Origin of the sequence: Mycobacterium sp. E2238, assembly GCF_001672665.1 — a bacterium.
Taxonomy (GTDB): Bacteria; Actinomycetota; Actinomycetes; order Mycobacteriales; family Mycobacteriaceae; genus Mycobacterium.
Genome location: NZ_LZKF01000207.1, coordinates 1 through 55,660, shown reverse-complemented (window position 1 = coordinate 55,660; position 55,660 = coordinate 1). Strand labels below are relative to the sequence as shown.

Genomic DNA, 55,660 nt, shown 5'->3' with positions numbered 1-55,660 from the left:
CGCCCTCAGGTAAGTCAAGTCATCTAGAGCAGCCGAGAATCGCCGGAAGGGTCCAGGGGAAGCTATATGGACAGCGCCATGGCGCGGGCAAATCGATCGGGGGACGATGCCGAGATCGCAGATGGCCTCACCCGCCGCGAGCACGACATCCTCGCCTTCGAACGTCAGTGGTGGAAATTCGCGGGCGTAAAAGAAGAAGCAATCAAAGAGCTGTTCTCGATGTCGGCGACGCGCTACTACCAGGTGCTCAACGCGCTCGTGGATCGGCCGGAGGCGCTGGCCGCCGACCCGATGCTGGTGAAGCGGTTGCGGCGGCTGCGTGCCAGCCGTCAGAAGGCGCGGGCCGCGCGGCGCCTCGGCTTCGAGGTGACCTGACTCGCTACAGTGGGCTCGATGAAAGAGCGAGTCCCCGACTCCACGGGGCTGCCCCTACGGGCCATGGTGATGGTGCTGTTGTTCCTGGGGGTCATTTTCCTGCTGCTCGGCTGGCAGGCGCTGGGGTCGTCCGGCAGCTCCGACGAGGACTCGTCGGCGGCCGTCTCCACCTCGACCACCACCAGCTCCGCCACCCCTACCAGCACTAAGCCCGCGGGCAACCGGTCCGAGGTCCAGGTGTACAACATCTCGGCCAAAGAGGGCGTCGCCGCCCACACCAAGGATCAGCTCACGACCGCCGGGTTCAACGTCACCAAGGTCGACAACATGACCGTGCCCGACGTGTCGGCCACCACGGTCTATTACACCGACGCCGATGACGAGCACGCGACCGCCGACGCGGTGGGCAAGGCACTGGGCGCGCCGGTCGAACCCCGCATTCCCGCGCTGGCCGGCCAACCGCCCGGGGTCATCGTCCTCGTTACGGGCTGACGACCGCCGGAGCGGTTAGGCTTCCGCTATGCCTCAGCTCGCTGGTCGCCGCACTGCCGCCGTCGCCATGTCCGCGCTTTCCGCAGCCACTTCCGTCGCCCTGCTGGGGGCGTGTTCGTCGCCCCAACACGCCTCGTCCTCGCCGGGCACCACGCCGGCGGTGTGGACCGGGTCGCCGGCGCCGGCGGGAACCGGGACCCCGGAGGGTGGGCCGGTCGCTGCGCCGTCGGGGCCGAGCATCGTCACCCACCTGAAGGCGCCCGACGGCACCCAGGTCGCGACCGCGACCTTCCAGTTCAACAACGGCTACGCCACCGTCACCATCGAGACGACGGCCAACGGGGTGCTGACGCCCGGCTTCCACGGGGTGCACATCCACAAGGTCGGCAAGTGTGAGCCCAACTCCGTGGCCCCGACCGGCGGTGCGCCGGGTGATTTCCTGTCCGCCGGTGGGCACTTCCAAGTGCCCGGGCACGCCGCCGAGCCCGCCAGCGGTGACCTGACCTCGCTCCAGGTGCGCAAGGACGGGTCCGCGATGATGATGACCACGACGGACGCGTTCGCCATGGACGACCTGGTCTCCGGCCAGAAGACCGCGATCATCATTCACGCGGGCGCCGACAACTTCGCCAACATCCCGCCGGAGCGCTACAGCCAGACGAACGGAACACCGGGGCCCGACCAGACGACGATGACCACCGGTGACGCCGGCAAGCGGGTCGCGTGCGGTGTAATCGGTGCCGGCTAACAGGGCCCACGCGCGTATCGATTTCGCCCGTTCACCGAGGCCGACCCTCGGCGTGGAGTGGGAGTTCGCGCTCGTCGACGCGCAGACCCGCGACCTGAGTAACGAGGCCACGGCGGTCATCGCCGAGATCGGCGAAAACCCGCGCGTGCACAAGGAGTTGCTGCGCAACACGGTCGAAGTCGTCAGCGGTGTCTGCCATTCCACGTCAGAGGCGATGGAGGATCTGCGGCAGACCCTGGGCCCCGCGCACCGGATCGTCCGCGACCGAGGAATGGAGTTCTTCTGTGCCGGCGCACACCCGTTCGCGCAGTGGTCGACCCAAAAGCTCACCGACGCACCCCGGTACGCCGAACTGATCAAGCGCACCCAATGGTGGGGACGCCAGATGTTGATCTGGGGCGTACACGTGCACGTCGGGATCTCTTCGGCGCACAAGGTGATGCCGATCATGACGTCGTTGCTGAAGTACTACCCGCACCTGTTGGCGCTGTCGGCATCCTCGCCGTGGTGGACCGGCGTGGATACCGGGTACGCCAGCAACCGCGCGATGATGTTCCAGCAGTTGCCCACCGCCGGGCTGCCGTTCCAATTCCAGACCTGGGCGGAGTTCGAGGGCTTCGTCTACGACCAGAAGAAGACCGGCATCATCGACCATGTCGACGAAGTCCGTTGGGACATCAGGCCTTCGCCGCACCTGGGCACGATCGAGGTGCGGGTGTGTGACGGCGTGTCCAACCTGCGGGAGCTGAGTGCGCTGGTGGCGTTGACGCATTGCCTGGTGGTCGATTTGGACCGCCGGCTGGAAGCCGACGAGACGCTGCCGACCATGCCGCCGTGGCACAACCAGGAGAACAAGTGGCGCGCCGCCCGCTACGGGCTGGACGCGATCATCATCCAGGACGCCGACAGCAACGAGCGGCTGGTCACCGAGGATCTCGACGACGTGCTGAATCGCCTTGAGCCCGTGGCCAAGTCGTTGCACTGCGTTGACGAGCTGGCCGCGGTGGCCGAGATTCCCCGCCGGGGCGCCTCGTACCAGCGGCAGCGCCGGGTGGCCGAGGAGCACGACGGCGACCTGCGGGCCGTCGTCGACGCGCTGGTGAGCGAGCTGGAGATCTGATGGAGCTGGCGATGTTCCCGCTGGAGTCGGCGCTGCTGCCCGACCAGGACCTGCCGTTGCGGATCTTCGAGCCGCGCTACGGCGCGCTGGTACGGCATTGCCTCGACACCGGCGACCCGTTCGGCGTGGTGCTGATCTCCCGGGGCCGCGAGGTGGGCGGCGGCGACGCCCGCTGCGATGTCGGCGTGCTGTCCGAGATCACCGAATGCGTCGAGCACGGCGCCGGTCGCTACTCGATGCACTGCCGGACCGGTGAACGGATCCGGGTGTCCGAATGGCTGCCCGACGATCCCTACCCGCGGGCGACGGTGACGCCGTGGCCCGACGAGCCGGGGGACCCGGTCACCCTGGCGCAGCTGCTGGAGGTCGAGGACAAGGCGATGGCGCTGTTCGAGCGGATCGCCGACGCGCGCGGCGTGGCGCTGCCGGACCGCGCGGACCTGCTGGGCCCCGCCACGGCCGACGATCCCGGACAACGCCTGTACGCGTTGGCATCTCGCATCCCGATCGGCACGGCCGACCGGTACACGGTGCTGTCGGCGCCGTCGGCGGCCGAGCGCCTGGCCGCGCTGCGCGAGGCCCTGGCCGCGGTCGCCGAGGTGGTGGAGTTCCAGCTCTCCGAATAGTCCGATAGGGGATTGCATGAAGGTTCAGCTACAGGTCAACGGCTCACCGGTGGATGCGGCGGAGAGCGCGGCCGACATCGCCGCGACCGGAGCCGACGGCCTGTTCACCTTCGAGGGCCAGCACGATGTGTTCTTCCCGCTGATCATCGCCGCCGGCACGACCAACCTGGAGCTGATGACCAACGTGGCGATCGCCCCGCCGCGCAGCCCGCTGCACCTGGCGCACGCCGCCTACGACCTGCAGCTCTACAGCGGCGGCCGGTTCCGGCTCGGCCTGGGCTCACAGGTGAAGGCGCACATCGAAAAGCGTTACGGCAGTAAGTGGGAGCGGCCCGCGGCGCGGATGGCCGAAACCGTCGCGGCGATCAAGGCGATCTTCGCGGCCTGGGAAGGCAAGCGCCCGCTGGACTTTCGCGGCGAGTTCTTCACCCACACCATCATGGCGCCCAACTTCAACCCGGGGCCCAACCCGTTCGGGCCGCCGCCGGTGCTGCTGGGCGCGCTGGGCCCGGTGATGACGCGCACCGCCGCCGAAGTGGCCGACGGGCTGCTGGTGATGCCGTTCAACAGCGCCCGCCATTTCGCCGAGCGCACCGTCCCCGCGGTCGCCGACGGGCTGCGCCGCGCGGGCCGATCCTCCGACGGATTCCAGATCATCGCCCAGGCCATGGTCGCCGTCGGCCGCGACGAGGCCGACCTGGCCGCCGCGGTCGACGGTGTGGCAGCGCTCATTTCGTTCTACGGGTCGACCCCGGCCTACGTGCCGGTGCTGGAGGCCGAGGGGTGGGCCGACGTCCAGCCCGAGCTCAACGCCCTGTCCAAGCAGGGCCGCTTCGCCGAGATGCGGCGGCTGATCGGCGACGAGATGGTGGCCCGGATCGGCATCGTAGGCACCCCGGAGCAATGCGCCGAGCAGATCGCCGCCCGGTTCTCCGAGCACGCCGCCGAGGTGTGCTGCTACTTCCCCGGCTACACGCCGCGCACCGCGGACGTCGCCGACCTGATCGGTGCGCTGCACCGCGCCCCGGTCCTGCGATGAGCCCCGATCTGACCGTCGACGTCGATGCGGGCGTGGCGGTGCTCACGCTCAACCGGCCCGAGCAGCTCAACGCCTACACCGCCGAGATGGGCGCAATGCTGAGCCGGGCGTACGCCGAGTGCGACGGCGACGACGACGTCCGGGCCATCGTCGTGACCGGCGCGGGCCGCGCGTTCTGCGCCGGGGCCGACTTCTCCGGCGACACAAGCCCATTCGAGGCGCCGACCGCGGAGTTCTCGGCGTCGCCGATCAGCCCGGCGGCATTCGAGTTGCGCAAGCCGGTGATCGCCGCCCTCAACGGCCACGCGATCGGCATCGGCCTGACCATCGCCCTGCAGGCCGACCTGCGCATCGTCGCCGAGGACGCCAAATACGGTGTGGTGCAGGTCCGCCGGGGAGTGCTCCCCGACTGCATGTCGCACTGGACGCTGGCGCAGCTGACCACGCTGGGGGCGGCCGCGGACATCCTGCTCACGGGGCGAACATTCGGCGGGGCCGAGGCCGTGGCGCTCGGCATCGCAAACCGGGCGCTGCCGGCCGGCCAGGTGCTCGACCACGCGGTGGAGCTGGCTCGCGACATCGCCGTCAACGTGGCGCCGATGTCGGCGGCGCTGTGCAAGCGGCTGCTGTGGGACACCGCGGTCAACAACTACACCCCGCGGCAGGTCGCCGCGCTGGAAACACGGCTGCACCAACGCGTCATGGGCAGCGCGGACGCGCGCGAAGGGGTGGCCGCCTTCCGCGAGCGCCGGCCGCCGTCGTTCACGTCGCGGCTGTCCCGCGAGTGGACCCCACTCCCGGAGACGTGAGCTTCTCCGAGATCTCCCACCACTGGTCCGCGCGCCGCTCGTCGCGAGCGTAGGGGGCCGGTTCGCTGATCCCGCAGTCTTCGAGATACAGCCCCCCGCGACCGGCGAGCTCCGGGCTGACCGCCGCCCACACCTGGGTGGCCGCTCCGCGGTCGGGCGTGGTGACGTCGAGCCGCTCGCCCGTCGGTTTACGCAGCCGCGAGAAGTCCGCCCGGGACATGTGCCGGGCGAGCGAGGTGGCCACCGTGCCGGGATGGACGGCGTAGGCCCGGATTCCGTCGTCGCGCAGGCGCCGGTCCGCTGCCACGGCGTGCAGGATGTTCGCCGTCTTCGACGCGCCGTACGCGGCGAACTTGTCGTACTCGCGGCGCTCCCAGTTGGGATCGTCGAAGTCGACGTCGCCCATGATGTGGCCCGCGGACGACAGGTTGACGATCCGGGCCCTGCCGGCGGCGGCGAGCTGCGGCACCAGGAGCCGGGTCAGTTCGAAGTGCCCGAAATGGTTGGTGCCGATCTGCATCTCGAATCCATCGCTCGTCCTGCCGAACGGTGTGAACATCACGCCGGCGTTGTTCATCAGAACGTCGATGGCCGGGGCGATGTCGCCGATCGCGGTCGCCGCCGCCCGGACGCCCGCCAGCGTCGTGAGGTCGAGCTCGACCGCCGACGTCCGCGCGCCGGGCACCTCGGCCGCGATCCACCCTGCCGCCTCCGAAAGCGCCGCCGGGTTGCGGGCGGCCAGGACGACGTGCGCGCCCGCGGCGGCCAGCGCGCGGGCCGCCTCGCGCCCCAACCCAGATGACGCGCCGGTGATCACACAGACCTTGCCGGACAGGTCGATTCCGTCGACGACGGCCAGCGCGGTCGGTGGCTCGGTCATCTGGCCAACTGCCACAGGGGAATCACGACCGATTCGATGGTGTCCTGCGTCATGGCGAGCGCCACGTTACACGCGTCGGCTCAAATGCTGACTACGGCAATCCGCCTGTCAGCGCTCAAGCCGCGCTCGAAGCCGGCGCGATCGAGACCGGGCGCTCCCGGACCGCATCCGAAACGGGCTCGGCCGAAGCGGGCGCGTTCCTGATGCCGAGGCCGCCGACGACGGCGCCGATGAAGAACAGCAGCGCGCTGACCTCCAGCAGCCGGGCAAAGCCGGCGTCGGTCATCCTGTTGGCGGTGATCACTCCCACGCAGGCCACGGCGATCAGCGCGGACGTCCGCCCCGTCGCGTTCTGGATCGCGGCGGCGATCCCGCTGTGCGCGGACTTGACGGCGGACAAGTTGACCGTGGTCAGCGGCGTGATCGCCAGGACCATGCCGAGGGCCAGCAGGATCCTGCCCGGCAATACGTCTGTGACGACGTGCAATTGGTGCGCGGTGGGGCCGATGAGCAGCAGCCCCGCCCCGGCCAGTGCCGGGCCCGCGATCAGGAAGATCCTCGACCCGAACCGTGCGGCCAAGCCGCCGACTCCGCGGGCGAACAACAACGACATGATGGGGCTGGGCAGCGTGACTAGGCCCGCGGCAGTGGCCGAATACCCGGCGACCTCTTGTATGTACAGACCGATCGCCAACGAGCCCATCGTGATGCCGCCGTAGACGAACGCGGTGAGCAGGTTGGCTCCGGCGAAATTGCGGGTCGTGAACAGGCTGAGCGGCACCATCGGGTGCGCCGTGCGGCGCTGCCACGCCACGAACGCGAGCAATGCCGCGACCCCCGTCACCAACGCGGCGTCGACCCGGGCGTCGCCCCATCCCCGTCGGCCCTGTTCGATCAGCGCATAGACCGTGGCGGACAGGCCGATCGCCGAGAGCGCGGCGCCTACCACGTCGAGGCGGGCGCGTTCGGTGGGCGCGGGCACCCGGCGCAGCCAATACGTCAAGGCGAAGCCGACGGCCATCGGGATCGCCGACAGAATGTAGATCCAGCGCCAGTTCAGGAAGTCCACGGCCAGCCCGCCCAGCAACGGTCCCACCGCAAAGGCGCTGCTGGTCCAGGCCGTCCAGGCCCCGATCGCCGCGGGCCGCCTCGCGACATCGAACGACGAGTTGATCAGAGCCAGCGAGCCGGGGACCAGAAAGGCGCCGCCCAGCCCCTGTACGAGGCGCCCCGCGATCAGCATCGCCGGGCTACCCGCCGTAGCCGCCAGCATCGAGCCCGCTCCAAACGCCGCCAGCCCGAAGCGCATTACCGGGATTCGCCCGAACAGATCGGAGATCGCGCCGCCCGGCAGGACCGTGGCCGCCACGGCGAGCAGGTAGCCGTCGACGACCCATTGCTGCGTGCACATCCCGCCGCCGATGTCACGCGCCGTGGCCGGCAGCGCCAGATTCACGACGGTGCCATCGAGGAACGCGACCATCGACACCATGATCGCCACCGTCATCACCCGCGTCGTCGGAGCGACATCGCGGAATCTCACGAGTGATGCGGGGATCATCGCGCCGGCGCGTTGTTCATGGGCGCTTCTCCTCGAAGGTGCCGGATCGCATCGAGCCCATTCGGGCCGGATGCTCCCTAGTAGCCAACCGGGTTACGCCTAATCCGACGTTCGTCGCGGGCGATAGGTTCACGCCCGCGCGTTTCAGCGGTGGGCCATCCGAGTAAGGCCTCGACCGGCGGCGCGCTCGAGCATTCGCGGCGCCACGGCCCGGTGCAGCGGCCCGATCACGGCCCAGACCGTTCGGGCGCCGAGTCTGCGGCGGTACTGCACGCGGGTGGTGAGTGCGGCCCGGCCGTCCTGGCGTCGCAGCGTCAACTCGCCGCGCATGAGCGGTCCGCGCGCGGTCAGCACGAGGTCGTCGCGATCCGAACGCGCGATCGTCCAGCCGATGATGTGCTCGGGCGACGAATACGGCCCGAGGCGGAATCTCAACACGTGGCGGTGGATCCACGGGACGACGCCGCCACCCGCGCCCCGCCCGACCGCATCGCGGAACGTCTGCTCGGCGGTGCGTGAGTCACCCTGCGGGAGAGGGACTTCGAAGACGTCGGTGTAGTCGGCGCGCCCGGCGGCCGCCGCAATGCGGTGCAGGGTCCACCGCGTGACGACGGCGTGCGCACCGGTGCCGATGACGAGTGCCCGGTAGGCCTTGCCGTGCACGCCAGGGAAGGCCGCCCAGGTCCCGGCGCGCACCCGGGTGCACCCCGCCCCCGCGTCCTCCAGCTCGAACACCCAGCGGTACACCGCGAAGGGGTGCCGGCCCTTCAGCGCGAACCGCTCCGGCGGGCGCGCCTCGTCCAGCGCGAAGCCAATCGGCACGGCCGACGGGTCGCCGGGGTCCCGGCACATCACCCGCAGCAGCGCGGCCCACGTGTCGTCGCGATCCGCGTCGACGGTTATGGCATGCTCATCGATATAGGGTAATCGTTCCATATAGAAGGAATGTACTAGATCATGGCGCCTCCGCGGAAGCATGAAACCGATGTGATCCTCGACGCCGCCCGGGCGCTGGTGCTCGATGGCGGGCCGCGCGCGGCGAGCGTCGCCGCCATCGCCAAGACCAGCGGTGCCCCCGCGGGCACGCTCTATCACCGGTTCGGCAATCGCGACGGCATCCTGACGGCGGCGTGGCTGCGCGCGCTCGAGCGGTTTCAGGCGCGGGCCCTGGCCGCCGACGGCGAAACCCCGGCGGACACCGCAGTCGCCATGGCCGTGGCAGCCGTCAGCTTCGCGCGCGAGCTGCCCGACGACGCCCGGCTGTTGCTGACGATCCGGCCCGGCGACCTGCTCGACGAGGAACCCGACGCGGAGTTCCAGCGGGCGCTCGCCGCGATGAACGCGCCACTGACCGAGCGGATCGCGGCGCTGGCCCGGGACCTGTACGGCAACGCCAGGCCCCGGTCCGTCGACGCCGTCGCGCGGGCCGTCGCGGACCTGCCCTACGCGGTGGTGCGGCGCCATGCCCGCGACGACCCGATGCCCAACTGGCTGGAGAACGACGTCGCGGCGTCGGCGCTGGCGGTGCTACGGAGCTTTGGCGAAGGCGCGTAGCGACTCCACCTGCGTGGGATCCAGTGACGGGCGCACGATTTGGCGCGCGGCCGCGATGTCGGCGGCCGTCACGTCGGTGGCGTCGATGGACCGCCGCATCGCGGTCAGCGCCGCCTCGCGCAGCAGCGCCACGCAGTCGGCGGCGCTGTAGCCGTCGAGCCCGGCGGCCACCTCGTCGAGGTCGACGTCGTCGCTCAGCGGGACGGATTTGCCCGCGGTGCGCAGGATTTCGCGGCGGGCGGCGGCGTCGGGCGGTTCGATGAAGACGTGCCGCTCCAGCCGGCCCGGCCGCAGCAGCGCCGGGTCGATCAGGTCGGGCCGGTTGGTGGCGCCCAGCACGACGACGTCGCGCAGCGGGTTGACGCCATCGAGTTCGGTCAGCAGCGCGGCCACCACCCGGTCGGTCACGCCCGAGTCGAAGCTCTGCCCGCGCCGCGGCGCCAGCGCGTCGATCTCGTCGAGGAAGACCAGCGACGGGGCGGAATCGCGAGCGCGCCGAAACAGTTCGCGGACAGCCTTTTCCGAGCTGCCCACCCACTTGTCCATCAGCTCGGATCCCTTGACGGCGTGCACGGACAGCTGCCCGGTGCTGGCCAGCGCGCGCACGACGAAGGTCTTGCCGCAGCCGGGCGGCCCGTACAGCAGCACGCCACGCGGCGGTTCGACACCCAACCGGGCGAACGTGTCGGGATGCTGCAGCGGCCACAACACGGCCTCGGTCAGCGCCTGCCGGGCCTCGGCCATGTCGCCGACGTCGTTGAGCGTGACATTGCCGACGGTCACTTCCTCGCTGGCCGACCGGGACAGCGGCCGGATGACGGTCAGCGCGCCGAGCAGGTCGTCCTGGTTCAGCTCGGGTGGCCGGCCGTCGGTACTGGCGCGCGAGGCCGCGCGCAGCGCCGCCTCCCGCAGCAGCGCGGCCAGGTCCGCAACCACGAAACCCGGTGTGCGCGCGGCGATCTCGTTGAGATCCAGGGCGCCGGCCGGCACCGATTTCAGCAGCGACTCCAGCAGCGCCTTGCGGGTGCCGGCGTCGGGCAGCGGCAGGCTCAGCTCCCGGTCGCACAGGTCCGGCGCGCGCAGCCGGGCATCGAGCTGGTCGGGCCGCGCGGAGGTGGCGATCAGCGCGACGCCCTCGGTCGCGACCGCGGTGCGCAGCTCGCCCAGGATCAGGGCGGCCACCGGCTCGGGGGTGGCCGGCAGCAGGGCGTCGACGTCGGTGATGAGCAGGACGCCACCGCCCTCGCGGACGGTCTGCACCGCCGAACTCACGGTCTTGAGCCGGTCTTCCGGCGTCAGCGCGCCCACCTCCGGGCCGTCCAGTTTCACCAGCCTGCGGCCGTCGCACACCGCGCGCACCAGCGTCACCTTGCCGACGCCGGCCGGACCCGACACCAGCACGCCGAGGTTGGCGCCCGCGCCGAGCGTCTTGAGCAGGTGCGGTTCGTCGAGCGCGAGCTTGAGCCATTCGGCGAGCTTGGCGGCCTGCGGCTGCGATCCCTTGAGCTCCTCGACGACGGTCTCGGGGCTGGCGACGTCGACGAAGTCCTGCGACAGCGCCACCCCGGACGGCACGCCGACACCCCAGGTGACCAGCGAGTTGGGCTGCACGCTGACCGGGCCCGCGGGGTCGACGCCGGTGACCGTCAACAGCTCCGAGGTCCAGCTGATGCCGACCGAGGCGGCCAGCGCGCGGGCGGCGGCCGACGTCGAGAACGGCGGGCCCAGGTCGCGGGGCAGCAGCGACACCGCGTCGCCGACGGTCAGCACCTTGCCGAGCAGGGCCTGCCGCAACGTGACCGGCGAGATCGACTGGTGGGCCAGCGACGAGCCGGACAGCGTCACCGATCGCGCGCCGTAGACGGTGACCGCGCCGACGATTACCGGGGTGCCCTCGCGCAGCCCGGCGTTGGACAACGTCACGTCGTCGAGCAGTGCCGTGCCGACCGGGGTGTCCGGGCCGGCGAGGGCCGCCACCGCCGCCGTGGTCCGCGAGCCCGTCAGCGCCACCGCGTCCCACTCCCGAATGCCGAGCGCGGCAATCGCGCTCGGATGCAACCGGACCACGCCGCGGCGCGAGTCGACGGCCGAGGTGTTCAACCGCGCGGTGAGCGTGAGCTGACGGGCCGCATCCTCGCCCGGTGAGCTCATGGCAGGCGCCCACCCGGTTTGCGCAGACCGAGCCGCGCCATCGACCGGCGGTTCGGTTGCGCCCGGCGGATCGCTCGCCGCGCGGCGCGGCGCTGCTTGGGCTTGTCGGCCCACGCCTCGGGGTGCGCGGCAAGCCAGCGCTGGTTGCGGACCGCGAACGGCACGTGGCACAGGTAGGCGATGATGATGACCCAGATCAGGACGTACGGCGCCAGCACCGCGGCGGCCGCGCAGATCGCCAGCAGCGCCAGCAGTGGCGCGGCCCAGCTCGGCGGCACCGCCGCGGCGTGCATCTTGCGCATCGGGATCTTGCTGATCATCAACATCGACGTCCCGGTGATCCAGATGCACAGGAACGTCGTCGAGGTCCACCAGCCCTCGCCGAACTGCAATTTGAGGCCGATCAGCCCGATCATCGACACCGCACCCGCCGGCGCGGGCATGCCGACGAAGAACTCGTGGGTGTAGGCGGGCTGACTGCCGTCCGCCTGCAGCGCGTTGTACCGCGCCAGCCGCAACACCACGCACACCGCGTAGAGCAGGATGACCACCCAACCGGCCGGCGACTTCCCCAACAGCGTCACGTAGAGCACGATCGCCGGCGTCACGCCGAAGTTCACCGCGTCGGCCAGCGAGTCGATCTCCTCGCCCATGCGCGACTGGGCATCCAGGATGCGGGCCACCCGGCCGTCCAGGCCGTCCAGGATGGCCGCCGCGGCGATCAACGCCATCGCCGCCTTCGGCTGGTGCTCGAGGGCGAACCGGATCGAGGTCAGGCCCGCGCAGATGGACAACACGGTCATCGCGCTCGGCAGGATCTGCAGGTTGACCGACGGCCTGCCGCGCGGCTTGCTGATCATCACAGCTCGGCCAGCACGGTTTCGCCGGCGATGGCGCGCTGCCCGACGAGGACCAGCGGCTCGGCGCCCGGGGGCAGATAGGTGTCGAGCCGGGAGCCGAACCGGATCAGGCCGTAGGTGTCACCGATGGTCAGCTTGTCGCCGACGCGCGCGTCGCAGATGATGCGCCGCGCCAACAGCCCGGCGACCTGCACCGCCACCACCTCCGCGCCCGTCGCCGTCCGGATCCGCAGACTGGTGCGTTCGTTCTCGGTGCTCGCCGAGGCCAGATCGGCCGACCCGAACCGGCCGGGCCGGTGCTGCATCGCGATCACCTCGCCGCTCACCGGCGCGCGCTGCACGTGCGCGTCCAGCAGCGACAGGAAGATGCTGACGCGCGGGAGCGGCGCGTCGCCCATGCCGAGTTCGGCGGGCGGGGCGGCGGAATCGATCACGCACACCACCCCGTCGGCGGGCGCGACGACCGCGCCCGGCCGGGTCGGCGGGACGCGCGGCGGGTGGCGGAAGAACCCCGCGCACGCGCCGGCCGCGAGCAGGCCGGCCCGCCGGATCCACCGGTGCCTGCGGCCGGCCAGCGCCACCGCCAGGCCGCCGGCGATGAACGGGCGGCCGGCCGGGTGTACCGGCGGAATGGTCGAGCGCACCAACTCCAACGCGTGCTGCGGGCTGAACGTTGGGTCCTCGGCCGTCGGGCCGATAGGGCGGGGGCGTCGTGCCACGCGGCCATCTTACGAAAGGCGCGGCTGGTTGGTTCGGGCCCGCAGGGGGAACGCCCACCTTCGACATGCATCCGAATGACGATTGGGCGCCGCGGCTGCGCCCGGCGAAGATCGCCGTCACCGCCGTATTCATCGCCCACGCCGTCGGGTTCTCCTCGTGGGCCGCCCACATCCCGGCCGTCAAGGCCGACCTCGGCCTGTCCGACGCGGCGCTGGGGACGGCGCTGTTCGGCGCGCCCCTGGGGTCGGTCGTGGCCACGCTGGGCAGCCACTGGGCGCTGCCGCGCTGGGGCAGCCACCGGCTGATCCCCGTGACGGCCGCCGGCTACGCCCTCGCGGGCACGACGGTGGGGCTGGCCCGGTCCGGGCCCTGGCTGTTCGCGGCGCTGGCGTTGTGGGGGATGTTCCAGGGCGGGCTGGACGTCGCGATGAACACCCAAGCGGGCACGGTCGAGCGCCTGGCGCGGGCGCCGATCATGGCCCGCTTCCACGGCATGTGGAGCCTCGGTGCGCTACTGGGCGCCCTGATCGGCGCGGCGTGCGTGAGCGCTGGCGTCGATCTGACGCCGCAGCTGGCGGCAGTCGGGCTCGCGGTCCTGGTCGTCGTCGGGGCGCTGACCCGGCGGCTGATCCCGGACCGGGCGGGCGCGGCCGCGGCGTCGCCTGGCAGAGGGGCCTGGCTGACACCGGCGGTGGCGATCCTTGCGGCGGTGGCCTTCGTGTCGTTCCTGTGCGAGGGCGCCGCCACCGACTGGTCGGCCAACTACCTGCGCAACGTCGTCGGCGCGGGTCCCGGGATCGCCGCGTTGAGCTACGCGGCCTACACGCTGACGATGGTCGTCACCCGGTTGGGCGCGATACGCCTGCACGCGCGGGTGTCGGCCCGCCGGTTGCTGCCGGCGCTCGCGCTGTTCGCGGCGGCGGGCATGGGCGTGGCGCTGGTGACCGCCAATCCCGTTGTCAGCGTTGTCGGATTCGCCTGTCTGGGGGTCGGCGTGGCGCTGCTGGTGCCCACCGCGTTCAGCGCCGCCTACGGCGCGGGCGGTGCGGGATCGGCGATCGCCATCGTCGCGGCGACGGGCTGGCTGGGCTACCTGCTGGGGCCGCCGCTGATCGGCCACCTGGCCGATCGGGTCGGACTGGCCGCGGCGCTGGTGACGATCCCGGTGCTGATGACCGTGATCGCCGTCGCCATCCGCTGCGCCACCGCCTTCGACCGGGCCGACGAATTCCACCGGCAGGTGGCCACCCCCGCGGGCTAGCTAGGTGAGATCCCACACCTGCAGCTCGGTCCCTTCGGACACCTCGACGACGTCCTCGGGGATGTCCAGCAGCGCGTTCGCCGACGCGAGCCACCGCAGGTGGTGCGAGGCGGGCGGGCCGTAACTGGTGACGGTGCCGGCGTCGCGGTCCAGCACCGCGCGGCGGAACTGCCGCTTGCCGCCCGGCGAGGTCAACGACTCGGTGAGCACGGCCGCCCGGTGCGAGCGCTCCGGGTCGGGCAGGCCCATGGCTTTGCGCAGCGCGGGCCGGATGAACACCTCGAACGACACCAGGGCGCTGACCGGGTTGCCGGGCAAGGTGACGATCGTCGCGCCGGCCACCCGGCCGATCCCTTGCGGCATGCCGGGCTGCATCGCCACCTTGACGAACTCCACGCCCTGGTCACCCTCGCGGCCGAACGCGTCCTTGACCACCTCGTAGGCGCCGGCGCTGACCCCGCCGCTGGTGATGATCAGGTCGGAGTCGGCCGCGTAGCGGTCCAGGATCGCGGTGAACTGCGCGACGTCGTCCTCGGCGGTCGCGACAGCTACCACGTCGGCGCCCGCGTCGCGAACGGCGCCGGCCAGCATGATCGAGTTGGACTCGTAAATCTGGCCCGGCCGCAGCGGGCTGCCGGGCGCGACCAGCTCCGACCCGGTCGATAGCACCAGCACGCGTTGGCGCGGGAGCACCGGCAGCTCGGCCATTCCCAGCGCCGCGGCCAGGCCGAGCACGGCCGGGGTCACCACCTGGCCGCGCCGCAGGACGGTGGTGCCGGGGGCGACGTCCTCACCCGCACGCCGGATGTGCTTGCCCGCGTCGCGCGGCGCGCGGATCGCCACGACATCCACGCCGCCGTCGGTGTCTTCGACGGGCACGACGGCCGTCGCCCCGGCGGGCAGCGGCGCGCCGGTCATGATGCGGTGCGCGGTGTTCGGTTGCAGCGTCAACGCGTCGGTGCGGCCGGCGGGGATGTCCTCGGCGACCTCCAGCACCACCGGGTGCTCGGGCGTGGCGCCGGAGGTGTCCTCGGCGCGCACCGCGTATCCGTCCATCGCGGAGTTGTCGAAGACCGGTAGCGCCAGCCGTGCGACCACGTCGTCGGCCAGGACCAAGCCCTGCGCCTCGGCCAGCGCGGTGGTGGCCGCCGGCCGGGGACGGATCAATTCGGCTACGACGCGCTGATGTTCTTCGACCGACCGCACCCGGCCATTATCGGCCGGTCGGATTTTTCAAACCGACCCCGGTGAGTCCTGCGGGCCGACGTAGAGTCGAGAACGTGATTACCGGTTTGGCCCACACCGGGGTGTGTGTTCCGGATTGCGAGGCCGCCGTGGCGTTCTACCGAGACGTGTTGGGCCTGCATGTGCTCTCGCCGCCGTACGTGATGACCGGTAATGCCATTCGCGACGACATGGGCGAGCTGGTGTCCGACCCCAGCATGAAGGCGGCGATCGTGGGGTTGCCGGGCGACGGCGATCGCGTGCTCGAGGTCATCGAATACCTCGGCGCCGACGGGCGCGCCGGCGACCGGGCCCTCACCGATCACGGGCTGTCCCACGTCGGGCTCATCTGTGCGGACCTCGACGCCACCCGGGCGGAGCTGGAGAGCAGGGGCGTGCGCTTCCTGACCAAGGGAACCGCGGAGGTCGCGCGGGTCCGCACCACGTGGTTCGTCGACCCCTGGGGTGTGGTGTTCATCCTGGTGGAGAAGAGCCGCCCGCAGCGACCCTACTTCGCCCAATGGGGGTGAAGCCGACCGTCGGGATCATCGGCGCGGGCGCCGGTGGCATTGCCATGGGCATCCAGCTGGCCCAGGGCGGCTACGAGTTCACCATCTTCGACCGGGCCGACGGATTCGGCGGAACCTGGCGCCACAACACCTTTCCGGGCGCGGCGTGTGACGTCCCGTCGCACCTGTACTCGTATTCCTTCGCGCCCAACCCGCGGTGGAGCAAGACGTACGCCAACCAGCCCGAGATTCTGGCGTATCTGGAAAAGGTCGCCATCGACCACGGGCTGGGCGCGCGCCTGCGGGCCAACACCGCGATTGCCGCCGTGCGCTGGTCGGACGCCCGGCGCCGCTGGACGCTGACCGACGGCGACGGCCGCGAGCACGAATTCGACGTGGTGGTCAGCGCCGTCGGGATGCTCGACGTGCCCCACATCCCGGACATCCCCGGGTCGCGGCGGTTCCGGGGCCGGCAATTCCATTCGGCCCGTTGGGATCACAGCAAGCCGACGGCCGGGGAGCGGGTGGCGTCCATCGGGACCGGCGCCAGCGCGATCCAGTACGTGCCCGCGATCGCGCGAAAGACCGCGCACCTGACCGTGTTTCAGCGGACACCGATCTGGATCGCGCCCCGATTCGACTTCCCGTTCACGCCCGAGCAGCAGGAGGAGTTCCAACGCCACCCCGAGACGGCGCGGAAGCTGCGCGACGAGGCCTTCGACGCCTACGAGTCGTCCAGCTTCGACGTCGCGGCCGACCAGACGCGGGAGGCCACCGAGCTGGCCCGCAGCTCGGGATCGGCGACCTTGCGCATGAGGTAGCTGCGGGCCAAGCTGATGCCGGACTATCCCGCCGGCTGCAAGCGGCCGCTGATGTCACGCGAGTGGTACCCCACGTTCGCGCTGCCCAACGTCTCCCTGGAGACCACCGCCATCGCCGAACTGACCGAGCGGGGGGTGCGCACCGCGGACGGTGTCGAGCACCGCGTGGACACCATCATCTACGGCACCGGGTTCAAGGCCGCCGACTATCTGGCGAGCATCGACGTGTACGGCGCCGGCGGTCGCCGCCTGGCCGACGACTGGAGCGACGGCGCCGAGGCGTACCTGGGCACCCTGGTGGCCGGCTATCCCAATTTCTTCACGCTTTACGGCCCCAACACGAACGGCGTCAACTCGATCATCTACATCCACGAGGCGCAGACGACCTTCGTCCGCCACATCCTCGACGCGATGACCGCCCGCAAAGCGCGCACCGTGGAGCTGACGCCCGACGCGCAGCGCCGCTACAACGACGAGATCCAGGCCGCGATGGCGGGCAAGGTCTGGCTGGCGTGCAGCAACTACTTCCGCCATCCCAGCGGGAAAGTGGTCACCCAATTGCCGTACAGCGGGCGGACTTTCTTCGAGCGCACGCGCGAGCTGGTCGACGCCGACTACCGCTTCGCCCGGTGACCGGTCGAGGGCCGGCGCCGCCGACCGCGGACCCTGGCGGACGCGGTCGGCAAGGGTTTGAGGCCGGGGCGTCTGGGTCGTTTGACCCGCTCCGCGGTCCTGACCGGGGCGCTGAATGCCGTCTCGACCTTCATCCGCAACCACGCCGCAGCCCGCTTCGACCTCACCTGCACGGCCACACCCTACGTCGCGCATAGGCGGCGCATCGCCGGCGAGCGCGGAAAGTTCGCTCACCATTAACCCGGGCGGGTCTACTGCACCCAGTAATTGTCGTGGCGGACGAACCACTCCCTGCGCTCGTCGTCGGTCATGTCGGCGAGCGCGCCGAAGCCCTCGAAGTAGGCCTCCCGCGGCGCGCCCGGCGCGAACAGCATCAGGATCGACGCCGGCTCGTCGGCCCCGTTGCGGAAGCCGTGGACGCCGCCGGGCGGGACGTAGAGGAAGTCGCCCTGCCGGCCGTCGGCCCACTGGGTGCCGTCGTAGAGCTTCATCGTTCCGGACAGCACGAAGAAGGCCTCGGACATCGCCCGGTGAAAGTGCGGGCCGGGCCCGCCGCCGCCGGCGGGCAGGTCGACCCGGTAGAGCCCGTAGTCGCCGCCGGTGGCCTGTTGGTTGGCCAGGTAGTGGTACTTGACGCCGCCGGTTTCGTAGTCGGGCGGCGAGTCGGCCCGCTTGAGCCAGGCGCTGATCTCCGGCTCGTCCTTGGTGTATCGGGGCGGGGGATAGGGCGGCACGACGAGGGACATGCCTCCAGTGTGCGGCTATAACATCGCGGGCGTGGCCGACGAAGAAGTTCGGGTGGAACGGCTGCTCGACGCCCAGGAGAAGGCGGCGCGATTGTTCGACGAGATCGAGCGGCGCGCCATGATTCGCCCCGGCGTCTCGGAAAAGCGGTTGTCCGAGGAAATCAACCAGCTCGCCGCGGAAATGCTCGGGGTCACCCGGCACTGGCATCGGCGGATCGTGCGCGCCGGGGAGAACACACTGCAGCCCTTCAGCGAGCGCCCGCCGGACCGGGTGGTCGCCGACGACGACATCGTCTTCCTGGACCTCGGGCCGATATTCGCGGAGTGGGAGGCGGACTTCGGCCGCACCTTCGTGCTCGGCGACGACCCGCACAAGACCGCCGTCCGCGACGCGCTGCCCCGGGTGTGGCGGGCCGGCCGCGAGTACTTCGACGCGCGCGCGGACGTCACCGGCGCCGAGCTGTACGACTTCGTCGTCGGGCTGGCGCACGCCGAAGGCTTCGAGTTCGCCAGTGCCATCGCCGGCCACCTGGTCGGGGAGTTCCCACACAAGAAGATCGCCGGCCCCGGCGTCCAGTGGTACATCATGCCCGGATCGAACAAGCCGATGCGGCGCACGGACCCGGCCGGCCGCGCCTGCCATTGGATCCTGGAGATCCATCTGGCCGACCGGGCCCGCGGCTTCGGCGGCTTCTACGAGCAGCTGCTCGACCTCAGTCGAGGGGATACGTGACGCCGGTCAGCTCCTCCGACACCGCCCACAACCGCCGCTGCAGCTCGGCGTCGTGCGACTTCGAGCTGGACGAGACCAGCTTGGGGTAGCCGCGCGTTTCGGCGAAGCCGTCGGGGCCGTAGTACTGGCCGCCCAGTACCCCGGGGTCGGTGGCGGCCCGCAGCGTCGGCAGCGCCCCCATCGCCGCGTCCTGCGCGATCACTGAGAAGAACACGTTGACGAGCGGCCGGAACACGGTGGGCGTGTAGCGGCCCAGCTCGGTGTTCGACCCGCCGGGGTGCGCGGCAGCGGCGATCGTCGTGCCGTGGGAGGCGAGCCTGCGCTGCAGCTCGTAGGTGAACAACAGGTTGGCCAGCTTGGCCTGCCCGTAGGCCGCGACCCGGTTGTAGGAGCGTTCCCACTGCAGGTCGTCGAAGTGGATGTCGGCGAGGATGCGATGGCCCATGCTGCTCACCGTCACGACCCGCGATCCGGGGACCGGCAACAGCCGCTCGAGTACCAGGCCGGTGAGCGCAAAGTGGCCCAGGTGGTTGGTGCCGAACTGCATCTCGAAGCCGTCTCTGGTGGTTTCCTTCGGTGTGTACATGACGCCCGCGTTGTTGATCAGCAGGTCGATGCGGTCGTAGTCGGCCTTGAGCTGTTCGGCCGCGGCGCGGACGGACTCCAGCGACGTCAGGTCGAGCTCCTGGAGGACGACGTCGGCGTGCGGGCTGGCGGCGGTGATCCGCGCGGCGGCGTCCTTGCCCTTGTCGAGGTTGCGCACCGCGAGCACGACGCGCGCCCCGTGGTCGGCCAGCGCGGCGGCCGTCTCGTAACCGAGGCCGGTGTTGGCTCCCGTGATGACGGCGACCCGTCCGGCCTGGTCGGGAATGTCGGCGGCGGTCCATTTGGCCATGGTTTCCTCCTAGAACGGTTAGACTAAACGGGGCGAGCGCTCCGGTTGATTCGACTATACGGAACGTACGCCCCGCTTTGTCAACCGATGGGTGGTGAACACTTGGCCGAGCCCGCGAGGCCGTTGCGCGCCGACGCCGCGCGTAACCGCGCGCGCGTGCTGGACGTGGCCTACGAGACCTTCGCGGCCGAAGGCCTGTCCGTGCCCATCGACGACGTCGCGCGGCGCGCCGGGGTGGGGGCCGGCACCGTGTACCGGCACTTCCCGACGAAGGAAGCGCTCTTCACCGCTGTGATCGAGGACCGGATGCGCCGCCTCGTCGACGACGGGCACGCCCTGCTGGAGTCCGAGGGGCCCGGCGAGGCGCTCTTCGCCTTTCTGCGCTCGATGGTGCTGCAGTGGGGTGCCGCGGACCGCGGCCTGGTCGACGCCCTGGCCGGCTACGGGATCGACATCGCCTGCGCCGCGCCCGAGGCCGAAGACGCCTTCAAGGCCATGCTCGGCGAGCTGCTGCGGGCCGCGCAGAACGCGGGCACCGCGCGCGGCGACATCGATATAGGGGATCTCAAGGCGATCCTGGTCGGCTGCCAGGCGATGCAGGCCTACGACTCGGTGCTGGCCGAGCGGGCGACCGACGTCGTCATCGACGGTTTACGCCCGCCGCGATAGGGCCGAACTGTCCTTGCACTCGGCATAGGCGAGTGCTAAGAATGACGTTGGCACTCGCGACTGGCGAGTGCTAGGTCGGGACGGTGAGACCAGCAGACACCTGGGGTCGTCCGTCGCGGGCACTGCACCCGGCCAGCGTAAGTAATGGGGTGACCACGCGTGGTCACCCGGTGTCATTCCCGATCCGGAGGAATCACTTCGCAATGGCCAAGACAATTGCGTACGACGAAGAGGCCCGTCGCGGCCTCGAGCGCGGGCTCAACGCCCTCGCCGACGCGGTAAAGGTGACGTTGGGCCCCAAGGGTCGCAACGTCGTCCTGGAGAAGAAGTGGGGTGCCCCCACGATCACCAACGATGGTGTGTCCATCGCCAAGGAGATCGAGCTGGAGGACCCGTACGAGAAGATCGGCGCCGAGCTGGTCAAGGAAGTCGCCAAGAAGACCGACGACGTCGCCGGTGACGGCACGACGACGGCCACGGTGCTGGCCCAGGCGCTGGTGAAAGAGGGCCTGCGCAACGTCGCGGCCGGCGCCAACCCGCTGGGTCTCAAGCGCGGCATCGAGAAGGCCGTCGAGAAGGTCACCGAGACCCTGCTCAAGCAGGCCAAGGAGGTCGAGACCAAGGAGCAGATCGCCGCGACCGCCGCGATCTCCGCGGGCGACCAGTCGATCGGCGACCTGATCGCCGAGGCGATGGACAAGGTCGGCAACGAGGGTGTCATCACCGTCGAGGAGTCCAACACCTTCGGCCTGCAGCTCGAGCTCACCGAGGGCATGCGGTTCGACAAGGGCTACATCTCGGGCTACTTCGTCACCGACGCCGAGCGGCAGGAAGCGGTCCTCGAGGACCCCTACATCCTGCTGGTCAGCTCCAAGGTGTCGACGGTCAAGGACCTGCTCCCGCTGCTGGAGAAGGTCATCCAGGCCGGCAAGCCGCTGCTGATCATCGCCGAGGACGTCGAGGGTGAGGCGTTGAGCACCCTGGTCGTCAACAAGATCCGCGGCACCTTCAAGTCGGTGGCCGTCAAGGCCCCCGGCTTCGGTGACCGCCGCAAGGCGATGCTGCAGGACATGGCGATCCTCACCGGTGGTCAGGTGATCAGCGAGGAGGTCGGCCTGTCGCTGGAGAGCGCCGACGTCGCCCTGCTCGGTAAGGCCCGCAAGGTCGTCGTCACCAAGGACGAGACCACGATCGTCGAGGGCGCCGGTGACACCGACGCCATCGCCGGCCGCGTGGCCCAGATCCGCCAGGAGATCGAGAACAGCGACTCCGACTACGACCGCGAGAAGCTGCAGGAGCGCCTGGCCAAGCTGGCCGGCGGTGTTGCGGTGATCAAGGCCGGCGCCGCCACCGAGGTGGAGCTCAAGGAGCGCAAGCACCGCATCGAGGACGCGGTCCGCAACGCCAAGGCGGCCGTCGAGGAGGGCATCGTCGCCGGTGGTGGCGTGGCCCTGCTGCACGCGTCGCCGTCCCTGGACGAGCTGAAGCTCTCCGGTGACGAGGCGACCGGCGTGAACATCGTGCGCGTCGCGCTCGAGGCTCCGCTGAAGCAGATCGCCTTCAACTCCGGGCTGGAGCCCGGCGTTGTCGCCGAGAAGGTCCGCAACTCGCCCGCCGGGACCGGCCTGAACGCCGCCACCGGTGAGTACGAGGACCTGCTCAAGGCCGGCGTTGCCGACCCGGTCAAGGTCACCCGCTCGGCGCTGCAGAACGCGGCGTCCATTGCCGGGCTGTTCCTGACGACCGAGGCCGTCGTCGCCGACAAGCCGGAGAAGGCGGCCGCTCCCGCGGGCGACCCGACCGGCGGCATGGGCGGTATGGACTTCTAAGTCCCGTTACGAAAAGGCCCGGCTCCCTTTGGGAGTCGGGCCTTTTCGTGTGCCCGCCGGCGGCTGCTCGACGCCGAATGTGAAGCTATCCGTAGGGTGAACACCATGCCCCTTCCCGCCCCCTCGCCCACCAGCACCGCCGTCGTGACCGGCGCGTCGTCGGGCATCGGCGCCGACATCGCACGCGAGCTGGCCGGCCGGGGCCACGGCGTCACGCTCGTCGCCCGCCGCGAGGAGCGGCTGCGCGAGCTGGCCGAGGAACTGGCGGGCCGTGTCCGGGTCGAGGTGATCGCCTGCGACGTCGCAGACGCGACGGCCCGCGCCGGCCTCCTCGGCGAGGTGGGGCGCCGCGGGCTGAGCACCGAAATCCTCGTCAACAACGCCGGCATCGGGACCATGGGGTCGGTGACGAAAACGTCCGTCGACGACGAGATCGCCCAGGTGCGCGTCAATGTCGAGGCTGTCATCGACCTGAGCACCCGCGCGGCCCAGCAGATGGTGCCCCGCCGGCAGGGGGCGATCCTCAACGTCGGATCCACCGCGGGATACCAGCCGTTTCCCGGGCAGATCGGCTACGCCGCCACGAAGGCGTTCGTCAACAACTACACCCAAGGCCTGCGCGCCGAACTCGCCGGCACCGGCGTCACGGTCGCGCTGTTGTGCCCGGGGCCGGTGCGCACCGAGTTCGTGAAGAACGCCCGTATGGACGAGCGAGACTTCGCGGACGCCTTCCCGAAGTTCATGTGGATGCCGTCGCGCGACGTGGCGCGCGCCGGGGTCGGCGCGCTCGAGCACGACCGCGGAACGGTGATCCCCGGGCTGCCGAGCCAGATCACCACCCGGCTGTTTCAATTCATGCCGCGACGGGTGCTGCTGCCGCTGGTGAAGAACCAGCATCCAGCCCTGCGCAGAGATCGGGACTAGGGCCAGCGCCGCATCCAGCCCTCCACCGGCAGGGCCAGCGCGTTGCACAGCGTGCAGATCGTGCGATACCAGCCGACGGCCGTGAGCAATTCGATCCGCTGCTCGTCGTCAAGGAAGCGGCCCAGTGCAATCCAAGTCGCCTCCGACCATGAACCGGTGCGCTCGAGTTCGTCCACCGCCCCGATCAGCGTCCGTTCGGCCGGGCTCCACCGCGGGTCGTCGGCGTCGCCGGTCACCAGCGCGTCGCACTCGTCGTCGCTGACCCCCGCGATCGGACCCCAGAACGCCGCCTGCCCGCCCCACTCGTACGCGCAGCCGACCAGCGCGCAGGTGCGCAGGATCGCGATCGTCCGCGTCCGGGCCGGCAAAAGCGCTGCGACATAAAGTGATTCGCCGAGTTTGCGCAGCCGGCTGGCCAGCGCGGGGTGGCGCTGCAGGCAGCGCACCAGAAGCAGCGGCTCATAGGTGCGGTCCGGATGCCCCCAGCTGTTGATCCCAGCGGCATCTTCTTCGCTCCACGGCGGGGCGAGCGGTGCGACGCGGCTCACGGATCAGACTGTACGGCGCTAGGCCGGCAGCGAGAACACCACGCAGTCGTGCAGGCAGCCCTTGGCCGCGCCGGGGGAGTCGGGCTCGGCCTCCCGGTGCAACAGCGCGCGGGTGGGCGCCACGGCCAGGCGTACCGCGTCCCCCGCATCCGTCACCTCGGCCGTGCCGTCGACGATCAGCGAATAGCCGCCCGGCTGGGTCGGGGGCCACAGCAGGGTGACGTCGCGGCGCTGCGCGAGATTCTGCCGGGTGCGGCCCCCGATGAGGCCGACGTCGACGATCGCCTCGCGCAGCCGTGGCTCGACGGTCACGGTGTGCACGCGGTAGTCGTCGTCGACGGTCACCAGGTACGCGTACGGGTAGTCGGGGAGGGCGGCGGCGAGCCGCTCGATGTCCACCTTCTTCTTCGTGCGCATGGTTCTCAGGATAGGCGCGGGCGGCGGCCGTCAGAGCGTGCGCGGAACCCGCGCCGCGGGCAGGCCGAACGTGAGCTGTCCGCTGCTGCTGAAGTGGAAGCCGAGGTTCTGCAGCACCTGCTGCCAGGGCGCCAGCTTCTCCACGGCCGCCGACGCGTCGGCGTGATAGCCGTACATCGCTTCCACGTCCGACGCCCACATCTGGTCGTAAGCGGCCTCGATGTCGGCGATCGCGGGGGTGTTCTGGCCCAGCCAGTTCGTGGCCGACAACGCTTGCGCCAGAGCGCGGTTGGCCGCGACCACCGCGGGCTGCACGGTGGCGGCCAGCGCCCCCTCGAACGCGTGCGCGACGGCCGACGCCTGGCTGGACACCGCCTCGGCCTGGGCCGCGGCCGCGCTGAGCCAGCTCACGTAGTGCGTGGCGAGGGCCATCATCGCCGCCGACGACGGACCCTGCCAGGAGCCGTTGGCCAAATTTGACGTGACCGAAGAAAATGACGATGCTGAGGAAGCCAGGTCCTCGGCCAGGCCGTCCCAGGCTTCCGCGGCAGCAAGCAGCGGCCCGGCTCCGGGACCCGCGAAGATTCGTGCCGAGTTGACTTCGGGCGGCAACCACGCAAAATGCGGGCTCGTCACCGGCTCAACTTACCCGGGATTTGGCGATTTTGGTGGCGTTATTGCGCGGGTACCGGGCGAGGTTGCCGGCCGCGCACCAACTTGCCTGGGCGGGCTTCGGTGGGCACACCGTTCTCCGCGATCACTTGGCCGGCCACGATCGTGGCGACGTACCCGTCGGCGGTCTGATCCAGCCGCCTCCCCCCGGCCGGCAGGTCGTAACTGATGACCGGTTTGTGCAGCCGCAACGCCGCGTGATCGATGACGTTGAGGTCGGCTTTGTACCCGACCGCGACGCGGCCCCGGTCGCCCAGCCCGGCGATGCGGGCCGGCACCGAGGTGAGCTCGCGGACGGCCTCCGGCACCGTGAACCGCCCCGACTTCCGGTCGCGGGCCCAGTGCGCCAGGAAGTACGTCGAGTAACTGGCGTCGCAGATCATCCCGTAGTGCGCGCCGCCATCGCCGAGCCCCAGCACCACGTCGTCGCGGTGCAGCAGCTCCCCGACGGTGTCCAGCGAATTGCCCTGCAGGTTGCTGGTGGCCACCAAGAGCATGGCCCGGCCGTCGTCGTCGAGCAGCCGGTCGTAGGCCTCCTCCATCGGGTCGACGCCCTTGGCCCGGGCCCGGGCACCGATGCTGGTCGACGGGTCCGGCTCGTAGTCCGGGGTGTCGCCCAGCGGGAAGATCCAGTCCCACATCTGCGCCACGTACAGGATCGGGTGACCGACGCCGGGCTTGTCGGACAGGATGCGCGCCCGCACCTCCGGCTTGCGCATCTCGGCGACCCGCTCGGCCAGCGGCAGGTGCGCGATCTCTCGATAGCTGGGGTAGAGCACGAACGGGTTGGCGGACAGCTGGAGTCCGATGATCAGCCCGATCGGGCGCGGGAGCAGCTGGGCGGTGATGTCACCGCCCGCGGCGTTGGCCTTCTCGATCATCGTGATGGCGTCCGGCCACGTGGGGTCGCCGGCGTTGGCGACGACGAGCGTGAACGTCAGCGGCAGGCCGACATCCTCGGCGACGTCGAACACCGTCTGCAGCACGGGCTCGTAACCGCCGGCCGGAATGTCCGGCACGAACTGCAGCAGGCCGCCGCCGCCGTCGACGACACCGCGGGCGATCTCTTCGATCTCCTCCCGGGCGGCGTCGTAGCTCGGGATGGGCGAACCGCTTTCGGTCTTGTGGATGGTCAGCCGGGACGACGCGAAGCCCAGCGCGCCGGCCTCGACGGCCTCCTTGGCGAGCGCCCGCATCTTGGCGAGGTCCTCGGCGGTGGCCGGCTCGCGGTCGGCGCCGCGCTGACCCATCACGTAGACGCGCAGTGGGGAGTGCGGCAGATACGCCGCAACGTCGATGTCCCGCCTGCCCGCGTCCAGGGCGTCCATGTATTCGGGGAACGTCTCCCACGTCCAGGGCAGGCCGTCGGTCATGACGACACCGGGAATGTCCTCGACGCCGGCCATCACGTCGACGAGCACGTCGTGGTCTTCCTGGCGGCACGGGGCGAAGCCGACCCCGCAGTTGCCCATCACCACCGTGGTCACCCCGTGTGCCGACGACGGCGTCAGGCGTTCCGACCAGATGGCCTGGCCGTCGTAGTGGGTGTGCAGGTCGACGAAGCCCGGGGTGACCAGCAGCCCGGTGGCGTCGATTTCCCGTTCGGCCCCTTCGCCGTTCACGTGACCGACGGCCGTGATGACGCCGTCGCGCACCGCGACGTCGCCGACATACGGCTCGCCGCCCAGCCCGTCGACGATGGTGCCGTTGCGAATGATCAGGTCGTACGTCATCCAAACAATCTACGACCGTGCCGGTGGCTCGTGCCAGGATCTAGTGTCGCTGGTATGGCCAACACCTCCAGCCCCGATGCCGCCGTCCAGGAACTGCTTCGCGACGCCTTCACCCGGTTGATCGAACACGTCGACGAGATCGCCGACGGATTGACCGACGACGTCGCCACCTACCAGGCGACCCCCGACGCCAACAGCATCGCCTGGTTGCTCTGGCACAGCGCGCGGGTGCAGGACATCCAACTGGCCGACGTCGCGGGCGTCGAGCAGGTGTGGCTGCGCGACGGCTGGGTGGACCGGTTCGGGCTGGACCTGCCGCGCAACGACACCGGCTACGGGCACAAGCCCGAGCAGGTCGCGAAGGTCAAGGCGCCCGCGGATCTGCTGGCCGGCTACTACCACGCGGTGCACAAGCTCACGCTCGAATACATCGCCGGCGTGACCGCCGCCGAGCTGGAGCGGGTGGTCGACACCAACTGGGACCCGCCGGTGACCGCCAGCGCCCGGTTGGTGAGCATCATCGACGACTGCGCCCAGCACCTCGGGCAGGCCGCCTACGTTCGCGGAATCGCGCCCTAAGGGTTCTCCGGCGTGCGAATCGTGGCCGCCGTCTTCCGGGCGGTGCTGTGGCTGGCCACCACCGTCGCGCTGGCCGTGGCCATCCCGGCGTCGTGGCTGCAGCTGAACATCGTCAGCGAGGGCGGCTACGCCGCGCTGGCCCAGCGGGCCGCCGGCGACCCCGCGCTGCAGTCCGCCGCCGCGGACGAGCTATCCGACCGCGCGATGGCGCTCATCGCGGAGCGCAACGGCGGACGGCAGCCGGTCGAGGGCGCGGAAGTGCACCTGGCCGCCGTCGCGTTCACGGCCGGGCCCGCCTTTCCGGCGCTGTTCGCCCAGGCGAACCGGGCGGCGCACCGCTGGTTGTTCACCGCCGACGGCGCCGGCCAGTCGTGGGCGATCGACGTGGCGCCGATGCTCAGGGACGCCTCGATGCAGCGGATCCTGAGCCGTCACAACGTGAAAGCGCCTGCGACGCTGACGGTTCCGTTGACGGCGTCGGTGCCGCGATCGCTGCGGCAGGGCCGGCTCAGCCCGCTTGCGACGTGGGGCCCGTGGGTGAGCATCGGCGCGGTCGCCCTCAGCGTCGTGTGTGCCGTGCTGACGGTGGCCACCGCGCGCCGCCGCGGGAAGGCGCTCACCGGCCTCGGGGTCTCCGCGTTGCTGGTCGGCGCCGCCGGCTGGGCGGGCATCGAAATCGCCCGCCACTATGTCAACGACGCGCTCAACCGGACCACCGGCGACATCCGCCGCGTCGCGGAGGTGATGGTCGGCCACGCCGAGGCGGGCCTGCATCAATGGCTCAACCTGACGCTGCTCGCCGGCGCCGCGCTGGTGATCGGCGGTGTCGTCGTCGCGATGCTGGGCAGCCTGCGGAAGAAGCCGGCGGGCTAGCCGAAGGTGAACGAAAAGACTTGCAGCCCAGGGCTGACCCGCATGTCGAGCTGGTCGCCGCGCGCCGTCTCGTCGGTGACGATCGGGTGCAGCGTGGGTGGCCCGCCGATCGCCGTCGTGGTGGTTCTGCCGTCGCGGGTCACCGTGAGTGTGCCGGTGCCGCCGACGACGACATAGACGTCCTTGGCCGTGTAGTTCAGCCGGATGGCGGCGTCATCGCTGTCGGCGGTGGCGCCCTGGTCGTCCAGCTTCCATCGGCCGCCCAGCGCGAACGTGTCGCCCGCCAACTGCGGCGGATAGCTGAACTCGCCCGACTTGTAATCGCCTTTGCCGCCGTAGTTTCGGGCCCGGTCGACCCCCAGATACGTCTCGGGGGTGAGCCGGGTCTGCGGTGTGGTGTCCGCGGAGTGCGCCGGCGCGGGCAGCCGAGTGTCGGGGTGGGCGTCGACGAGCAGGTCCCGGATCAGCTTCTCGGTGCCCTCGTAATCACCCTCGCCGAACTTCGTGTGCCGGACGGTTCCGGTCGCGTCGATCAGGTATTCCGCGGGCCAGTACAGGTTTTGGTAGTTGTTCCAGGTGGTGTAGTCGTTGTCCAGCGCGACCGGGTAGGTGATGTGCAGCGCGGCGGCGCCGCTGGAGACGTTGGCGGGGACCCGCTCGAAGGCGTACTCCGGGGTGTGCACCCCGACGACGACGAGCCCGGCGTCGTGATACCGGTTGTACCAATCGGTTACGTGCGCGATGGCCCGTTGGCAGTTGATGCACGAGTAGGCCCAGAAGTCGATCAGCACCACCTTGCCGCGCACCGCCGCCTCGTCGAGCGGTTTGCCGTCCGGGGTGTTGAGCCACCCCGTGATCCCGCCGACGGCGGGCGCCGGGCCGCACTGCTGCAACTGGGTGGCGCCGTCCATGCAATCGGTCAGCGCGCCGTCGACCCTGACCCCGGCCGGGCTCAGCCGCAAGCCGCTGGACCCTGGCGCCGGCGTGGCCGCGGCGGGGTTGAGCGTGCGCTGGAGGTCGTCGGCGCCGATCTTGTTCTGCATCGCCGTCGTGTAGTCGGGGATCGCGCGCTGCAGCATCGCGGGCAGGTTGAAGACCAGTGCCACGGCCAGCACCACCATCATGATCCCGCCGGCCACCTGGATCGCGCGCTGCCGGCGGCGGAACGCGGCGACGCGTTCGGCGACGCGCCGCCCGGCCAGCGCGAACGCCAGCAGCGGCAGCGCATTGCCCAGTGCGAACGTCCCGGTCAAGACCAGCGCGCCGGCTCCGATCGACTGCGTGCCGCCGGCGACCACGATCGCCGCGAGCACCGGGCCCGCGCACGGCACATACAGCGCGCCCAGCGTCAATCCGAGCCCGAAACCGTCTGCGTTGGCGCCGATTTGCCGCTGCGGCAGGTACCCGAACGGCCGCTCGATCAGGTGTTGCAGCGGCGGGAAGATCAGCCCGAGTCCGATCAGCACCAGCACCACCAGCGCCGCCCACCGGATCGCGTCCTGCGGCAGGTGCAGCGCCGTCAGCAACCCGGAGCCGACCAGCGTGGCCAGCGAGAAGCTGCACACCAGGCCGGCGATCACCAGGTAGGGCCGCGCGGCGGCACTGATCGCCCGGGTGCCGCCCGCGCCCGACAGCAGGAGCACCGGAAGCACCGGCAGGATGCACGGCGAGATCCCGGTGATGAGTCCGCCGAGGAAGCCGATGAGCGCGATGGTGTGCATACCTACATACACCTTTCCGCACCCGGGACGGTTCATGTGGCCGAGAACAAATCACGCTACGTGCGTTATACAAATCACATAATGTGCGTTACGCTCCACCGGTGGCGCAGTTAACTTTCCAGCGCGCCCGCACCGAGGAGAAAAAGCGCCAACGTGCGGAGGCACTCGTGGAGGCCGCACGCTCACTGGCGCTCGAGACCGGCGTCGCGTCGGTCACCCTGACCGCCGTCGCCAGCCGGGCCGGCATTCACTACTCCGCCGTCCGTCGCTACTTCACCTCACATAAGGAAGTCCTGCTGCACCTGTCCGCCGAGGGCTGGGTGCGCTGGTCGAACACGGTGTCGGAGAAGCTGGCCGAGCCCGGCCCGAAGTCGCCGTCGGAAATCGCCGAGACGCTGGCCAACGCCCTGGCCGAGGACCCGCTGTTCTGCGACCTGCTGGCCAACCTGCACCTGCACCTCGAACATGAGGTGGACGCCGAGCGGGTGGTCGAGGTCAAGCGGATCAGCACCGCGGCCACGCTCTCGCTCGCAGACTCCATCGAGACGGCGCTGCCCGAGCTCGGGCGGTCGGGGTCGCTCGACATCCTGCTGGCCGCGTACTCGCTGGCCGCGACGCTATGGCAGGTCGCCAACCCGCCCGAGCGGCTGACCGACGCGTATGCCGAGGAGCCCGAAGTGATTCCGCCCGAGTGGAACCTGGACTTCACCTTCGCCCTCACTCGCTTGCTGACCGCCACGTGCGTGGGGCTCATCTCGGGATCGCAATGAACGAAGAGAGGAGGCCGGGGGGCTGTGGCTTGGCGAACTGCGACCGGTGAACGGGAAGGACTTGGAGCGCCCATGACGACGACTGAGCCAAGGACCGAGCCGCTGCAGAAGCAGGGCTCCGGCGCCGGCGAGGGCAAAAAGGGCGCTCCGCAGCCTTCCGGGAAAAAGGGGCTGCTGGCGCGTTTCTGGTTGGTGCTCACGATCGCAGCCGTCGTCGCGGTGTCGGGATTCGTCGTATACCGATTGCACGGCGTCTTCGGAGTTCACAAGGGTTCGTTCGGTGGCGGCACGTCGGGCGAGGTCCTCGACGAGTTCAACGCCAAGACGATCACGCTCCAGGTCTGGGGCTCACCGGGCAGCACGGCAACCATCAACTACCTCGACGAAAACTCCCATCCGCAGCAGGCCCTCAACGTGTCCTTGCCCTGGAGCAAAGTATTGAGTTCAACGAAGCCCGGCATCCCGGCAAACCTGATTGCACAAGGCGACGGCAGTTGGATCGCCTGCCAATTCGTCGTGAACAACCACGACGGGCACGGTGACGTGATCAAGGCTCCGAATCGCTCGGATGCCAACGAAACCGTGAACCCCTTCGTCTACTGCCTGGACAAGTCCGCATGAGCGAGCCAGGCGGGGCTCCGCCGCGCGTCGACCAGCCGCTGATCCCGCCGTTCCTGCCGCGGATGATCCACCGGCTCGCCCTGCCGATCGTCCTGATCTGGTTGGGCATCGTGTTCCTCACCAACACCGTGGCCCCGCAGCTGGAGGTCGTCGCCAAAACCCACTCGGTGTCGATGAGTCCCACTGCCGCGGCGTCCTTTCAGTCGATGATGAAGGTCGGATCGACGTTCAAAGAGTTCAACTCCGACAACTCGGCCATGATCTTGCTGGAGGGCGACAAGCCACTCGGCGCCGAAGCGCACCGTTACTACGACGAGATCGTCAGGCGCGTCGAGCAAGACAAGACGCACGTTCAGCACGTGCAGGATTTCTGGAGTGATCCGCTGACGGCGGCGGGTTCCCAGAGCCACGACCAAAAGGCCGCGTACGTCCAGGTCTACCTCGCCGGGAACATGGGCGGCGGGCTGGCGAACGAGTCTGCCCTGGCCGTCCGCAAGATCGTGGACTCGGTGCCCGCACCGCCGGGAATCAAGGCGTATGTCACCGGCGCGGGTCCGCTGTTCGCCGATCAGTCCCATGCGGGCGAGAAGGGCGTCATGCTCGTCACCCTTGTCACTTTTTTGGTGATCGTGGTGATGCTGCTGTTCGTCTACCGCTCGATCGTCACCATGCTGATCATGCTGGCGATGGTCTTCATCGAGTTGGCGGCGGCCCGTGGTGTCGTCGCGACGCTCGGAAACTACGGGATCATGGGGCTCTCGACGTTCGCCAACAACATGCTGGTGCTGATGGCGATCGCCGCCGGAACGGACTACGCGATCTTCGTGGTCGGGCGCTACCACGAGGCGCGCGGTCTGGGCGAGACCCGTGAGCAAGCGTTCTACACGATGTTCCACAGCACCGCGCACGTCGTGCTTGGGTCGGGCCTGACGATCGCCGGCGCGATGTACTGCCTGAGCTTCTGCCGGCTGCCGTACTTCGAGTCGCTGGGGGTGCCCTGTGCGGTGGGCATGCTGGTCGCGGTGTTGGCGGCTTTGACGCTGGCTCCGGCGGTTTTGACGGTGGCTTCGTTCTTCAAGCTCATGGATCCGAAGCGCACGCTGCAGACCCGGGGCTGGCGTCGCATCGGCACCGCGGTCGTCCGCTGGCCCGCACCGGTTTTCGCGGTGACCATCGGGGTCGCACTGGTTGGTCTGCTCGCCCTGCCGGGCTACAAGACGGACTACGACAACCGCCACTTCCTGCCGGCGGACACCCCGGCCAATGTCGGGTATGCCGCCGCGGACCGGCATTTCGACCAGGCGCGGCTCAATCCCGAGTTGTTGATGATCGAAACCGATCACGACTTGCGCAACCCCGCCGACTTCCTGGTCCTGGACAAGGTCGCCAAGGCGGTCTTCCACATCCCCGGCATTGGCCGGGTGCAGACCATCACCCGGCCGTTGGGCACGCCGCTCGACCACAGCACCCTCGGTTTCCAGATGGGCGCACAAGCAGCGGGGCGGATCCAGACCCAGCACTATCAGGAAGAGCAGGCGAACAACCTGCTCAAGCAGGCCGACGAACTGCGCAAGACCATGGCCACCCTGCATGAACAGATGCAGGTCACCCAGGACCTCAGCAACACGACGCACGAAACCACCAGGCTCACCAAGGAAACCGTGCGGATCACCGAGGCGTTGCGCGATGACATCGCCAACTTCGACGACTTCTTCCGGCCGATCCGCAGCTTCTTCTACTGGGAGAGGCACTGCTACGACATTCCGGCCTGCTGGGCGCTACGGTCGGTCTTCAACGCGCTCGACGGCATCGACCAGGTGGCTCAGAACATCGTTGAACTGAGTGCGAATCTGGACAAGTTGGATCAGATCCAGCCGAAGCTGGTGGCGCTGATACCGCCGCAAATCGAAAGCCAGCAGCGCAACCTCGACACCATCATGTCGAACTACGCGACCACGATGGGTCTCAACGAACAGGCGAAAGCGCAGTCCGACAACGCCACCGCCCAGGGCGATGCCTTCGACAAAGCAAAGAATGACGACACGTTCTACCTCCCGCCGGAGGCGTTCAAGAGCCCGGATTTCGCACGGGGTCTGAAGAACTTCATTTCGCCGGACGGGCACGCGGTCCGGTTGATCATCTCCCATGAAGGCGACCCGGCGAGCCCCGAAGGCATCAGCCACATCGAACCGATCAAGCAGGCCGTGCACGAGGCGATCAAGGGCACGCCCTGGGAGGGCTCCAAGGTTTACCTCGGCGGTACCGCCGCGACGTACAAGGACATGCACGACGGCTCTAACATCGACCTGCTGATCGCCGGAATTGCTGCAGCCACACTGATTTTCATCATCATGCTGGTGATCACCCGAAGCGCCGTGGCGGCCTTCGTGATCGTCGGTACGGTGTTGCTGTCACTGGGCGCCTCGTTCGGGCTCTCCGTGCTCCTTTGGCAGTACATCCTGGGCATCAAGTTGCACTGGATGGTGCTGGCGATGGCGATCATCCTGCTGCTGGCGGTCGGCTCGGACTACAACCTGCTGCTGATATCGCGGTTCAAGGAGGAAATCCACGCCGGGCTCAAAACCGGGACGATCCGCGCGATGGCCGGTTCGGGCTCGGTGGTGACCTCCGCCGGCCTGGTGTTCGCCGCGACCATGGCCACGTTCATGTTCAGCCCGCTGCTGGTGATGGCCCAGGTGGGTACGACGATCGCGCTGGGTTTGTTGTTCGACACCTTGATCGTGCGGTCGTTCATGACGCCGTCGCTGGCAACCCTGCTCGGGCGCTGGTTCTGGTGGCCGCAGCACGTGCGTCCACGGCCGGCCAGCACCATGCTGCGACCGTACGGACCGCGTCCCGCTGTGCGCGATCTGCTCCTCAGGAACGTCGAGGAGCACCCGCCGGGCGGGTTGGTCCAGCCGCGCTGATCCGACGAGGCGGCGCCGCGAGGCCGCCGCCGGGGCGACCAACACAGACTGGTTCCCGGCGGCGTCACCGCATTACTGAGCCCTAGCGCGGAATTACTGGACCCTGCCGCGGACGGGTCCCGGCCATCCAGGCGGACCAGTCGGCTCGGCCCAGTCCCAGACCGCCATGTCGCCGGGCGGGTATTGGTTGCACACGTCGGTGGCCTTGGCCACGACGCCCTTGTTGTTGAAGAAGAGCTTCATGTGGTTCGGCCACGCGTACCACAGCGGGTCGTTGTTGAAGAAGTTCTCCGAATACGTCCGGCGGTCCTCCGGCGACAGCGAGTAGAACCAATGCACCTTGTCGATCGTCGCCTGCTGGACGTTCGGGTGGTTGTCGAAGTCGATCATGTAGCGCTGGTAGTACACCGGGCTGGTGTCGCGGGTGGCCGCCATGATCTGCTCGGCGTCGCAGGTGGTGTTGATCATCCTGCGCGGAATCGGGAAGTCCTCCGTGGAGTCGGCCACGGCGGTTTTCGGGAACGCCGTCGCGGCGATACCCAGGGCGAGGACAGCGGCGCCTGCACGCAGGCCAGAAGTCAGCCGGGACATAGTTGATAACGGTAACACTTTTTGGGCGCCGGGGAACAGGTTCCTAGCCCATCTCAGCATTGGTCCCGATCAGGCACGATGACGTGCGCGGGGTCGGGCCGCAGCTCCGGCGGGGCCTGGCTGTAGTCCCCGAAGGGGCCGTCGCGGCGCTCGACCGCCGCCCGAACGCCCTCGGTTTCGGCCGTCTTGACGAACTCCAGGGCGTCGGGGGTGTTGCGCATCAAGCCGTCGAGGATGCCGCCGAGCGTCTGGGTGGACGCCAACCCCATGTTCTCGTAGGCCTGGTTGACGATCAGCTTCTGCGCCTGCAACTGCGACAGCGGAATCCGGGCCAGCTCGGCGGCTACCTCGGCGACCCGGGCCTCGAGACGCTCGAACGGCACCGCCTCGTTGATCAGCTCGACCTCGGCCGCCTGCACGCCGGTCAGCGGCCGACCGGTCAGCGAATGCCACTTGGCCTTGGCGAAGCTGAGCCGGTAGAGCCACATCCCGCTCAGGTATGCGCCCCACATCCTGCTGTACGGGGTGCCGATCACCGCGTCGTTGCTGGCGATCACCAGGTCCGCGCACAGGGCGTAATCGCTTGCGCCGCCCACGCACCAGCCGTGCACCTGGGCGATGACCGGCTTGGATGCCCGCCAGATGGCCATGAACTTGTGCGTCGGCCCCGTCTCGCGGGAGGTGACCATCGCGAAGTCCTTGCCGGGATCCCACTTGCCGTCGGTCATCATCGACTCGCCCCAGTGCTGAAAGCCGCCGCCGAAGTCGTAGCCGCCGGAGAACGCCCGGCCCGCGCCGCGCAGCACGATGACCTTGACGGCCGGGTCGCGCTCCGCCAGCCCGACCGCCGCCTCGATCTCGTCGGGCATGGGCGGCACGATGGTGTTGAGCTGCTCCGGGCGGTTCAGCGTGATGGTGGCCACCGGGGCGGCCGTCGTATAGAGGAGCGTCTCGAAGTCGGGTGCGGTCATAGCATCCTTTAGGGATCGGGCCGACGGTTTTCCGGCGACGACGCGTAGATGCGGTCGCCGATCTTGAGATACGGCGTAGTCAGGTAGGCCGACAAGACGACGACGCCGGAAAAGATCACCGCCACGCAGACGGCGTTGGGCCAGACCCTGCCCGTGCCGATCGCGAAGCAGACGATGCCGATGATCGCGGTCGTCCAGTAGAACCGCCTGCCGGCGCGGCGATGACGGATGAATCGGTAGCGTGCCTGCGCCGCCGAGACCAGGACGAAGATCAACCCCGTCGCCAGCAGGGTGAGTTCGATGCGTTGGGTCGCTGACACGCCGACGATCTTATGACCTGGCGAGCATCCGCCACAGGAAGGAATAGGTCAGCGCCGACTTGAAGGCAACCTGCTGGTTGTCGGCCGCGCCGGCGTGGCCGCCCTCGATGTTCTCGTAGTAGTAGACCCGGTGGCCCGCGGCCTCCAGCGCCGCCGTCATCTTGCGGGCATGGCCCGGATGGACCCGATCGTCGCGGGTCGACGTGGTCATCAGCACCGGCGGATAGTGGCGCGTGGCGGAAATGTTCTGGTAGGGCGAATATTCGGAGATGAACGCCCAGTCGTCCGGGTTGTCCGGGTCGCCGTACTCGGCCATCCACGAGGCGCCCGCGAGCAGCAGGTGGTAGCGCTTCATGTCCAGCAGCGGCACGCTGCAGACCAGCGCGCCGAATCTCTCCGGGTACTGGGTCAGCATGATGCCCATCAGCAGGCCGCCGTTGCTGCCACCCTGCGCGCCGAGCTGGTCCACGGTGGTAATGCCCCGATTCACCAAATCCGTTGCCACCGCAGCGAAATCCTCGGCCACCTTGTGCCGGTTCTCGCGCATGGCCTGGGTGTGCCAGCCGGGCCCGTACTCGCCGCCGCCGCGGATGTTGGCGAGCACGTAGGTGCCGCCTCGGGCCAGCCACAGCCGGCCGAGCACGCCGCTGTAGGCGGGGGTGTTGGCGGATTCGAAGCCGCCGTAGCCGTACAGCATGGTCGGCCCCGGGCCCCGCGCGTCGGCGGGCCGCACCACGAAGTACGGGATCGGCGTCCCGTCCTGCGACGCCACGAAATGCTGGGAGACGGCGAGGTTGCCGGCGTCGAAGAAGGCCGGCGCGGACTTGATCTGGTCGAGCGGGCCTGCGCCGGTGCCGCGCATGAGCCGCGACGGGTTGACGAATCCGCTGGAGTCCAGGAAGAACTCGTCGCCGGTGTCGTCGGCCGCGACGACGACGGTGTGGGTCGCGTCGGGGATGCCGGCTAACGGTTGACGTTCCCACGTTCCGGGCGTGACGATCTCCACCCGGCTGGCCACGTCGGCGAGGGTGACCATCAACAGGCGGTCGCGCGTCCACGCGTAGTGGTTCAGGGCGGTGTGCTCGTCTGGCTCGAACACCACGCTCAATTCGGCCGTGCCCGACAAGAACTCGTCATAGTTCGCCGCCAGCAAAGAACCGACGGGATAGCTCTGCGCGCCGTAGAACCAATCGGTGCGCAGCTCGATCAGGAGCCACTCCCGGTGTATCGACAAGCTCGCGTCGGTGGGCGCGTCGATGCGGATCAGCTCTGGGTTTTCTGAAAGGCCCCGCAGTTCGTAGACCTCTTCGTTCCAGAAGTCGAGGGCCCGCCCCAGCAGGGTGCGCTCGAAGCCGGGGGTGCGGTCCACCGAGGCGGACACGCGGACGTCGGTGCGGGCGCCCTCGAACACGGTTTCCGCGTCGGTCAGTGGGGTGCCCCGCCGCCATCGCTTGATCACCCGCGGGTAGCCCGAATCGGTGAGCGAGTCGGCGCCGAAGTCCGTGCCCACCAGCACGGTGTCGGTATCCACCCAGGCAAGTTGCGACTTGGCCTCCGGCAGCGCGAATCCGTCGACGACGAATTCGCGTGTCCCCATGTCGAATTCGCGCACGATGGACGCGTCCGAGCCGCCCCTGGACAGCGCGACCAGGGCGCGCGTGTACTCCGGTTCGATGACACCGGCGCCGGCCCACACCCACTTCTCGTCGTCGGTCCGGCCCAACTCGTCGACATCGATCAGCACGTCCCACTCGGGGGCATCGGTCCGATAGCTCTCGAGCGTGGTGCGCCGCCACAGTCCGCGCGGGTTGTCGGCGTCGCGCCAGAAGTTGTAGAGGTACTCGCCGCGGCGGACCACGTACGGGATGCGGGCGTCGGTGTCGAGCACCTCGAGCGCCTCGGTGCGCATTCGCTCGAACTCCGCGTCGCGGAAGGTCGCCAACGTCGGTTCGTTGCGCGCCCGCACCCAATCCAGCGCCTCGTCGCCGGTGACCTCCTCGAGCCACAGGTAGGGGTCACGGTCGTCGTCGGGGGCCGCGGGGGCTTGCGATGTCATGACCGCCATTGTGGCCTCCGGCGGTAGTGTGAGGTGTATTACACAGACGAGCGAGGAGCCGAGCAGATGACTGTTTTCGCACGTCCAGGTTCCGCTGGGGCGTTGATGTCGTATGAAGCCCGCTACGACAACTTCATTGGGGGCGAATGGGTCCGGCCGGCGCAGGGCCGCTATTTCGAGAACCCGACACCGGTGACCGGCCAGCCGTTCTGCGAGGTGGCCCGGTCGGACGAGGCCGATGTCGAGAAGGCGCTCGACGCCGCTCACGGGGCGGCGGGGGCGTGGGGCAAGACCCCACCGGCCGAACGGGCGGCGATCCTCAACAAGATCGCCGACCGGATCGAGGCGAACAAGGCCGCCCTGGCGGTGGCAGAAGTGTGGGACAACGGGAAACCGATCCGCGAGGCGCTGGGCGCCGACATCACGCTGGCGGTCGACCATTTCCGCTACTTCGCCGGGGCGATCCGCGCGCAGGAGGGCTCGCTGTCCCAGATCGACGAGGACACCGTCGCCTACCACTTCCACGAGCCGCTCGGCGTGGTCGGGCAGATCATTCCGTGGAACTTCCCGATCCTGATGGCCACCTGGAAGCTGGCGCCCGCGCTGGCGGCCGGCAACGCGGTGGTGCTCAAACCCGCCGAGCAGACGCCGGTCTCGGTGCTCTACCTGATGTCGCTGATCGGTGACCTGCTGCCGGCGGGCGTGGTCAACGTCGTCAACGGGTTCGGCGCGGAGGCGGGCAAGCCGCTGGCGTCGAGCAACCGGATCGCCAAGATCGCGTTCACCGGCGAGACCACCACCGGGCGGCTGATCATGCAGTACGCGTCGCAGAACCTGATCCCGGTCACCCTCGAGCTCGGCGGCAAGAGCCCCAACATCTTCTTCTCCGACGTGATGGCCAAGGGTGACGATTTCCAGGACAAGGCGCTGGAGGGCTTCACCATGTTCGCCCTGAACCAGGGCGAGGTGTGCACCTGCCCGTCGCGCAGCCTGGTCCAGTCCGACATCTACGACGAGTTCCTGGAGCTGGCCGCCATCCGGACCAAGGCGGTGCGGCAGGGTGATCCGCTGGACACCGAGACGATGCTGGGTTCACAGGCATCCAACGACCAGCTGGAAAAGGTGTTGTCCTACATCGAGATCGGCAAGGACGAGGGCGCCAAGGTCATCACCGGCGGCGAGCGCGCCGAGCTGGGCGGCGACCTGTCCGGCGGCTACTACATGCAGCCGACGATCTTCGCCGGCAACAACAAGATGCGGATCTTCCAGGAGGAGATCTTCGGCCCGGTGGTGGCGGTGACGTCGTTCTCCGACTACGACGACGCGATCTCGATCGCCAACGACACCCTCTACGGTCTGGGTGCGGGGGTGTGGAGCCGCGACGGCAACACCGCCTACCGAGCCGGGCGGGACATCCAGGCCGGCCGGGTGTGGGTCAACTGCTACCACGTGTATCCCGCCCACGCCGCTTTCGGCGGCTACAAGCAATCGGGCATCGGCCGGGAGAACCACAAGATGATGCTCGACCACTACCAACAGACCAAGAACCTGATGGTGTCCTACTCGGACAAGGCGCAGGGCTTCTTCTGATGGTTCCGGGTGTCGTCATCACCGCGGACGCCGCCGAACTGCTGGAGCGACTGCAGGACCGGCACGGCCCGGTGATGTTCCACCAGTCCGGCGGCTGCTGCGACGGGTCGTCGCCGATGTGCTACCCACTCCGTGATTTCCTCGTCGGCGACCGCGACGTGTTGCTCGGGGTGCTCGACGTCGGGACGGATGGGGTGCCGGTGTGGATCTCTGGGCCGCAGTATCAGACCTGGAAGCACACCCAGCTGGTCATCGATGTGGTCCCGGGCCGGGGCGGCGGGTTCAGCCTGGAGGCGCCCGAAGGGGTGCGGTTCCTGTCCCGCGGCCGCGTCTTCACCGATGACGAACAGGCCGCGCTGCGGGACGCCCGGGTCATCACCGGCGCCGACTATGAACGTGGCGAACGCCCTTGCGCGCGCGGTCAGGTGGTGACTGACGCGGCTCTGCGAACGTGCCCTCCGGGTCGGTGACCGCAGTAATGTCGAAATCGTGATCCCCCTCCCGCGTCCGCGGTTGTTGGCCGGCGCCATGCTGATCGGCGCCGCGGTCGGGCTGCTGGCGGGGGTGGGATTCGCCGGCACCGTCCATGGGAGCATCCGCCCGGCCTTCGCCCTCGCGTTCGTGGTCGGGATTCCCAGCGCTGCCGGGCTGCTGACGGTCCTCTTCTCCGGACGACGGTGGGTGACGATGCTGGGCGCCTTCGTCATGGCGGTGGCGCCCGGCTGGTTCGGTGTGCTCGTCGCCCTGCAGGTGACCAACCATGGCTGACGACGACACCCCGTCGAGCCCGGGCACCCAGTCATGGGTGCCCGACTTCTCCGATTCCGACGAGGACACCGGGACCCAGTCGTGGAAGCCGGACTTCTCCGACGACACCGACGACACCGGCGAGCAGGCCGCCGCCTCAGACGGGCCGCAGACGCATGAGCCGGCCCCGTCCGAACATAGCGCCGACGCCGAATCCGCTGTCGCGCCGGTGCAACCCGTCACCGTTCCCGGGCGCTACCTCTACCTGAAGTGGTGGAAGCTGCTGCTGGTGATCCTCGGCGTGTGGTGCCTGGCGGCGGTCGTCGGGTTCGGCCTGTTCTATTGGTGGTATCACTCGACCGACCAAACCGCGGCGCTGTTCACCATCCTGGTGTACGTGGTGGCGTGCGCCGTCGGTGGCGTGCTGCTCGCGATGGTCGAGGGCAGGCCGCTGGTCTCGGCGCTGTCGCTGGCGGTGATGTCGGGGCCGTTCGCCTCGCTGACCGCCGCGGCGCCCCTGCACGGCTATTACCACTGCGCGCGGGTGGGCCACTGCCTCCTCGGCCTCATTCCGTATTAACGCCTCACCCGGGCGGCCACTAGGGTAGTGGCCGTGACCCATTTTGACGTCGTCGTCCTCGGGGCCGGTCCCGGCGGATATGTCGCAGCCATTCGCGCCGCACAGCTCGGCCTGAACACCGCAGTCGTCGAGCCGAAGTACTGGGGCGGTGTCTGCCTCAACGTCGGCTGCATCCCGTCCAAGGCGCTGCTCCGCAACGCCGAGCTGGTCCACATCTTCACCAAGGAAGCCAAGGCTTTCGGGATGAACGGTGAGGCGACCTTCGATTACGGCGCCGCCTTCGACCGCAGCCGCAAGGTGGCCGAGGGCCGGGTCGCGGGCGTGCACTTCCTGATGAAGAAGAACAAGATCACCGAGATCAACGGGTACGGCAGATTCACCGACGCCAACACGTTGTCGGTGGACCTCAACGACGGCGGGACCGAGACCGTCACGTTCGACAACGCCATCATCGCCACCGGCAGCAGCACCCGGCTGGTGCCGGGGACGTCGCTGTCGGCCAACGTGGTCACCTACGAGGAACAGATCCTCTCCCGCGAGCTGCCCGAGTCGATCGTCATCGCCGGCGCCGGCGCTATCGGCATGGAGTTCGGCTACGTCATGAAGAACTACGGCGTCGACGTGACCATCGTGGAGTTCCTGCCGCGCGCGCTGCCCAACGAGGACGCCGACGTGTCCAAGGAGATCGAGAAGCAGTTCAAGAAGCTGGGCATCAAGATCCTCACCGGGACCAAGGTCGAGTCCATCTCGGACAACGGCTCCGAGGTGACCGTGGTGGTCAGCAAGGACGGCAACACGCAGGAACTCAAGGCCGCAAAAGTGTTGCAGGCCATCGGCTTTGCGCCCAACGTCGAGGGTTATGGCCTGGATAAGGCCGGCGTCGCGCTGACCGACCGCAAGGCCATCGGCATCAACGAATACATGATCACCAGCGTGCCGCACATCTACGCCATCGGTGACGTCACCGGGAAGCTGATGCTGGCGCACGTCGCCGAGGCCATGGGTGTGGTGGCGGCCGAAACCATTGCCGGCGCAGAGACTTTGGCGCTGGGCGACTACCGGATGTTGCCGCGGGCGACGTTCTGCCAGCCGCAGGTGGCCAGCTTCGGGCTGACCGAGCAGCAGGCCCGCGACGAAGGCCACGACGTCGTGGTGGCGAAGTTCCCGTTCACCGCCAACGGCAAGGCGCACGGCCTGGGTGACCCCAGCGGCTTCGTCAAGCTGGTCGCCGACGCGAAGCATCTCGAGTTGCTGGGCGGGCACCTGATCGGCCACGACGTGTCCGAGCTGCTGCCCGAGCTGACGCTGGCGCAGAAGTGGGACCTGACCGCCAACGAGCTGGCGCGCAACGTGCACACCCATCCGACCATGTCGGAGGCGCTGCAGGAGTGCTTCCACGGCTTGACCGGCCACATGATCAACTTCTGAGCCGCATGCGCAGCGACGTCTTTCTCGGGGCCGTCGGCGGTCTCGCCGCGGGTTATCTGCTGTGGTTGCTGGCCTTTTCGATCGCCGACGACAACGCGGCGGTGGGGCAGTGGGCCCCGACGGTGTTGCTGCTGTCGCTCGCGCTCGCGGTCTGCGCCACGATGTGGGCGTCGTTGCTGCGCCGGCGCAGGAAATACGCGTGGTCGGGGTTCGGCTTCGGGCTGTCCGTGCCGCCGCTGGCGCTGACGCTGGCCGTGCTGGCCAGTGTCTACCTCTGACGGGCTCTAGCGCGGGTTGTCCAGCGGGATGTCCAGGGCCGCCATCGTCGCGGCCAGGCCGTCGTATTGGCTTGCCAGCAAGCAGAATTCGATCAGCTGACGGCGGTCCAGGTGCTCCGCGAGCTGCTGCCAGGTGGCGTCGGTGATGGTCCGGTCTTTGACGAACTCGTCGGTGGCCGTCAGCAGCGCCTGCTGCCGCACGGTCAGGCGCGCCTCGACCCGGTCCAGCCGTTCGGGCCACGCGAAGATGGCGGCCTGCAGGTCGGCGTCGAGCCCCTGCTTGGCGGCCATCCGGCGGTGGTGCTGCAGTTCGTATTCGCAGCCGCGCACATGCGCGACCCGCAGGATCACCAGTTCGGTGTCGATCGCAGGCAGCCGGCCCCGCAGCACGCGGCCGCTGTAGATGCTCCACGCCAAGAACAGCAGGCGGTGCTGGCCCAGCGTGGTGAACAGATGCATCTCGGGCGCCCGCACCGTCCGCGCGGCCAGCTTCGCGAGCACCCAGTTGACCGGGCCCAGTTCGCGGAAGCGCCCCGACGGGATGCGGCCATGCTGAGCGCCGGTCACGGTTGCTTCACCAGGTACGGGGAGACCGTGCTGCGGTGCTCGTCGAGATCCAGGGCGCGCCCCAGGGCCGGGAACGCCCGCTGCGGGCAGTTGTCGCGTTCGCAGACCCGGCATCCCGCGCCGATCGGTGTGGCCACTGTTCCTGAATCCCCCGAGACGTCGAGTCCTTCGGAGTAGACGAGCCGGTGCGCGTGGCGCAGCTCGCAGCCCAGCCCGATCGCGAAGGTTTTACCCGGCTGACCATACCGGGCGGCCCGACGCTCCACGGTCCGGGCCACCCACATGTAGTTGCGGCCATCGGGCATCTGGGCGATCTGGACCAGGATCTTGCCCGGATTGGCGAACGTTTCGTACACGTTCCACAGCGGGCAGGTGCCGCCGCTGGAGGAGAAGTGAAACCCGGTGGCGGACTGTCGTTTTGACATGTTGCCCGCGCGATCGACGCGGACGAACGAGAACGGAACGCCGCGCATCGACGGCCGCTGCAACGTCGAAAGCCGGTGCGCGATCGTCTCGTAGCTCACCGAGTAGAAGGAGGACAACCGCTCGACGTCGTAGCGGAAATTCTCCGAGACGTCGTGGAACTGGCGGTAGGGCAGCACCGCGGCCGCGGCGAAGTAGTTGGCCAGCCCCAGCCGGGCCAGCGTGTGCGACTCGTCGCTGGTGAACTTGCCCTCCTCTACCAGGGTGTCGATGAGGTCGCCGTACTCGAGGTAGGCCAATTCGGCGGCCATCTTGAACACCTGCTGGCCGAGCGAGAGGTGGTTGCTGATCTCCAGCGTCTTGGTCGTGGGGTCGTACCGGTGCAACACGGTGTCACCGAGATCGATCCGCCTGTTGATGTGCACGCCGTGCACCTCGGTCAGCCGGCGGTTCAGCTCGCGGGCGAGGTCGCCGTGGTGCATCCGCATCTGGATCGTGAGATCTTCGGCGGCGGTGTCCAGCTCGTGCAGATAGTTCTGGCGTTGGTAGAAGTAGTCGCGCACTTCCTCGTGCGGCATGGTGATCGAGCCGCTGCCGCTGCCGTCGGAGTACCGCTCCTCGGTCGCGGCGGCCAGCTGCGCGGTGGTGATCCGGTAGCGCCGGTGCAGGTTGACCACCGCGCGGGCCAGGGTCGGGTGGGCGCTGACCATCTCGGCCACCTCGGTCGGGTCGACGTCGATGTCCAGGTCGCGGTCCATGGTGACCTCGCGCAGCTCGGCGACCAGCCGGGTGTCGTCCTGGGAGGCGAAGAACGTCGCATCCACGCCGAACACCTCGGTGATCCGCAGCAGCACCGCCACCGTCAGGGGGCGCACGTCGTGCTCGATCTGGTTCAGGTAGCTCGGGGAGATCTCCAGCATCTGGGCCAGGGCGGCCTGGGAGAAGCCGCGCTCGTGGCGCAGCTGGCGGACCCGGGAGCCCACGAAGGTCTTGGACACTTTGCCCAGGATAGCGGGTTGCTAAGCCGAAGTTGGCAGGGTTTGCACGCGGGCGCGGACGCGTCGGGATTGGTTTTTGACACAGGGCGTTGGCATGATTCGCAACGGAGGCCTCAACGTGAGTGCCCACAAGGAGGAAACGGGGAGCGAAGCCGTGAGCCTGGACAAAGAACTGATGCCGGTTCCCGACGGCCACCCCGATGTGTTCGACCGTGAATGGCCGCTGCGGGTGGCCGACATCGACCGCACGGGCCGCCTGCGGCTGGACGCGGCGTGCCGGCACATCCAGGACATCGGCCAGGATCAGCTGCGCGAGATGGGTTTCGAGGAGACCCACCCGCTGTGGATCGTCCGCCGCACGATGCTCGACCTGATCCGTCCGATCGAGTTTCAGGACATGCTGCGCTGCCGCCGGTGGTGTTCGGGCACGTCGAACCGGTGGTGTGAGATGCGGGTTCGCGTCGACGGTCGCAAGGGCGGCCTGATCGAGTCCGAGGCCTTCTGGATCAACATCAACCGGGAGACCCAGATGCCGTCGCGCATCTCCGACGACTTCCTCGCCGGGCTGCACAAAACCACGTCGGTCGACCGGCTGCGGTGGAAGGGCTACCTCAAGCCGGGCAGCCGCGACGACGCGGTCGAGATTCACGAGTTTCCCGTCCGGGTGACCGACATCGACCTGTTCGACCACATGAACAACTCGGTGTACTGGAGCGTGATCGAGGACTACCTGGCGTCGCACCTGGCTTTGATGGCGCGGCCCCTGCGCGTCACGATCGAGCACGAGGCGCCGGTGGCGCTGGGCGACAAGCTGGAGATCATCTCGCACATCCATCCGGCCGGATCGACCGACCAATTCGGTCCCGGGCTCGTCGATCGGCCTGTTACAACGCTCACATACGCGGTCGGCGACGAGACGAAAGCGGTCGCCGCGCTCTTCAACCGCTAACCGGACAAGCGTCCCGGTAAATTACCGGCTGACCTGCGGATTCTTGTTACCCGCCGGTAGTTTCTGAAACGGTTCAGTTTCCGTTCGTCTTCGCAAGATTTGCTAAACCGGGCACGGTCGTTGCCGAAATTGGCAAATGAAACGGCTGGACCTGCGTCAATAGCTGTGCCATCTTCGAGTTAGCACACCAGCGAAGTTGAGCCTCTAGCTACCGCCGGTGAAGCGTTCACCAACCCAGTAGTAGTGAAGATTCGTTAAGGAGCATGCCCAATGTCTGTCGTTGGCACCCCCAAGAGCCCGGAACAGATCCAGAAGGACTGGGACACCAACCCGCGTTGGAAGGGTGTCACCCGCACCTACAGCGCCGAGGACGTCGTCGCCCTGCAGGGCACCGTGGTCGAGGAGCACACGCTGGCTCGCCGCGGCGCCGAGGTGTTGTGGGAGCAACTGCACGACCTGGAGTGGATCAACGCGCTCGGCGCCCTGACCGGCAACATGGCCGTCCAGCAGGTCCGCGCCGGCCTGAAGGCGATCTACCTGTCGGGTTGGCAGGTCGCCGGTGACGCCAACCTGTCCGGCCACACCTACCCCGACCAGAGCCTGTACCCGGCCAACTCGGTGCCGCAGGTGGTGCGCCGCATCAACAACGCGCTGCTTCGCGCCGACGAGATCGCCCGGGTCGAGGGCGACACCTCGGTGGAGAACTGGCTGGCCCCGATCGTGGCCGACGGCGAGGCCGGCTTCGGCGGTGCGCTGAACGTCTACGAGCTGCAGAAGGCGATGATCGCGGCGGGCGTCGCGGGCTCGCACTGGGAGGACCAGCTCGCCTCGGAGAAGAAGTGCGGTCACCTGGGCGGCAAGGTGCTCATCCCGACCCAGCAGCACATCCGGACGCTGACCTCGGCGCGCCTGGCGGCCGACGTCTGCGACGTGCCGACCGTCGTCATCGCCCGGACCGATGCCGAGGCGGCGACCCTGATCACGTCGGACGTCGACGAGCGTGACCAGCCGTTCATCACCGGTGAGCGGACCAAGGAGGGCTTCTACCGGGTGAAGAACGGCCTGGAGCCCTGCATCGCCCGGGCCAAGGCCTACGCGCCGTACTCCGACCTGATCTGGATGGAGACCGGCACGCCGGACCTCGACCTGGCCGCCAAGTTCGCCGAGGGCGTCAAGTCCGAGTTCCCCGACCAGATGCTGGCCTACAACTGCTCGCCGTCGTTCAACTGGAAGAAGCACCTGGACGACTCCACCATCGCGAAGTTCCAAAAGGAGCTTGCCGCAATGGGATTCAAGTTCCAGTTCATCACGCTGGCCGGCTTCCACGCGCTGAACTACTCGATGTTCGATCTGGCCTACGGCTACGCCCGCAACCAGATGACCGCGTACGTGGAGCTGCAGGAGCGCGAGTTCGCCGCCGAGGAACGCGGTTACACCGCGACCAAGCACCAGCGCGAGGTCGGTGCCGGTTACTTCGACCGCATCGCCACCACGGTTGACCCCACCTCGTCGACCACCGCGCTGACCGGCTCCACCGAAGAGGGTCAGTTTCACTGAGGACGAGCAGAGCGGATTCGCACGGCTGCGATCCAGATTGTGCGAATCTGCCCCTGTTCACCGTGAAGTAGCATTGGCCCCGCCCAGCGATCCTGGGCGGGGCCTATTGCGGTGCAAGACGATACGACACCGAAAGAGATGACAGTGAGCGACGCAGCGATTCAACGGGTAGGGGTTGTCGGGGCCGGCCAGATGGGATCCGGCATCGCCGAAGTCTCGGTCCGCGCCGGTGTCGACGTGACGGTGTTCGAGACCACCGAGGCCCTGATCACGGCCGGACGCAACCGCATCGTCAAGTCGCTGGAGCGCGGCGTGAGCGCGGGCAAGGTCACCGAGCGGGAGCGCGACCGCGCGCTGGGCAAGCTCACCTTCACCACCGATCTGAAGGACCTCGCCGACCGCCAGCTGGTCATCGAAGCGATCGTCGAGGACGAGGCCGTCAAGGCGGACATCTTCGCCGAACTCGACCGCGCCATCAGCGATCCCGACGCGGTGCTGGCATCCAACACGTCCAGCATCCCGATCATGAAGATCGCCGCGGCCACCAAGTACCCGCAGCGGGTGCTGGGCCTGCACTTCTTCAACCCCGTGCCGGTGCTGCCGCTGGTCGAGCTGGTCAGCACGCTGGTCACCGACGAAGCCGCCGCCGCGCGCACCGAGGAGTTCGCGAGCGCGGTCCTCGGCAAGCAGGTGGTGCGCTGCTCCGACCGGTCCGGCTTTGTCGTGAACGCGCTGCTGGTTCCCTACCTGTTGTCGGCAATTCGGATGGTGGAGGCCGGTTTTGCCACCATCGAGGACGTCGACAAAGCCGTCGTCGCCGGGCTGTCGCACCCGATGGGCCCGCTGCGGCTGTCCGACTTGGTGGGGCTGGACACCCTGAAACTGATCGCGGACAAGATGTTCGAGGAATTCAAGGAACCGCAGTACGGCCCGCCGCCGCTGTTGCTGCGCATGGTGGAGGCGGGCCGGCTCGGCAAGAAGACCGGCCGGGGCTTCTACACGTACTGACGGCTCAGCCCGGCTACTTCTTCTTCTCCAGGGTGAACTGGTCGACGTCGGTGTAGCCCTGGCGGAACAGCTTCGCGCAGCCGGTCAGGTACTTCATGTACCGGTCGTAGACCTCTCGGGACTGGATGGCGATGGCCTCCTCGCGATTGGCCGCCAGCGCGGCCGCCCAGGTCTCCAGGGTCCTCGCGTAGTGCAGCTGCAGCGAGTGGACCCGGGTCAGTTCGAAGCCGGCGGTGACCGCGTACTCTCCGACGGTCTGCGGGGTCGGCAGCCAGCCCCCCGGGAAGATCTCGGTCAGGATGAACTGTGAGAAGTGAACGATCTCGTGGGTCAGTGTCATGCCCCGTGCCCGGGCATCCTTGAAGGACGGGCGAACGATGGTGTGCAGCAACATCGCTCCGTCGGACGGCAGCGCCTGATAGGCCATCTTGAAGAAGCGGCCGTAGCGCTGCCGGCCGAAGTGCTCGAAGGCGCCGATGGAGACGATGCGGTCGACGGGCTCGTGGAACTTCTCCCACCCCTCCAGCAGCACCCGCCGGCTGCGCGGGGTGTCGAGCTCGTCGAACATCGCCTGCACGTGCTTGGCCTGGTTCTCCGACAACGTCAGGCCCACGACGTTGACGTCGTACTTCTCGATCGCCCGCCGCATGGTGGCGCCCCAGCCGCAGCCGATGTCCAGCAACGTCATCCCCGGCTCGAGGTTCAGCTTGCCCAGCGCCAGGTCGATCTTGGCGAGCTGCGCCTCTTCCAGGGTCATGTCGTCGCGCTCGAAGTAGGCGCAGCTGTATGTCTGGGTGGGGTCCAGGAACAGCCGGAAGAAGTCATCGGACAGGTCGTAGTGGGCTTGCACGTTTCCAAAATGCGGCGTGAGCTGCACTGACATGTCGAGTAGAGCCTTTCGTTATGCGGAGCCAGGGGTGGCTGACCAGCCCGACGCACCCTCGCGTCACCCCCCATGCATCCCTGCATGCTAGTCGCTACGGCTGTGCGAGTCGTCTGGCCGAGCGCGTCATAAGCGTCACACGAGGCGAGTGGAATTGACAAAAGACGGTCCGCCGCGCGCTTCGGAAGGCGCCTAGAGCGGGGCCCGATCCTCAGCCCCGCGGGGCGGCACAATCGGCGAGGGGTGGGGCTCTTCGCGGAACTTGTCCAGCGAGCCGCCCACCTCGACGATGCCCTTCAGCGCATTCCAGCTCAGCATCGTCAGGTAGTCGATCAACTCGTCGCGGCTCATCCGCGGATCCGACATCCAGGAGTGGGTGGCCAGCTGAACGCCACCGACGATCAGGTAGGCCCATGGCTCCGCGCCACCGGTGTCCATCCCCGCCTGTTGCATCCGGCGGCGCATCAGCACCGCCAGCATGCGGGCGATGATCCGCTCGGAGTCGGCGATCACCTTGCTCTTGCTGGCCGAGCTGTTGGACATCACGAAGCGGTACGGCTCGGGTTCGTTCGCGACGGTTTCGACGTACACCCGGATGACCTCCCGGGTCAGGTCGAAGCCGTCGAGATTGGATGTCAGCGCCGACGCCATATTTGGAATCAGCGTGGTTTGGGTGAACCGCATCATGACGGCGGTCGTCAGATCGTTCTTGTCGACGAAGTAGCGGTACAACACCGTCTTGGAGACGCCGATCTCCGCGGCGATCTCGTCCATGCTCAACGTGCCGCCGCGCCGCCGGATCGCGTCGATCGTCCCGTCTACCAACTCGTTGCGGCGCTCCACCTTGTGCTGATGCCAGCGCCGCTTGCGGCCATCCGTCTTGGCCGTCGCAGCCAACATTTGCTCCGCCACTATCGCCTATTTCCCATTCACTAGACGCCCTCGATACTACGGCGTGCGGGCCTGTTCCGGACTTCGGCCGCGCCCCGCTACGGGCCTCCCGAACAGTGCCGTCACACCAATCGGCCGGGACAATGAATGATGGAGTGGTGGTACACAGAGCCTCGCCTCGAGGCGCAGCGCCGGGCCCGCGAGCGGCGGGGCCGGACTCGATGACCCCGTTGACCGGAACCGAGCGGCCGCACGCATCGTTGGCCGAATCATTCGCCGGTGCCGATCCGCAGGCCGATGCGGAGCGCCGGGTGGCGCTGCGCCGGATGAAGGCGGTGGCGCTGGGCTTCCTGATCGGCGCCACCGGCCTGTTCCTCGCCTGCCGGTGGGCCCAGGCCCACGCCCACCTGGGTGCCTGGGTCGGCTATGTCGGTGCCGCCGCGGAGGCCGGAATGGTGGGCGCGCTGGCCGACTGGTTCGCGGTCACGGCGCTGTTCAGGCATCCGCTGGGCATCCCCATCCCGCACACCGCGATCATCAAGCGCAAGAAGGATCAACTCGGCGAGGGGCTGGGAACCTTCGTGCGGGAGAACTTCCTGTCGCCGCCGGTGGTGGAGACCAAGCTGCGGGACGCGGAGGTGCCCGGACGGCTCGGCAAGTGGCTGTCGGAGGCCGCCCACGCCCAACGTGTCGCCAGCGAGACGGCCACGGTGCTGCGGGTGCTGGTGGAGCTGCTGCGCGACGACGACGTCCAGCAGGTGATCGACCGGATGATCGTGCGCCGCATCGCCGAACCGCAGTGGGGGCCGCCGGTGGGGCGGGTGCTGGCGACGCTGCTCGCCGAGAACCGGCAGGAGGCGCTGATCCAGTTGCTGGCCGACCGGGCCTTCCAGTGGTCGCTGAACGCCGGCGAGGTGATCCAGCGGGTGGTCGAGCGGGATTCGCCGACGTGGTCGCCGCGCTTCATCGACCATCTGGTCGGCGACCGCATCCACCGCGAGCTGATGGACTTCACCGACAAGGTGCGCCGCAATCCCGACCACGAGCTGCGCCGGTCGGCGACGCGCTTTCTGTTCGAGTTCGCCGACGACCTGCAAAACGACGCGGACACCATCGCGCGCGCCGATGCGATCAAGGAGCAGCTGATGGCGCGCGACGAGATCGCCAACGCCGCCGCCACGGCCTGGAAGACGCTGAAACGCCTGGTGCTCGAAGGCGTGGACGACCCCTCCAGCACGCTGCGCACCCGCATCACCGACACCGTCGTACGCATCGGGGAATCGCTGCGCGACGACGCCGACCTGCGCGACAAGGTGGACAACTGGATCGTGCGGGCGGCCCAGCACCTGGTTTCGCAGTACGGCGTGGAGATCACCGCCATCATCACCGACACCATCGAGCGCTGGGACGCCGAGGAGGCCAGCCGGCGCATCGAGTTGCACGTGGGCCGTGATCTGCAGTTCATCCGGATCAACGGAACCGTGGTCGGTTCCCTGGCCGGTCTGGTGATCTACGCCGTCGCCCAACTACTTTTCTAGTAGTGCTAACAAGTGCTTGCAAAAGCAAGCACTTGTAGTAATCTGGTGGCCGTCAACATCGATCAGCCGACCAGGAGCACGCCATGACACCCGAGGAGAAGCTCTCCGCCAAGGTGTCCAACGCCGCCTCCGACATGGCCTCGGACATCGGTAGCTTCATTCGCAGCCAGCGCGAACTCGCGCAGGTCTCGGTGCGCCAACTCGCCGAAAAATCCGGGGTCAGCAATCCGTATCTGAGCCAGGTGGAGCGTGGATTGCGCAAGCCGTCCGCCGACGTGCTCAATCAAATAGCGAAGGCGCTGCGGGTTTCCGCCGAGGTTCTCTACGTGCGGGCCGGGATCCTCGAGCCCAGCGACAAAAGTCAGGTGCGCGACGCCATCATCACCGACACCGCGATTACCGAGCGCCAGAAGCAGGTTCTGCTCGACGTCTACGCATCGTTCACCCAACAAAACGAATCAACTGAATCAAGCGACGAGGAGTGTTCCACCGAACCCAACGGCGACGAGTGATCAACGGCCCTACCGGCCGTCCGGACTTCCACGTCACGCTAGCGGTTGGTGATGTATCAACCCCGACCGCACGGGTTACCCAGAGCGGAAATCCGGCGGCCGCCAGCGGAGAAGGAGACGCCCGCCTTAGCTTCCATAACCCACACCCAAGAACGCCAATAACGGAAAACCATGAAAGGAATAACCATGGCGGACAATTCGAACATCGAAGATTTGCGGGCACCCCTGCTCGCGGCCCTTGGCGCGGCCGACCTGGCCCTGGCCACTGTCAATGACTTGATCGCCAGCCTGCGTGAGCGCGCTGAAGAGACCCGCGCCGACACCCGCACCCGGGTGGAGGAGAGCCGCGCACGGCTGACCCGGCTGCAGGAGGACCTGCCCGAGCAGCTCGACGAGCTGCGCGAGCGGTTCACCAGCGAGGAACTGCGCAAGGCCGCCGAGGGCTACCTGGACGCGGCGACCAACCGCTACAACGAGCTGGTCGAGCGGGGCGAGGCCGCCCTGCAGCGGCTGCGCAGCCAGACGGGCCTGGACGACGCCTCCGCGCGCGCCGAGGGCTACGTGGACCAGGCCGTCGAGCTGACCCAGGAGGCGCTGGGCACCGTGGCGTCGCAGACCCGCGCGGTCGGCGAGCGCGCGGCCAAGCTGGTCGGCATCGAGCTGCCCAAGAAGTCCGACGAGACGGCCAAGAAGGCTCAGAAGGCTGTCGCCAAGAAGGCGCCCGCCAAGAAGGCCCCGGCCAAGAAGGCGCCCGCCAAGAAGGCGTCCGCCAAGAAGGTCACCCAGAAGTAAGTCAAGACGCTCGACTCGGAGTTGTCCTTCGGGCAACTCTGAGTCGACGTTTGGGACGGCGCCCGCATACGCTTAAGGCGTGAGCCACCTCGTGGGTACCGTCATGTTGGTCTTGCAGATCGCCGTCTTGGTCACGGCGGTATACGCGTTCGTGCATGCAGCACTGCAGCGGCCCGACGCCTACACCGCCGCCGACAAGCTGACCAAGCCGGTGTGGCTGGTGATCCTCGGTCTGGCTGTCGCCCTGACATCCATCCTGAGTTTTGTCTTCGGGGTACTCGGGATGGCGATCGCCGCGTGCGCGGCGGGCGTGTATCTGGTCGACGTGCGGCCGAAACTTCTTGAAATTCAAGGTAAGTCGCGCTAGCGGATGAAGGCCCGGCTGACGGCGCCCGCCGCGGTGCTTGTCGCGCTGTGGGGCTCAGCGGGCGCCGCAGCGGCGGACCCGGCCACGATGTCCCCGCCGTTCATCGACCACACCGAGTGGGCGCAGTGGCACGGCCTGAGCAGCCTTCGGGTCTTTCCGACACCATCGGGCCGGCTGGCCGCCAGGCAGTCCGGGAACGCGGCCCTCGCCGACGAGGCGTGGGCCGAAGTGCTGGCGCTGTCCCCGGACGCCGACACCGCCGGGATGCGTGCGCAGTTCGTCTGTCATTGGCAGTTCGCCGAGCTGGCCGAGCCCGGCAAGACCAGCTGGAACCTGGAACCGTGGCGCCCGGTCGTCGACGACACCGAGATGGTCGCCTCCGGCTGCAATCCGGGCGGACCCGAGGAAAGGTTCTAGTGGCGAGCAAACCCACCCGGGCGCAGCTGGCGGCCATGGTCGACCACACCCTGCTCAAACCCGAGGCCACCGAGGCGGACGTGGTCGCCCTGGTCGCGGAGGCCGCCGAATTGCGCGTCTACGCCGTGTGCGTCTCGCCGTCGATGGTTCCGGCCGCGGTGCGGGCCGAAGGCGACGTCGCCGTGGCGAGCGTGGCGGGTTTCCCGTCGGGCAAGCACATTCCGGCGGTCAAGGCGCACGAGGCCGAACAGGCCGTGGCATCCGGCGCCACCGAGGTCGACATGGTCATCGACATCGGCGCCGCGCTGGCCGGAGACATCGAGGCGGTGCGGGCCGATATCGCGGCCGTGCGCGCCGCCATGAACACCGTCGACGCCGCCTCGGTGCTCAAGGTGATCGTGGAGTCCGCGGTGCTGTTGTCGGGGCCGGACGAGCGCACGCTGGTGCGGGTGTGTCGCGCGGCCGAGGACGCCGGCGCCAACTTCGTCAAGACGTCGACCGGGTTCCATCCCGCGGGCGGCGCGTCGGTGCGTGCCGTCACCGTGATGAGTCAGACCGTCGGCGGCAGGTTGGGCGTCAAGGCCAGCGGGGGCATCCGCAGCGCTGCCGACGCGCTGGCGATGCTGGACGCCGGTGCCACCCGGCTCGGGCTGTCCGGCACGCGGGCGGTGCTCGACGGGCTCGACTGAGCCGTCGTCAGAGGTTGGCGAAGCAGGGGTCGTTGTTGTTGCCGGTGGGGATGCTCGCGTTCCGCGTCGAGAAGTGGCTGGTCACACCATCATTGGTGACCTGCACGCTGTCCGCGTGGATGCCCAGCGGGTAGTTCTTGGTGAACTGCGCGGTGAAGTCGTCCAGGGTCGACTGCACCGACTCCTTGGGCATGGTGAAGCCGAGCGCGTTGAAGCTGACGATCTGCAGCTGCAGGCCGTTGCCCGACACCACCGGCTTGGTGGTCAGGTTGTCCAACATGCCCTTCAGCTCGATGGTGCCGTCGTTGGGGTGCGTGGTCACCGTGTTGGTGACGAACGGGCCCAGCACCGGGATCGCGTTCTGAACCGATTCCTTGATGCCGTCGGACGTCCAGGTGACGGTCGCGTCAAGCGACCCGATGGTGCCCTTGGAGTCCTGCGTGTCCCTGAGCTGGACGTCGCGGATGTTGATGTCGATCTTCATGCCCTTGGCATCACGCACCTGGTTACCCGCGGTCGACACCGAGATGTTGGTGTAGTGCTTGGTGAGCTGCTGCCACAGCATCAGCGGCGCCACCCCGAACGACGCGGTGGCCTGGTCCTTGACCTCACACGCCACCGCCTCGGCGACCTTGCTGTTGGCGACGTGACGGACGTACAGCTCGCCCCCGACCAGCGCGGCGATCACCAGGCAAACCACGATGATGCAGACCAGCACCACGGACAGCGGGTCGCGCAGGAAGCGACGCTTCTTCTTCCCTCCGGCCGGTTCCTCGCCGGGCGTGGGCAGCTTCTCGGTCGCCCCCGCGGGCGGAATCGGCGGGGGTGGCGGCGGGTAGTCGGGCCGCTGCATGTTCGGCGGGGGCGTGCCGATCCGTTCGGTCTGACCCGGCGGCGGACCTGCGGCGGGAGGCGGCGGCGCGGGGGCCGGGCCGCCGGTGTTGATCCGCTCGGTCGGCCGCTCGGTGGGGGGCTGGCCGAAGGGGCCTTGGTTGCCGGGACGGCCCCACGTCGACGGGTCCTGGTTCGGTGGTCCTTGTGGGTTCGTCACCCGACCGATTCTGCCTTATCGAGCTGAGCAAAATCTGAGTGGTTGCGCAGCACCGCGATGCTCTCGCGAGCCTTGGCGACGCGGTCGACGTCGATGTCGGCCAGCACCAACTGCGGCGCGGAACCGGCCGACGCGACGACCTCCCCGAATGGGGAGACCACCAGGCTGCCGCCCACCCCGGTGGGCGCGCCCGACCCGGTCAGCGACTCGCCCGGGTCGGCCTGCCCGGCCGCGGCGACGTAGCTCATCGAATCGAGCGCGCGGGCCCGTGCCAACAGCGTCCACTGGTCGAGCTTGCCGGGCCCCGCGCCCCACGACGCGCAGACGGCGATCAGCTGGGCGCCGCGGCGGGCCAGCTCGGTGTAGAGGGCCGGGAAGCGGATGTCGTAGCAGACGGTCAGCCCCACCCGCACGCCG

59 protein-coding genes and 1 pseudogene are annotated in these 55,660 nt (G+C 68.7%); 36 read left to right on the top strand and 24 right to left on the bottom strand.

Annotated features, from left to right (window positions below):
- The first annotated feature begins 66 nt into the window (after positions 1–66).
- Genes A5711_RS19050 through A5711_RS19020 form a run of 7 tightly spaced genes read left to right on the top strand, consistent with a single transcriptional unit; the run spans position 67 to position 5,209 of the window.
- Positions 67–375 carry a DUF3263 domain-containing protein gene (locus A5711_RS19050; protein ID WP_007167558.1) on the top strand — a complete coding sequence of 103 codons (309 nt, stop codon included), beginning with the start codon at positions 67–69 and terminating at the stop codon, positions 373–375.
- Between the two features lie 18 nt (positions 376–393).
- A complete protein-coding gene (locus A5711_RS19045) occupies positions 394–867 on the top strand; it encodes a LytR C-terminal domain-containing protein (RefSeq protein ID WP_067949206.1) in 474 nt (157 codons plus the stop codon).
- Positions 868–895: 28 nt separating this feature from the next.
- Complete coding sequence (locus tag A5711_RS19040; RefSeq protein WP_067949204.1) at positions 896–1,615, top strand: superoxide dismutase family protein; 720 nt, start codon at positions 896–898, stop codon at positions 1,613–1,615.
- Positions 1,605–2,735 carry a glutamate--cysteine ligase gene (locus A5711_RS19035; protein ID WP_067949202.1) on the top strand — a complete coding sequence of 377 codons (1,131 nt, stop codon included), beginning with the start codon at positions 1,605–1,607 and terminating at the stop codon, positions 2,733–2,735. Before A5711_RS19040 ends, A5711_RS19035 begins: the two co-directional genes overlap by 11 nt.
- Positions 2,735–3,361 (top strand): LON peptidase substrate-binding domain-containing protein, encoded by a 627-nt coding sequence (locus A5711_RS19030; protein ID WP_067949199.1) that lies wholly within the window; start codon positions 2,735–2,737, stop codon positions 3,359–3,361. The genes A5711_RS19035 and A5711_RS19030 overlap by 1 nt, the downstream gene beginning before the upstream one ends.
- A gap of 16 nt (positions 3,362–3,377) precedes the next feature.
- Complete coding sequence (locus tag A5711_RS19025) at positions 3,378–4,400, top strand: TIGR03617 family F420-dependent LLM class oxidoreductase (protein WP_067949197.1); 1,023 nt, start codon at positions 3,378–3,380, stop codon at positions 4,398–4,400.
- A complete protein-coding gene (locus A5711_RS19020; protein WP_067949195.1) occupies positions 4,397–5,209 on the top strand; it encodes an enoyl-CoA hydratase/isomerase family protein in 813 nt (270 codons plus the stop codon). Before A5711_RS19025 ends, A5711_RS19020 begins: the two co-directional genes overlap by 4 nt.
- On the opposite strand, the gene A5711_RS19015 is transcribed toward A5711_RS19020, so the two are convergent.
- From A5711_RS19015 to A5711_RS19005, 3 genes are all read right to left on the bottom strand, one after another.
- Positions 5,163–6,089 carry an SDR family NAD(P)-dependent oxidoreductase gene (locus A5711_RS19015; protein ID WP_067949194.1) on the bottom strand — a complete coding sequence of 309 codons (927 nt, stop codon included), beginning with the start codon at positions 6,087–6,089 and terminating at the stop codon, positions 5,163–5,165. The two genes, A5711_RS19020 and A5711_RS19015, sit on opposite strands and share 47 nt — an antisense overlap.
- A 115-nt stretch (positions 6,090–6,204) precedes the next feature.
- Positions 6,205–7,632, bottom strand: coding sequence for an MFS transporter (locus A5711_RS19010; protein ID WP_231987506.1), 1,428 nt, complete (start codon positions 7,630–7,632; stop codon positions 6,205–6,207).
- Positions 7,633–7,794: 162 nt separating this feature from the next.
- Positions 7,795–8,586, bottom strand: coding sequence for a DUF2867 domain-containing protein (locus A5711_RS19005; protein WP_067949190.1), 792 nt, complete (start codon positions 8,584–8,586; stop codon positions 7,795–7,797).
- A 21-nt stretch (positions 8,587–8,607) separates the two neighbouring features.
- On the opposite strand from A5711_RS19005, the gene A5711_RS19000 reads away from it, so the two are divergent.
- Complete coding sequence (locus A5711_RS19000; protein WP_067949188.1) at positions 8,608–9,204, top strand: TetR/AcrR family transcriptional regulator; 597 nt, start codon at positions 8,608–8,610, stop codon at positions 9,202–9,204.
- Here the strand turns inward: A5711_RS19000 and A5711_RS18995 are convergent.
- Genes A5711_RS18995 through A5711_RS18985 form a run of 3 tightly spaced genes read right to left on the bottom strand, consistent with a single transcriptional unit; the run spans position 9,178 to position 12,934 of the window.
- Positions 9,178–11,355 carry an AAA family ATPase gene (locus A5711_RS18995; RefSeq protein WP_067949186.1) on the bottom strand — a complete coding sequence of 726 codons (2,178 nt, stop codon included), beginning with the start codon at positions 11,353–11,355 and terminating at the stop codon, positions 9,178–9,180. The two genes, A5711_RS19000 and A5711_RS18995, sit on opposite strands and share 27 nt — an antisense overlap.
- Positions 11,352–12,215 (bottom strand): CDP-diacylglycerol--serine O-phosphatidyltransferase, encoded by an 864-nt coding sequence (pssA, locus tag A5711_RS18990; protein WP_067949184.1) that lies wholly within the window; start codon positions 12,213–12,215, stop codon positions 11,352–11,354. The genes A5711_RS18995 and pssA overlap by 4 nt, the downstream gene beginning before the upstream one ends.
- The gene (locus A5711_RS18985; protein ID WP_067949182.1) at positions 12,215–12,934 is read right to left on the bottom strand and encodes a phosphatidylserine decarboxylase; all 720 of its coding nucleotides are present in this window, start codon (positions 12,932–12,934) and stop codon (positions 12,215–12,217) included. Before A5711_RS18985 ends, pssA begins: the two co-directional genes overlap by 1 nt.
- A gap of 65 nt (positions 12,935–12,999) precedes the next feature.
- Here A5711_RS18985 and A5711_RS18980 point away from each other — a divergent pair, with 65 nt between their 5' ends.
- The gene (locus A5711_RS18980) at positions 13,000–14,196 is read left to right on the top strand and encodes an MFS transporter (RefSeq protein WP_067949180.1); all 1,197 of its coding nucleotides are present in this window, start codon (positions 13,000–13,002) and stop codon (positions 14,194–14,196) included.
- Here A5711_RS18980 and glp read toward each other — a convergent pair whose 3' ends face one another.
- Positions 14,197–15,402, bottom strand: coding sequence for a gephyrin-like molybdotransferase Glp (gene glp / locus A5711_RS18975; protein ID WP_067949178.1), 1,206 nt, complete (start codon positions 15,400–15,402; stop codon positions 14,197–14,199).
- A gap of 74 nt (positions 15,403–15,476) precedes the next feature.
- Here glp and A5711_RS18970 point away from each other — a divergent pair, with 74 nt between their 5' ends.
- From A5711_RS18970 to A5711_RS27725, 3 genes are read left to right on the top strand one after another with little or no spacing between them, the layout of a single operon-like run.
- Positions 15,477–15,950 carry a VOC family protein gene (locus A5711_RS18970; protein WP_067949176.1) on the top strand — a complete coding sequence of 158 codons (474 nt, stop codon included), beginning with the start codon at positions 15,477–15,479 and terminating at the stop codon, positions 15,948–15,950.
- On the top strand, positions 15,941–16,750 hold the full coding sequence (locus A5711_RS27730; protein WP_231972118.1) for an NAD(P)/FAD-dependent oxidoreductase: 810 nt from the start codon (positions 15,941–15,943) through the stop codon (positions 16,748–16,750). Before A5711_RS18970 ends, A5711_RS27730 begins: the two co-directional genes overlap by 10 nt.
- Positions 16,751–16,801: 51 nt before the next feature.
- The gene (locus A5711_RS27725) at positions 16,802–17,383 is read left to right on the top strand and encodes a hypothetical protein (RefSeq protein ID WP_231987505.1); all 582 of its coding nucleotides are present in this window, start codon (positions 16,802–16,804) and stop codon (positions 17,381–17,383) included.
- A gap of 251 nt (positions 17,384–17,634) precedes the next feature.
- On the opposite strand, the gene A5711_RS18960 is transcribed toward A5711_RS27725, so the two are convergent.
- Positions 17,635–18,129, bottom strand: a complete 495-nt coding sequence (locus tag A5711_RS18960; RefSeq protein ID WP_067949174.1) for a cupin domain-containing protein — start codon at positions 18,127–18,129, stop codon at positions 17,635–17,637.
- On the opposite strand from A5711_RS18960, the gene A5711_RS18955 reads away from it, so the two are divergent.
- Complete coding sequence (locus A5711_RS18955) at positions 18,128–18,862, top strand: M24 family metallopeptidase (RefSeq protein ID WP_067949172.1); 735 nt, start codon at positions 18,128–18,130, stop codon at positions 18,860–18,862. The genes A5711_RS18960 and A5711_RS18955 overlap by 2 nt on opposite strands.
- Here A5711_RS18955 and A5711_RS18950 read toward each other — a convergent pair.
- Positions 18,843–19,757 (bottom strand): SDR family NAD(P)-dependent oxidoreductase, encoded by a 915-nt coding sequence (locus tag A5711_RS18950; RefSeq protein ID WP_067949170.1) that lies wholly within the window; start codon positions 19,755–19,757, stop codon positions 18,843–18,845. The genes A5711_RS18955 and A5711_RS18950 overlap by 20 nt on opposite strands.
- 87 nt (positions 19,758–19,844) lie before the next feature.
- Here A5711_RS18950 and A5711_RS18945 point away from each other — a divergent pair, with 87 nt between their 5' ends.
- The 3 genes from A5711_RS18945 to A5711_RS18935 all read left to right on the top strand — a co-directional run bounded on the left by A5711_RS18945 (position 19,845) and on the right by A5711_RS18935 (position 23,179).
- Entirely contained in the window at positions 19,845–20,426 is a 582-nt protein-coding gene (locus A5711_RS18945; RefSeq protein WP_067949168.1) for a TetR/AcrR family transcriptional regulator, read from the top strand.
- A 203-nt stretch (positions 20,427–20,629) separates the two neighbouring features.
- A complete protein-coding gene (groL, locus tag A5711_RS18940; protein WP_067949166.1) occupies positions 20,630–22,255 on the top strand; it encodes a chaperonin GroEL in 1,626 nt (541 codons plus the stop codon).
- A gap of 105 nt (positions 22,256–22,360) precedes the next feature.
- Entirely contained in the window at positions 22,361–23,179 is an 819-nt protein-coding gene (locus tag A5711_RS18935; RefSeq protein ID WP_067949227.1) for an SDR family oxidoreductase, read from the top strand.
- On the opposite strand, the gene A5711_RS18930 is transcribed toward A5711_RS18935, so the two are convergent.
- The 4 genes and pseudogenes from A5711_RS18930 to A5711_RS18915 form a co-directional block, all read right to left on the bottom strand.
- Positions 23,176–23,727, bottom strand: coding sequence for a carboxymuconolactone decarboxylase family protein (locus tag A5711_RS18930; RefSeq protein WP_067949163.1), 552 nt, complete (start codon positions 23,725–23,727; stop codon positions 23,176–23,178). The genes A5711_RS18935 and A5711_RS18930 overlap by 4 nt on opposite strands.
- 18 nt (positions 23,728–23,745) lie before the next feature.
- On the bottom strand, positions 23,746–24,144 hold the full coding sequence (locus A5711_RS18925; protein ID WP_067949161.1) for a hypothetical protein: 399 nt from the start codon (positions 24,142–24,144) through the stop codon (positions 23,746–23,748).
- 63 nt (positions 24,145–24,207) lie between these two features.
- Positions 24,208–24,780, bottom strand: a pseudogene (locus A5711_RS18920) (PPE family protein); the annotation flags it as partial.
- A gap of 38 nt (positions 24,781–24,818) precedes the next feature.
- Positions 24,819–26,549: an amidohydrolase family protein gene (locus tag A5711_RS18915; protein ID WP_067949159.1), complete on the bottom strand. Its 1,731-nt coding sequence runs from the start codon at positions 26,547–26,549 to the stop codon at positions 24,819–24,821.
- Positions 26,550–26,603: 54 nt separating this feature from the next.
- Between A5711_RS18915 and A5711_RS18910 the strand changes: the two genes are divergently transcribed.
- Positions 26,604–27,128, top strand: coding sequence for a mycothiol transferase (locus A5711_RS18910; RefSeq protein WP_067949157.1), 525 nt, complete (start codon positions 26,604–26,606; stop codon positions 27,126–27,128).
- Between the two features lie 12 nt (positions 27,129–27,140).
- Positions 27,141–28,001, top strand: coding sequence for a hypothetical protein (locus tag A5711_RS18905; RefSeq protein WP_067949155.1), 861 nt, complete (start codon positions 27,141–27,143; stop codon positions 27,999–28,001).
- Here A5711_RS18905 and A5711_RS18900 read toward each other — a convergent pair.
- On the bottom strand, positions 27,998–29,722 hold the full coding sequence (locus A5711_RS18900; protein WP_067949153.1) for a cytochrome c biogenesis protein DipZ: 1,725 nt from the start codon (positions 29,720–29,722) through the stop codon (positions 27,998–28,000). The two genes, A5711_RS18905 and A5711_RS18900, sit on opposite strands and share 4 nt — an antisense overlap.
- A gap of 83 nt (positions 29,723–29,805) precedes the next feature.
- Between A5711_RS18900 and A5711_RS18895 the strand changes: the two genes are divergently transcribed.
- From A5711_RS18895 to A5711_RS18885, 3 genes are all read left to right on the top strand, one after another.
- Positions 29,806–30,492 carry a TetR family transcriptional regulator gene (locus tag A5711_RS18895; protein WP_156673377.1) on the top strand — a complete coding sequence of 229 codons (687 nt, stop codon included), beginning with the start codon at positions 29,806–29,808 and terminating at the stop codon, positions 30,490–30,492.
- A gap of 72 nt (positions 30,493–30,564) precedes the next feature.
- Entirely contained in the window at positions 30,565–31,113 is a 549-nt protein-coding gene (locus A5711_RS18890; protein WP_067949149.1) for an MmpS family transport accessory protein, read from the top strand.
- A complete protein-coding gene (locus tag A5711_RS18885; protein ID WP_067949147.1) occupies positions 31,110–34,040 on the top strand; it encodes an RND family transporter in 2,931 nt (976 codons plus the stop codon). Before A5711_RS18890 ends, A5711_RS18885 begins: the two co-directional genes overlap by 4 nt.
- Positions 34,041–34,133: 93 nt before the next feature.
- Here A5711_RS18885 and A5711_RS18880 read toward each other — a convergent pair whose 3' ends face one another.
- From A5711_RS18880 to A5711_RS18865, 4 genes are read right to left on the bottom strand one after another with little or no spacing between them, the layout of a single operon-like run.
- A complete protein-coding gene (locus A5711_RS18880) occupies positions 34,134–34,631 on the bottom strand; it encodes a DUF5078 domain-containing protein (RefSeq protein ID WP_067949144.1) in 498 nt (165 codons plus the stop codon).
- A 53-nt stretch (positions 34,632–34,684) separates the two neighbouring features.
- The gene (locus A5711_RS18875; RefSeq protein ID WP_067949143.1) at positions 34,685–35,602 is read right to left on the bottom strand and encodes a crotonase/enoyl-CoA hydratase family protein; all 918 of its coding nucleotides are present in this window, start codon (positions 35,600–35,602) and stop codon (positions 34,685–34,687) included.
- An 8-nt stretch (positions 35,603–35,610) separates the two neighbouring features.
- Positions 35,611–35,922 (bottom strand): hypothetical protein, encoded by a 312-nt coding sequence (locus A5711_RS18870; RefSeq protein ID WP_067949140.1) that lies wholly within the window; start codon positions 35,920–35,922, stop codon positions 35,611–35,613.
- A gap of 10 nt (positions 35,923–35,932) precedes the next feature.
- Positions 35,933–37,978: a prolyl oligopeptidase family protein gene (locus A5711_RS18865; RefSeq protein ID WP_067949225.1), complete on the bottom strand. Its 2,046-nt coding sequence runs from the start codon at positions 37,976–37,978 to the stop codon at positions 35,933–35,935.
- 66 nt (positions 37,979–38,044) lie between these two features.
- Between A5711_RS18865 and A5711_RS18860 the strand changes: the two genes are divergently transcribed.
- Genes A5711_RS18860 through A5711_RS18835 form a run of 6 tightly spaced genes read left to right on the top strand, consistent with a single transcriptional unit; the run spans position 38,045 to position 42,601 of the window.
- Positions 38,045–39,568, top strand: a complete 1,524-nt coding sequence (locus tag A5711_RS18860) for an aldehyde dehydrogenase family protein (protein WP_067949223.1) — start codon at positions 38,045–38,047, stop codon at positions 39,566–39,568.
- On the top strand, positions 39,568–40,038 hold the full coding sequence (locus A5711_RS18855) for a DUF779 domain-containing protein (protein WP_067949138.1): 471 nt from the start codon (positions 39,568–39,570) through the stop codon (positions 40,036–40,038). The genes A5711_RS18860 and A5711_RS18855 overlap by 1 nt, the downstream gene beginning before the upstream one ends.
- Positions 40,039–40,057: 19 nt before the next feature.
- Positions 40,058–40,336, top strand: a complete 279-nt coding sequence (locus A5711_RS18850; protein WP_068122675.1) for a putative holin — start codon at positions 40,058–40,060, stop codon at positions 40,334–40,336.
- The gene (locus A5711_RS18845; RefSeq protein ID WP_067949136.1) at positions 40,329–40,895 is read left to right on the top strand and encodes a hypothetical protein; all 567 of its coding nucleotides are present in this window, start codon (positions 40,329–40,331) and stop codon (positions 40,893–40,895) included. Before A5711_RS18850 ends, A5711_RS18845 begins: the two co-directional genes overlap by 8 nt.
- Before the next feature lie 33 nt (positions 40,896–40,928).
- Positions 40,929–42,323: a dihydrolipoyl dehydrogenase gene (gene lpdA, locus A5711_RS18840; RefSeq protein ID WP_067949217.1), complete on the top strand. Its 1,395-nt coding sequence runs from the start codon at positions 40,929–40,931 to the stop codon at positions 42,321–42,323.
- Between the two features lie 5 nt (positions 42,324–42,328).
- On the top strand, positions 42,329–42,601 hold the full coding sequence (locus A5711_RS18835; protein ID WP_067949134.1) for a hypothetical protein: 273 nt from the start codon (positions 42,329–42,331) through the stop codon (positions 42,599–42,601).
- Between the two features lie 6 nt (positions 42,602–42,607).
- Here the strand turns inward: A5711_RS18835 and A5711_RS18830 are convergent, their stop codons facing one another.
- Together A5711_RS18830 and ramB are read right to left on the bottom strand one after the other, a co-directional pair.
- Positions 42,608–43,168, bottom strand: a complete 561-nt coding sequence (locus tag A5711_RS18830; protein WP_067949133.1) for a carboxymuconolactone decarboxylase family protein — start codon at positions 43,166–43,168, stop codon at positions 42,608–42,610.
- Positions 43,165–44,589 (bottom strand): acetate metabolism transcriptional regulator RamB, encoded by a 1,425-nt coding sequence (gene ramB, locus A5711_RS18825; protein ID WP_067949131.1) that lies wholly within the window; start codon positions 44,587–44,589, stop codon positions 43,165–43,167. Before ramB ends, A5711_RS18830 begins: the two co-directional genes overlap by 4 nt.
- Positions 44,590–44,743: 154 nt before the next feature.
- On the opposite strand from ramB, the gene A5711_RS18820 reads away from it, so the two are divergent.
- The 3 genes from A5711_RS18820 (at position 44,744) to A5711_RS18810 (ending at position 48,103) form a co-directional block, all read left to right on the top strand.
- Positions 44,744–45,538, top strand: coding sequence for an acyl-[acyl-carrier-protein] thioesterase (locus tag A5711_RS18820; protein ID WP_067282393.1), 795 nt, complete (start codon positions 44,744–44,746; stop codon positions 45,536–45,538).
- A 270-nt stretch (positions 45,539–45,808) separates the two neighbouring features.
- On the top strand, positions 45,809–47,095 hold the full coding sequence (gene aceA, locus A5711_RS18815; protein WP_067949130.1) for an isocitrate lyase: 1,287 nt from the start codon (positions 45,809–45,811) through the stop codon (positions 47,093–47,095).
- A 144-nt stretch (positions 47,096–47,239) separates the two neighbouring features.
- The gene (locus A5711_RS18810; RefSeq protein ID WP_156744994.1) at positions 47,240–48,103 is read left to right on the top strand and encodes a 3-hydroxybutyryl-CoA dehydrogenase; all 864 of its coding nucleotides are present in this window, start codon (positions 47,240–47,242) and stop codon (positions 48,101–48,103) included.
- A gap of 13 nt (positions 48,104–48,116) precedes the next feature.
- On the opposite strand, the gene pcaA is transcribed toward A5711_RS18810, so the two are convergent.
- Positions 48,117–48,986 (bottom strand): cyclopropane mycolic acid synthase PcaA, encoded by an 870-nt coding sequence (gene pcaA / locus A5711_RS18805; protein WP_067949128.1) that lies wholly within the window; start codon positions 48,984–48,986, stop codon positions 48,117–48,119.
- 192 nt (positions 48,987–49,178) lie between these two features.
- Positions 49,179–49,886 (bottom strand): TetR/AcrR family transcriptional regulator, encoded by a 708-nt coding sequence (locus A5711_RS18800; protein ID WP_369806132.1) that lies wholly within the window; start codon positions 49,884–49,886, stop codon positions 49,179–49,181.
- Positions 49,887–50,032: 146 nt separating this feature from the next.
- Here A5711_RS18800 and A5711_RS18795 point away from each other — a divergent pair, with 146 nt between their 5' ends.
- The 6 genes from A5711_RS18795 to deoC all read left to right on the top strand — a co-directional run bounded on the left by A5711_RS18795 (position 50,033) and on the right by deoC (position 54,192).
- Positions 50,033–51,415 (top strand): DUF445 domain-containing protein, encoded by a 1,383-nt coding sequence (locus A5711_RS18795; RefSeq protein ID WP_156744993.1) that lies wholly within the window; start codon positions 50,033–50,035, stop codon positions 51,413–51,415.
- An 83-nt stretch (positions 51,416–51,498) separates the two neighbouring features.
- Entirely contained in the window at positions 51,499–51,927 is a 429-nt protein-coding gene (locus A5711_RS18790) for a helix-turn-helix domain-containing protein (RefSeq protein ID WP_067949123.1), read from the top strand.
- Between the two features lie 186 nt (positions 51,928–52,113).
- Positions 52,114–52,719, top strand: a complete 606-nt coding sequence (gene hbhA, locus A5711_RS18785) for a heparin-binding hemagglutinin HbhA (protein WP_066952171.1) — start codon at positions 52,114–52,116, stop codon at positions 52,717–52,719.
- Between the two features lie 79 nt (positions 52,720–52,798).
- Positions 52,799–53,086 (top strand): DUF2516 family protein, encoded by a 288-nt coding sequence (locus A5711_RS18780; RefSeq protein ID WP_040621261.1) that lies wholly within the window; start codon positions 52,799–52,801, stop codon positions 53,084–53,086.
- A 3-nt stretch (positions 53,087–53,089) separates the two neighbouring features.
- A complete protein-coding gene (locus A5711_RS18775; protein ID WP_067949121.1) occupies positions 53,090–53,503 on the top strand; it encodes a DUF2599 domain-containing protein in 414 nt (137 codons plus the stop codon).
- Entirely contained in the window at positions 53,503–54,192 is a 690-nt protein-coding gene (gene deoC / locus A5711_RS18770; RefSeq protein WP_082975771.1) for a deoxyribose-phosphate aldolase, read from the top strand. The genes A5711_RS18775 and deoC overlap by 1 nt, the downstream gene beginning before the upstream one ends.
- Before the next feature lie 7 nt (positions 54,193–54,199).
- Here deoC and A5711_RS18765 read toward each other — a convergent pair whose 3' ends face one another.
- Complete coding sequence (locus tag A5711_RS18765) at positions 54,200–55,243, bottom strand: DUF2993 domain-containing protein (RefSeq protein ID WP_067949119.1); 1,044 nt, start codon at positions 55,241–55,243, stop codon at positions 54,200–54,202.
- Positions 55,240–55,660: nitrilase-related carbon-nitrogen hydrolase (locus A5711_RS18760; protein ID WP_304442546.1), on the bottom strand; the 421-nt coding region annotated here is incomplete at its 5' end. The genes A5711_RS18765 and A5711_RS18760, both read right to left, overlap by 4 nt.

Coding starts and splice junctions, on each gene's coding strand:
- A5711_RS19050 (WP_007167558.1), top strand. CDS start 67: ATGGACAGCGCCATGGCGCGGGCAAATCGATCGGGGGACGATGCCGAG.
- A5711_RS19045 (WP_067949206.1), top strand. CDS start 394: ATGAAAGAGCGAGTCCCCGACTCCACGGGGCTGCCCCTACGGGCCATG.
- A5711_RS19040 (WP_067949204.1), top strand. CDS start 896: ATGCCTCAGCTCGCTGGTCGCCGCACTGCCGCCGTCGCCATGTCCGCG.
- A5711_RS19030 (WP_067949199.1), top strand. CDS start 2,735: ATGGAGCTGGCGATGTTCCCGCTGGAGTCGGCGCTGCTGCCCGACCAG.
- A5711_RS19025 (WP_067949197.1), top strand. CDS start 3,378: ATGAAGGTTCAGCTACAGGTCAACGGCTCACCGGTGGATGCGGCGGAG.
- A5711_RS19020 (WP_067949195.1), top strand. CDS start 4,397: ATGAGCCCCGATCTGACCGTCGACGTCGATGCGGGCGTGGCGGTGCTC.
- A5711_RS19015 (WP_067949194.1), bottom strand. CDS start 6,089: ATGACCGAGCCACCGACCGCGCTGGCCGTCGTCGACGGAATCGACCTG.
- A5711_RS19005 (WP_067949190.1), bottom strand. CDS start 8,586: ATGGAACGATTACCCTATATCGATGAGCATGCCATAACCGTCGACGCG.
- A5711_RS19000 (WP_067949188.1), top strand. CDS start 8,608: ATGGCGCCTCCGCGGAAGCATGAAACCGATGTGATCCTCGACGCCGCC.
- A5711_RS18995 (WP_067949186.1), bottom strand. CDS start 11,355: ATGAGCTCACCGGGCGAGGATGCGGCCCGTCAGCTCACGCTCACCGCG.
- pssA (WP_067949184.1), bottom strand. CDS start 12,215: ATGATCAGCAAGCCGCGCGGCAGGCCGTCGGTCAACCTGCAGATCCTG.
- A5711_RS18980 (WP_067949180.1), top strand. CDS start 13,000: ATGCATCCGAATGACGATTGGGCGCCGCGGCTGCGCCCGGCGAAGATC.
- A5711_RS27730 (WP_231972118.1), top strand. CDS start 15,941: ATGGGGGTGAAGCCGACCGTCGGGATCATCGGCGCGGGCGCCGGTGGC.
- A5711_RS27725 (WP_231987505.1), top strand. CDS start 16,802: ATGTCACGCGAGTGGTACCCCACGTTCGCGCTGCCCAACGTCTCCCTG.
- A5711_RS18955 (WP_067949172.1), top strand. CDS start 18,128: ATGCCTCCAGTGTGCGGCTATAACATCGCGGGCGTGGCCGACGAAGAA.
- A5711_RS18960 (WP_067949174.1), bottom strand. CDS start 18,129: ATGTCCCTCGTCGTGCCGCCCTATCCCCCGCCCCGATACACCAAGGAC.
- A5711_RS18950 (WP_067949170.1), bottom strand. CDS start 19,757: ATGGCCAAATGGACCGCCGCCGACATTCCCGACCAGGCCGGACGGGTC.
- A5711_RS18945 (WP_067949168.1), top strand. CDS start 19,845: ATGGGTGGTGAACACTTGGCCGAGCCCGCGAGGCCGTTGCGCGCCGAC.
- groL (WP_067949166.1), top strand. CDS start 20,630: ATGGCCAAGACAATTGCGTACGACGAAGAGGCCCGTCGCGGCCTCGAG.
- A5711_RS18935 (WP_067949227.1), top strand. CDS start 22,361: ATGCCCCTTCCCGCCCCCTCGCCCACCAGCACCGCCGTCGTGACCGGC.
- A5711_RS18925 (WP_067949161.1), bottom strand. CDS start 24,144: ATGCGCACGAAGAAGAAGGTGGACATCGAGCGGCTCGCCGCCGCCCTC.
- A5711_RS18915 (WP_067949159.1), bottom strand. CDS start 26,549: ATGACGTACGACCTGATCATTCGCAACGGCACCATCGTCGACGGGCTG.
- A5711_RS18910 (WP_067949157.1), top strand. CDS start 26,604: ATGGCCAACACCTCCAGCCCCGATGCCGCCGTCCAGGAACTGCTTCGC.
- A5711_RS18900 (WP_067949153.1), bottom strand. CDS start 29,722: ATGCACACCATCGCGCTCATCGGCTTCCTCGGCGGACTCATCACCGGG.
- A5711_RS18890 (WP_067949149.1), top strand. CDS start 30,565: ATGACGACGACTGAGCCAAGGACCGAGCCGCTGCAGAAGCAGGGCTCC.
- A5711_RS18885 (WP_067949147.1), top strand. CDS start 31,110: ATGAGCGAGCCAGGCGGGGCTCCGCCGCGCGTCGACCAGCCGCTGATC.
- A5711_RS18880 (WP_067949144.1), bottom strand. CDS start 34,631: ATGTCCCGGCTGACTTCTGGCCTGCGTGCAGGCGCCGCTGTCCTCGCC.
- A5711_RS18875 (WP_067949143.1), bottom strand. CDS start 35,602: ATGACCGCACCCGACTTCGAGACGCTCCTCTATACGACGGCCGCCCCG.
- A5711_RS18865 (WP_067949225.1), bottom strand. CDS start 37,978: ATGACATCGCAAGCCCCCGCGGCCCCCGACGACGACCGTGACCCCTAC.
- A5711_RS18860 (WP_067949223.1), top strand. CDS start 38,045: ATGACTGTTTTCGCACGTCCAGGTTCCGCTGGGGCGTTGATGTCGTAT.
- A5711_RS18855 (WP_067949138.1), top strand. CDS start 39,568: ATGGTTCCGGGTGTCGTCATCACCGCGGACGCCGCCGAACTGCTGGAG.
- A5711_RS18845 (WP_067949136.1), top strand. CDS start 40,329: ATGGCTGACGACGACACCCCGTCGAGCCCGGGCACCCAGTCATGGGTG.
- A5711_RS18835 (WP_067949134.1), top strand. CDS start 42,329: ATGCGCAGCGACGTCTTTCTCGGGGCCGTCGGCGGTCTCGCCGCGGGT.
- aceA (WP_067949130.1), top strand. CDS start 45,809: ATGTCTGTCGTTGGCACCCCCAAGAGCCCGGAACAGATCCAGAAGGAC.
- pcaA (WP_067949128.1), bottom strand. CDS start 48,986: ATGTCAGTGCAGCTCACGCCGCATTTTGGAAACGTGCAAGCCCACTAC.
- A5711_RS18800 (WP_369806132.1), bottom strand. CDS start 49,886: ATGTTGGCTGCGACGGCCAAGACGGATGGCCGCAAGCGGCGCTGGCAT.
- A5711_RS18790 (WP_067949123.1), top strand. CDS start 51,499: ATGACACCCGAGGAGAAGCTCTCCGCCAAGGTGTCCAACGCCGCCTCC.
- hbhA (WP_066952171.1), top strand. CDS start 52,114: ATGGCGGACAATTCGAACATCGAAGATTTGCGGGCACCCCTGCTCGCG.
- A5711_RS18775 (WP_067949121.1), top strand. CDS start 53,090: ATGAAGGCCCGGCTGACGGCGCCCGCCGCGGTGCTTGTCGCGCTGTGG.